Annotated in this window: 41 protein-coding genes and 7 pseudogenes (1 of these 48 running past the window's edge); 21 read left to right on the plus strand and 27 right to left on the minus strand. The window is 70.3% G+C overall.

Annotated elements, in window-relative coordinates:
- Window positions 1-469: 469 nt before the first annotated feature.
- Window positions 470-2,620: an FhaA domain-containing protein gene (locus AB0J04_RS22550; protein WP_363170332.1), complete on the plus strand. Its 2,151-nt coding sequence runs from the start codon at window positions 470-472 to the stop codon at window positions 2,618-2,620.
- A gap of 320 nt (window positions 2,621-2,940) precedes the next feature.
- Window positions 2,941-3,486 (plus strand): MOSC domain-containing protein, encoded by a 546-nt coding sequence (locus AB0J04_RS22555; RefSeq protein ID WP_363170333.1) that lies wholly within the window; start codon window positions 2,941-2,943, stop codon window positions 3,484-3,486.
- A gap of 53 nt (window positions 3,487-3,539) precedes the next feature.
- Here AB0J04_RS22555 and AB0J04_RS22560 read toward each other — a convergent pair whose 3' ends face one another.
- Window positions 3,540-4,199: an NAD(P)-binding domain-containing protein gene (locus tag AB0J04_RS22560; protein ID WP_363170334.1), complete on the minus strand. Its 660-nt coding sequence runs from the start codon at window positions 4,197-4,199 to the stop codon at window positions 3,540-3,542.
- Window positions 4,200-4,321: 122 nt separating this feature from the next.
- Window positions 4,322-4,456 (minus strand): hypothetical protein, encoded by a 135-nt coding sequence (locus tag AB0J04_RS22565; RefSeq protein WP_363170335.1) that lies wholly within the window; start codon window positions 4,454-4,456, stop codon window positions 4,322-4,324.
- 80 nt (window positions 4,457-4,536) lie between these two features.
- On the opposite strand from AB0J04_RS22565, the pseudogene AB0J04_RS22570 reads away from it, so the two are divergent.
- Window positions 4,537-4,641: pseudogene (locus AB0J04_RS22570) on the plus strand (ABC transporter ATP-binding protein); the annotation flags it as partial.
- A gap of 116 nt (window positions 4,642-4,757) precedes the next feature.
- Here AB0J04_RS22570 and AB0J04_RS22575 read toward each other — a convergent pair.
- Together AB0J04_RS22575 and AB0J04_RS22580 are read right to left on the minus strand one after the other, a co-directional pair.
- Window positions 4,758-4,970 carry an EF-hand domain-containing protein gene (locus tag AB0J04_RS22575; protein ID WP_363170336.1) on the minus strand — a complete coding sequence of 71 codons (213 nt, stop codon included), beginning with the start codon at window positions 4,968-4,970 and terminating at the stop codon, window positions 4,758-4,760.
- Window positions 4,971-5,024: 54 nt separating this feature from the next.
- On the minus strand, window positions 5,025-5,936 hold the full coding sequence (locus tag AB0J04_RS22580) for a MerR family transcriptional regulator (protein ID WP_363170337.1): 912 nt from the start codon (window positions 5,934-5,936) through the stop codon (window positions 5,025-5,027).
- A 61-nt stretch (window positions 5,937-5,997) separates the two neighbouring features.
- Between AB0J04_RS22580 and AB0J04_RS22585 the strand changes: the two genes are divergently transcribed.
- A complete protein-coding gene (locus AB0J04_RS22585) occupies window positions 5,998-6,630 on the plus strand; it encodes a GNAT family N-acetyltransferase (protein WP_363170371.1) in 633 nt (210 codons plus the stop codon).
- Between the two features lie 114 nt (window positions 6,631-6,744).
- On the opposite strand, the gene AB0J04_RS22590 is transcribed toward AB0J04_RS22585, so the two are convergent.
- The 6 genes from AB0J04_RS22590 to AB0J04_RS22615 all read right to left on the minus strand — a co-directional run bounded on the left by AB0J04_RS22590 (window position 6,745) and on the right by AB0J04_RS22615 (window position 13,225).
- Window positions 6,745-7,947 carry a hypothetical protein gene (locus tag AB0J04_RS22590; RefSeq protein WP_363170338.1) on the minus strand — a complete coding sequence of 401 codons (1,203 nt, stop codon included), beginning with the start codon at window positions 7,945-7,947 and terminating at the stop codon, window positions 6,745-6,747.
- On the minus strand, window positions 7,947-8,732 hold the full coding sequence (locus tag AB0J04_RS22595; RefSeq protein WP_363170339.1) for a polysaccharide deacetylase family protein: 786 nt from the start codon (window positions 8,730-8,732) through the stop codon (window positions 7,947-7,949). The genes AB0J04_RS22590 and AB0J04_RS22595 overlap by 1 nt, the downstream gene beginning before the upstream one ends.
- 113 nt (window positions 8,733-8,845) lie before the next feature.
- The gene (locus AB0J04_RS22600) at window positions 8,846-9,349 is read right to left on the minus strand and encodes an ATP-binding protein (RefSeq protein WP_363170340.1); all 504 of its coding nucleotides are present in this window, start codon (window positions 9,347-9,349) and stop codon (window positions 8,846-8,848) included.
- Window positions 9,350-9,672: 323 nt separating this feature from the next.
- Window positions 9,673-10,440 (minus strand): enoyl-CoA hydratase-related protein, encoded by a 768-nt coding sequence (locus AB0J04_RS22605; RefSeq protein ID WP_363170341.1) that lies wholly within the window; start codon window positions 10,438-10,440, stop codon window positions 9,673-9,675.
- Between the two features lie 97 nt (window positions 10,441-10,537).
- A complete protein-coding gene (locus AB0J04_RS22610) occupies window positions 10,538-11,788 on the minus strand; it encodes an Ig-like domain-containing protein (protein ID WP_363170342.1) in 1,251 nt (416 codons plus the stop codon).
- A gap of 192 nt (window positions 11,789-11,980) precedes the next feature.
- Window positions 11,981-13,225: an Ig-like domain-containing protein gene (locus AB0J04_RS22615; protein ID WP_363170343.1), complete on the minus strand. Its 1,245-nt coding sequence runs from the start codon at window positions 13,223-13,225 to the stop codon at window positions 11,981-11,983.
- A gap of 152 nt (window positions 13,226-13,377) precedes the next feature.
- Between AB0J04_RS22615 and glgX the strand changes: the two genes are divergently transcribed.
- Together glgX and AB0J04_RS22625 are read left to right on the plus strand one after the other, a co-directional pair.
- Window positions 13,378-15,612, plus strand: a complete 2,235-nt coding sequence (gene glgX, locus AB0J04_RS22620) for a glycogen debranching protein GlgX (protein WP_363170344.1) — start codon at window positions 13,378-13,380, stop codon at window positions 15,610-15,612.
- A 94-nt stretch (window positions 15,613-15,706) separates the two neighbouring features.
- Window positions 15,707-15,988, plus strand: coding sequence for a hypothetical protein (locus tag AB0J04_RS22625; RefSeq protein WP_363170345.1), 282 nt, complete (start codon window positions 15,707-15,709; stop codon window positions 15,986-15,988).
- A gap of 27 nt (window positions 15,989-16,015) precedes the next feature.
- Here AB0J04_RS22625 and AB0J04_RS22630 read toward each other — a convergent pair whose 3' ends face one another.
- The 4 genes from AB0J04_RS22630 to AB0J04_RS22645 are packed head-to-tail and all read right to left on the minus strand — an operon-like array spanning window position 16,016 to window position 19,569.
- Entirely contained in the window at window positions 16,016-16,666 is a 651-nt protein-coding gene (locus AB0J04_RS22630; protein ID WP_363170346.1) for a response regulator transcription factor, read from the minus strand.
- Entirely contained in the window at window positions 16,656-17,906 is a 1,251-nt protein-coding gene (locus AB0J04_RS22635; RefSeq protein WP_363170347.1) for a sensor histidine kinase, read from the minus strand. Before AB0J04_RS22635 ends, AB0J04_RS22630 begins: the two co-directional genes overlap by 11 nt.
- A gap of 26 nt (window positions 17,907-17,932) precedes the next feature.
- Complete coding sequence (locus AB0J04_RS22640) at window positions 17,933-18,667, minus strand: ABC transporter permease (RefSeq protein ID WP_363170348.1); 735 nt, start codon at window positions 18,665-18,667, stop codon at window positions 17,933-17,935.
- Window positions 18,664-19,569, minus strand: coding sequence for an ABC transporter ATP-binding protein (locus AB0J04_RS22645; RefSeq protein WP_363170349.1), 906 nt, complete (start codon window positions 19,567-19,569; stop codon window positions 18,664-18,666). Before AB0J04_RS22645 ends, AB0J04_RS22640 begins: the two co-directional genes overlap by 4 nt.
- Window positions 19,570-19,774: 205 nt before the next feature.
- On the opposite strand from AB0J04_RS22645, the pseudogene AB0J04_RS22650 reads away from it, so the two are divergent.
- Window positions 19,775-20,620: pseudogene (locus tag AB0J04_RS22650) on the plus strand (ABC transporter ATP-binding protein); the annotation flags it as partial.
- Window positions 20,621-20,736: 116 nt separating this feature from the next.
- Here AB0J04_RS22650 and AB0J04_RS22655 read toward each other — a convergent pair.
- Entirely contained in the window at window positions 20,737-20,880 is a 144-nt protein-coding gene (locus AB0J04_RS22655; RefSeq protein ID WP_363170372.1) for a pentapeptide repeat-containing protein, read from the minus strand.
- Here AB0J04_RS22655 and AB0J04_RS22660 point away from each other — a divergent pair.
- The 7 genes from AB0J04_RS22660 to AB0J04_RS22690 all read left to right on the plus strand — a co-directional run bounded on the left by AB0J04_RS22660 (window position 20,855) and on the right by AB0J04_RS22690 (window position 31,983).
- Window positions 20,855-21,661 carry an ABC transporter ATP-binding protein gene (locus AB0J04_RS22660; protein ID WP_363170373.1) on the plus strand — a complete coding sequence of 269 codons (807 nt, stop codon included), beginning with the start codon at window positions 20,855-20,857 and terminating at the stop codon, window positions 21,659-21,661. The two genes, AB0J04_RS22655 and AB0J04_RS22660, sit on opposite strands and share 26 nt — an antisense overlap.
- Window positions 21,658-23,556: an ABC transporter ATP-binding protein gene (locus AB0J04_RS22665; protein WP_363170350.1), complete on the plus strand. Its 1,899-nt coding sequence runs from the start codon at window positions 21,658-21,660 to the stop codon at window positions 23,554-23,556. Before AB0J04_RS22660 ends, AB0J04_RS22665 begins: the two co-directional genes overlap by 4 nt.
- The gene (locus AB0J04_RS22670) at window positions 23,553-25,331 is read left to right on the plus strand and encodes an ABC transporter ATP-binding protein (protein ID WP_363170351.1); all 1,779 of its coding nucleotides are present in this window, start codon (window positions 23,553-23,555) and stop codon (window positions 25,329-25,331) included. Before AB0J04_RS22665 ends, AB0J04_RS22670 begins: the two co-directional genes overlap by 4 nt.
- A complete protein-coding gene (locus tag AB0J04_RS22675) occupies window positions 25,328-27,076 on the plus strand; it encodes an ABC transporter ATP-binding protein (protein WP_363170352.1) in 1,749 nt (582 codons plus the stop codon). Before AB0J04_RS22670 ends, AB0J04_RS22675 begins: the two co-directional genes overlap by 4 nt.
- A gap of 301 nt (window positions 27,077-27,377) precedes the next feature.
- The gene (locus tag AB0J04_RS22680; RefSeq protein WP_363170353.1) at window positions 27,378-29,423 is read left to right on the plus strand and encodes a M4 family metallopeptidase; all 2,046 of its coding nucleotides are present in this window, start codon (window positions 27,378-27,380) and stop codon (window positions 29,421-29,423) included.
- Window positions 29,424-29,722: 299 nt separating this feature from the next.
- Entirely contained in the window at window positions 29,723-31,390 is a 1,668-nt protein-coding gene (locus AB0J04_RS22685; RefSeq protein ID WP_363170354.1) for a M4 family metallopeptidase, read from the plus strand.
- A gap of 74 nt (window positions 31,391-31,464) precedes the next feature.
- Complete coding sequence (locus AB0J04_RS22690) at window positions 31,465-31,983, plus strand: DUF1990 domain-containing protein (protein WP_363170355.1); 519 nt, start codon at window positions 31,465-31,467, stop codon at window positions 31,981-31,983.
- A gap of 34 nt (window positions 31,984-32,017) precedes the next feature.
- Here AB0J04_RS22690 and AB0J04_RS22695 read toward each other — a convergent pair whose 3' ends face one another.
- Complete coding sequence (locus tag AB0J04_RS22695; protein WP_363170356.1) at window positions 32,018-32,470, minus strand: ATP-binding protein; 453 nt, start codon at window positions 32,468-32,470, stop codon at window positions 32,018-32,020.
- A 240-nt stretch (window positions 32,471-32,710) separates the two neighbouring features.
- Between AB0J04_RS22695 and AB0J04_RS22700 the strand changes: the two genes are divergently transcribed.
- From AB0J04_RS22700 to AB0J04_RS22715, 4 genes and pseudogenes are all read left to right on the plus strand, one after another.
- Window positions 32,711-33,565, plus strand: a complete 855-nt coding sequence (locus tag AB0J04_RS22700) for a helix-turn-helix transcriptional regulator (RefSeq protein WP_363170357.1) — start codon at window positions 32,711-32,713, stop codon at window positions 33,563-33,565.
- An 11-nt stretch (window positions 33,566-33,576) separates the two neighbouring features.
- Window positions 33,577-33,780, plus strand: a complete 204-nt coding sequence (locus AB0J04_RS22705; RefSeq protein WP_363170358.1) for a DUF397 domain-containing protein — start codon at window positions 33,577-33,579, stop codon at window positions 33,778-33,780.
- A 48-nt stretch (window positions 33,781-33,828) separates the two neighbouring features.
- Window positions 33,829-34,491 (plus strand): annotated as a pseudogene (locus tag AB0J04_RS22710) (class I SAM-dependent methyltransferase); the annotation flags it as partial.
- Between the two features lie 149 nt (window positions 34,492-34,640).
- A pseudogene (locus AB0J04_RS22715) lies at window positions 34,641-34,870 on the plus strand (ISAs1 family transposase); the annotation flags it as partial.
- Window positions 34,871-35,598: 728 nt separating this feature from the next.
- Here AB0J04_RS22715 and AB0J04_RS22720 read toward each other — a convergent pair.
- Window positions 35,599-36,336: a hypothetical protein gene (locus tag AB0J04_RS22720; protein ID WP_363170359.1), complete on the minus strand. Its 738-nt coding sequence runs from the start codon at window positions 36,334-36,336 to the stop codon at window positions 35,599-35,601.
- 311 nt (window positions 36,337-36,647) lie between these two features.
- Between AB0J04_RS22720 and AB0J04_RS22725 the strand changes: the two are divergent.
- Window positions 36,648-36,983 (plus strand): annotated as a pseudogene (locus tag AB0J04_RS22725) (transposase); the annotation flags it as partial.
- On the opposite strand, the pseudogene AB0J04_RS22730 reads toward AB0J04_RS22725, so the two are convergent.
- From AB0J04_RS22730 to AB0J04_RS22770, 9 genes and pseudogenes are all read right to left on the minus strand, one after another.
- Window positions 36,939-37,155 (minus strand): annotated as a pseudogene (locus AB0J04_RS22730) (transposase); the annotation flags it as partial. The pseudogenes AB0J04_RS22725 and AB0J04_RS22730 overlap by 45 nt on opposite strands.
- Before the next feature lie 172 nt (window positions 37,156-37,327).
- Window positions 37,328-37,876: pseudogene (locus tag AB0J04_RS22735) on the minus strand (ISAzo13 family transposase); the annotation flags it as partial.
- A 124-nt stretch (window positions 37,877-38,000) separates the two neighbouring features.
- Window positions 38,001-38,624, minus strand: coding sequence for an SMI1/KNR4 family protein (locus AB0J04_RS22740; RefSeq protein ID WP_363170360.1), 624 nt, complete (start codon window positions 38,622-38,624; stop codon window positions 38,001-38,003).
- A 260-nt stretch (window positions 38,625-38,884) separates the two neighbouring features.
- A complete protein-coding gene (locus AB0J04_RS22745; RefSeq protein WP_363170374.1) occupies window positions 38,885-39,454 on the minus strand; it encodes an SMI1/KNR4 family protein in 570 nt (189 codons plus the stop codon).
- An 832-nt stretch (window positions 39,455-40,286) separates the two neighbouring features.
- On the minus strand, window positions 40,287-40,892 hold the full coding sequence (locus AB0J04_RS22750; RefSeq protein ID WP_363170361.1) for an SMI1/KNR4 family protein: 606 nt from the start codon (window positions 40,890-40,892) through the stop codon (window positions 40,287-40,289).
- A 24-nt stretch (window positions 40,893-40,916) separates the two neighbouring features.
- Window positions 40,917-51,521 carry a LamG-like jellyroll fold domain-containing protein gene (locus AB0J04_RS22755; protein ID WP_363170362.1) on the minus strand — a complete coding sequence of 3,535 codons (10,605 nt, stop codon included), beginning with the start codon at window positions 51,519-51,521 and terminating at the stop codon, window positions 40,917-40,919.
- 138 nt (window positions 51,522-51,659) lie between these two features.
- Entirely contained in the window at window positions 51,660-52,898 is a 1,239-nt protein-coding gene (locus AB0J04_RS22760) for a VWA-like domain-containing protein (RefSeq protein ID WP_363170363.1), read from the minus strand.
- Entirely contained in the window at window positions 52,895-54,139 is a 1,245-nt protein-coding gene (locus AB0J04_RS22765) for a MoxR family ATPase (protein ID WP_363170364.1), read from the minus strand. The genes AB0J04_RS22760 and AB0J04_RS22765 overlap by 4 nt, the downstream gene beginning before the upstream one ends.
- 65 nt (window positions 54,140-54,204) lie before the next feature.
- Window positions 54,205-55,557 (minus strand): hypothetical protein, encoded by a 1,353-nt coding sequence (locus AB0J04_RS22770; protein ID WP_363170365.1) that lies wholly within the window; start codon window positions 55,555-55,557, stop codon window positions 54,205-54,207.
- A 183-nt stretch (window positions 55,558-55,740) separates the two neighbouring features.
- Between AB0J04_RS22770 and AB0J04_RS22775 the strand changes: the two genes are divergently transcribed.
- Together AB0J04_RS22775 and AB0J04_RS22780 are read left to right on the plus strand one after the other, a co-directional pair.
- Window positions 55,741-56,454: a Crp/Fnr family transcriptional regulator gene (locus AB0J04_RS22775; protein ID WP_363170366.1), complete on the plus strand. Its 714-nt coding sequence runs from the start codon at window positions 55,741-55,743 to the stop codon at window positions 56,452-56,454.
- A 574-nt stretch (window positions 56,455-57,028) separates the two neighbouring features.
- Window positions 57,029-57,574 (plus strand): hypothetical protein, encoded by a 546-nt coding sequence (locus tag AB0J04_RS22780; RefSeq protein ID WP_363170367.1) that lies wholly within the window; start codon window positions 57,029-57,031, stop codon window positions 57,572-57,574.
- Here AB0J04_RS22780 and AB0J04_RS22785 read toward each other — a convergent pair.
- Window positions 57,508-57,671: the final stretch of a hypothetical protein gene (locus AB0J04_RS22785; protein WP_363170375.1), read on the minus strand. The gene runs 949 nt beyond the window's last position; only the last 164 of its 1,113 coding nucleotides appear in the window; its start codon lies beyond the right edge, outside the window; the stop codon is at window positions 57,508-57,510. The genes AB0J04_RS22780 and AB0J04_RS22785 overlap by 67 nt on opposite strands.

Below are 57,671 nucleotides of genomic sequence, written 5' to 3' on the forward strand. Positions count from 1 at the left end.
GACAAGGTCATCAAGACCATGAAGGAAACGGGCGCCGACATGAGCGTCAAGTACAAGGAGACGGCCCGGGGCGGGCTGGCGGTCAACATCATCGAGTGCTAGGGAAAACAGGCCTTCCCTGATCACGAGGCGGAATATCCCCGGGACCGGCTCGGCGCAGGGGCCTCCGACGAAGGGGTAGGCGTTCACGGCGGCGACGATCCGGCCGTCCCGGACGCGAGCTGCGGCTGCCATGGTGTGGCCGCGACAGGCGCCGCCTCTCGTCGTCATCGATCTCGCGGACGCGTACTCGTTCCGCCACCCCAGCCTGACGACACCACGCCGCTCGACGGGCGGGGCTTTACGACCGATCCGGTGAAATGCAGCGACATGCCGCAAGATCGACACTCTCCGTGTCTACATAAGTACTATCAGTGACATCATCGGTCGATCTGACTGCCCTGCAGCGGATCGGCACCCGGAGGCTGAAGTGGGAACGCTGAGCAGGCTGGAACAGCGCTTCGAGGCTCTAGTCAACGACACCTTCGCCAAGATCTTCAGATCCGCCGTGCAGCCCCTGGAGTTCGCCGGCGCGCTCCGGCGCGAGTGCGACGTCAACGCCAGGATCTGGATGCAGGGCTGCACCATCGCACCCAACGGTTTCGTCGTCGAACTCAGTCCGGGCGACCACGAGGCCTACGGCGCATGCCTGGTCATGCTCGGCGAAGAGCTGGTCGAGAAGGTGCGCGCACATGCCGAGGAACAGCAGTACTCGTTCGTAGGTCCGTTGAAGGTTCAGCTACAGCGGACGGAGAACTTGAAGGCCGGGCAGTATCGCGTGCGCAGCCGCCTCGAGGTGCCGCCCGAGGTCCAGCACGCCCTGGAAGTCGACCAGCGGTACCGCGCCACGTACGCGACGGCGGTCGGGCTGGGCGGCGGCGCCCGGACCCGGCAACCGCCGCCGCATGTCCTGCGGGGCGACAAGCGGGCACTGACCCCTGCTCAGTTTATATCGATGGGGCTTTCCTTCAGCGAAAACGGCAGCTTGGTCCGCGCCGCCCCGCCGAGCGCTCTCGCCGCGCCACCGCGGCCGCTCCGCCCCATCGAGCCCGTGACGGACCGCCCGGGCGTCGTCGTCCTGTCTCGGTCCGGTCACGCGGTGCGTGCCCCCGCTGCCGGGCAGGGCGGGCGTCCGGCGCTCGAGCCCGCAGGAGTGGTACCGGGCGTAAAGCCTGCCCGCCGCCACGCCGTCGACTCCGTGCCCGAGGGGCCCATCATCTCGTCGAAAGGACAGAACATGACGAACGATCGCGACACGTACACCGACGATCGTGCACCCGGCAGGGGCAGGGAGCTCTCCGACGGGCTCGTTCCCACGCCGCCGGACCCGCACGTCGCCGACGGGCCCCAGGCCGCCGTGCCGACGGAGCCGTTGACCAGCCCGCGGGCGGCCAACGAGACCGTGCCGCAGGGCGGGCCGGCGGAGAATCACTCCCCGGCGCCTGCGGGGAACTTCGGCGCAGTACCCCTTGCGGTTCCCTATGACAGGGGAGCGCCGGCGACCCGGGTCGCCGGCGGACCACCGCCCTACGCTCGCCCGCCGGCGCACCACACTCCGGCACAATGGCTGGAGCCGGACTGGAACGGCCGCGGGACACTGGGGCACAGTGCGACTGTCGAGCTCTCCTCCGACCGCCTGCTGCGCGGCCGACCCAGCGGCCGACGAATCCTCAGCCGGTTGCGCGTCGGCGGCAAGACCGCCGAACGAGAGCGCCAGCAGAAGTTGGCCATCCTCCGCACGCCGGTGATGCAGTGCCACAAGATCGCCGTCATCAGCCTCAAGGGCGGAGTCGGCAAGACGACCACCACGACCGCCCTGGGCGCGACTCTCGCCACCCAGCGGCAGGACCGGGTCGTCGCGATCGACGCCAATCCGGACGCAGGCACCCTCAGCCGCCGTGTCCGTCGCGAAACCGGCGCGACCATCCGCGACCTCGTAGCCGAAATCCCGAACCTCACCAACTACATGTCCGTACGGCGCTTCACCTCCCAATCCCCGAGCGGCCTCGAGGTCCTGGCCAATGAGGTGGACCCCGCTCTCTCGACGGCGTTCAACGACGAGGACTACCGACAGGTCGTCAGCTGCCTGGGACAGCACTACCCGATCATCCTCACCGACTCCGGCACCGGCCTGCTGCACAGCGCGATGCGGGGCATCCTGGATTTCGCCGATCAACTGATCGTGGTCGCCACGCCCAGCGTGGACGGCGCGACCAGCGCCAGTACCACCCTGGACTGGCTCATTGCGCACCAGTACGAGGACCTCGTCAGCCGGAGTATCACCGTGGTGTCCGAGGCGCGCCGTAAGAGCAAGGTGGTGAAGGTGAACGAGGTCGTGCAGCATTTCCGTGCCCGTTGCCGGGGTGTGGTGATGATCCCGTTCGACGAGCACCTCGCGACGGGCTCGGAGGTCGATCTGGAGCAGATGAAGGCGCGGACCCGCGAGGCCTACTTCGACCTGGCGACGCTGGTGGCCGCGGACTTCCCTCGCACCCAGCCCGATGCCGTGAGCTGGGCGGCCTCCTACCCTCACTCGGGATACAACGCGCCCAGCTATTTCGCCGCTCCTGCACGGGCGTGATCTGTCACCGGAGCCGATCTGCCGGCTGATTTCGAGGCGTCGGCCCTGGAGGACCCGGCGGTGGGAGGAGACGCTGACGCGGTTGCGGAACCACCCTGCCGTACGAGCCCGACACGAGAGGCCCCGGATCCGTCCGGGGCCTCTCGCCAGGCAGCACCCTGCCTCCGGGACGTACGGCGCTGGTTCGGCAGAATGCAGCCGTGCGCGCAGGCAGCGTCCGGCCCTCGACGGTCGGTACAGTCCCCGAGGTGACTCAAGGCGAGCCCGCTCGTGCCGAATCCACAGGTCGAACATCGAGTGCCGAGGGAGCTTCCCCCGAAATGAGCAGGTCCGTCGTCAGTGCCGTCAGCAGTAACGGCACGTACTCCTTCACCAAGCCCAACCGTGCGAGCGTCACGCTGGTCGCCGGGCTCGGGGTGGAGGGGGATGTGCATGCCGGGGCCACGGTGAAGCATCGGTTCCGGATGGAGAAGGATCCCTCGCAGCCGAATCTGCGGCAGGTGCACCTCATCCACGAGGAGCTCTTCGAGGAGGTGCGTGCGGCCGGGTTCGAGGTGGCCGCCGGGCAGCTCGGCGAGAACGTGACCACCCGGGGGCTCGATCTGCTCGCGCTGCCCGTCGGGGCGCGACTGCGGCTCGGGGCCGAGGCCGTGGTCGAGGTGACCGGGCTGCGCAACCCCTGCGCCCAGATCGACGGCTTCCGGAAGGGGCTCATGAAGCAGGTCGTCGGACGCGGACCGGACGGCCGTCCGGCGTTCAAGTCCGGGATCATGAGCGTCGTGCTCAGCGGGGGCGTGGTGCGGCCCGGGGACTCGATCACCGTCGAGCTGCCGGACGGGCCGCACCTGCCCCTCGCGATCGTCTGACCGGTCCGGACCGGACCGGACCGGACCGGGACAGGACCGGACCAGGAGCAGTCCTAGCCGCGGAACGTCGCCGGGCGTTCCGGGCTCGCCTCGGTCAGGGCCTTGGCGACCGCTTCCGTGCCGGCTCGCAGGCCGTAGACGGGGGTGTCGGGCTGCTGGCGCCAGGAGTCGGCTATGCCGCCCGTGTCGACGGTGTCGAAGCCGAGCTCGTCGATCAGGGCGCGCACCTTCGCCTTCGCCGGCTCGTCGCCGGCCACCGGGAGCGCCATGCGGTCGGGGTCGCCGGCCGGGAGCGGGCGGTCCAGGATGTCCTGGGCGTAGGTGCCGTTGAACGCCTTGACGACCGGGTGGCCGATCTGACGTTCCGTCCAGCCGCTCTCGGTGAGGCCCTCGTCCTCGATCGCCGCGATCCGGCCGTCGCGCTGCTGCGGGTAGTAGTTGTTGGTGTCGATGACGGCCACGTCGGCGGCCGCGCCGTCCAGGATGCCGGACGGCAGGTTCGGGACCGCCTTCACCGGGATCGTGATCACCACGACCTCCGCGCCCTTCGCCGCCTCCTCGACGGCGACGGGGGTCGCCCCCGTCTCCTCGGCGAGTTCCGTGAGCGTCTGCGGGCCGCGGGAGTTCGCGACGGAGACGTCGTGGCCGAGGGCGGTGAGGCGCCGGGTGAGGTTGCCGCCGATGTTGCCCGCGCCGATGATGCCGATCTTCATGACTGGCCCTGCTTTCCGGAGTCGCACGTCGGAATCAATGCGTGTGCATGCTTCTGAGTGGGCTCAACCGGAGGGCTTCGCCGGTTATTCCGGTGCGGCGAACGGATCCTCCAGCTCCGCCGTCAGTACGGCCGCCACGGTCTCCGCGCCCCCTCCGCGACCGCCCGGACGAGCGCCTCGTGGGCCGCGTCGGCCGTGTCGGGATCCTCCTCGCGCAGCCCGGCCAGGGCCAGGAGGTCGACCAGGCCCGCCGTCATCCGGGTCAACTCCCCGTGCGTTGGTCGCCCGTGCCCATGGGGGTACCTCCCGGGTCGAGCGAAGCCGAGAGCTGGGGGAGCCGGAGCCTCGGCTGCCGCTTCTGGACGAACCGGCGACCGGTCTGGACCTGCCCGGCCGCGAACGCCTGATCGACGCGCTGGACACCCTGCGCCGGGCGCATCCCCGGCCGACGCCGCCGGGCCTGAGGAGCCCGGCACACGGAAGGAAGCCGGGCATGCGGAAGCCGGTGCATGCGGAAGGGGCGCCCCGCGTCAGCGGGGCGCCCCTTTTCCGCGCGTCTCACTTGTTCAGGTAGGCCCAGAACTCGTCGAACGAGAGAACCTTGTCCCCGTTGAGGTCACGGCTCTTGATGAGGACCTCGGCGACCGCCTCGGTGACGTTCCAGTCGCCCTCCTGGGCGAGGGCGGTCTTGAACTCGGCCGCGGTGATGAATCCGTCACCGTCCGTGTCGATCCGCTGGAACTGCTTGCGCGCTTCTTCGATGTCGGCCACCGATCCGCCCCTTTTTCTTTTTCTTGTCCCGCTGTCGTACTGACGCAGGTCAGATTAACCGGCCGCCCGAGCGGCGAGTGCGGCGACCACCCAGGCGAACTCCTCCTCGTGGGCCTCGAGCGGGATGCCCTTGAGGACGGCCATCAGCTCCCGGTAACGGGCCAGGCGCACATTGTGGGTCGCCTTCATGCGTTCCAGGACGGCGACGCGGTCGGCCTTGCCGAGCAGGTTGTCGAGGATCTCGTCCGCCTCCCGGGACTCGGGGGCGATCCCCTGTTCGAGGGCCTCGCCCACCAGCTCGACCAGCCGCTTGAAGAACCACATCGACGCCCCGCGCGGGGTTTCGTGCGCCCGGTCGGCGGAGTTGAACTCGGCCGCCTGCCGCATCTGCACCCGGAATTCCGGGTCCTGCACCATTTCGGCCAGCTCCACCCAGGCATCCACCTGCTCGGGCGTCGGGTCCTCCGGCAGGTCCAGCGCACTCGCGCGCATCCGCTCCCGGATGTCCGGGTCCGCCAGGTCGAGCCCGTGGAACATCTCGTCCACGAACTCCTGGAGAATCCGTCTCCGCTCCCCCGCCGAAAGCCTCGCCAGCTTGTTCATCAAGGTCATCTCCTCTGCGGTCGAACCGCGTCGCGTCACGGACGACAGCACCGCACGAGTCACCCGCAGCGAGCTGATCTGCGCGTCCAGCGCGGTCACATGCGCCGCCGCGACCTCCGCGACCGTCCGTTCCCCGGCCAGCACCCGGCGCGCGTCGGCCAGGCCGAGGCCCAGCTCGCGCAGGGTGCGGATGAGCTCCAGCCGGGCGGCGGACTCGGCGCCGTAGAGGCGGTAGCCGCCGGCCGACCGGGTCACCGGGGTCAGGACGCCCTCGTCGGACCAGTAGCGGATGGTGCGCACGGACAGTCCGGTGGCGCGGGCCAGTTCGCCGATGGTGAGAAGTCGGGTGCCGTCGTCGATCATGTCTGGGAGTCTGGGCCTTCCAGTGGGTGGAGACTCAAGGAGCGCGGAGGCGTCGATGGCGGTGGAGACCTTGCGAACCATTCTCGACGCGGCCGCCCGCGGCGACTTCCCGCCCTCCGACGGCCGGACGACGATCGTCCCCCAGCCCTCCCACCGGGACGCGGGAGTCCTCGCCTTCACCGCGCACGCCGTGGTGTTCACGGACGAGGACCCGGACTGGGTGCACGCGGCGCTGCGCGCCGTGGACTGCGACGCGTTGGCCGCGCCCATGAACCCGCGGTTCCTGGCGGCGTTCCTGGAGCGGACCGGGCGCAGGTCCGAGACCGTCGACGCGATGCTGGTCGGCGCTCCGCTGCCCGGTGAGCCGCCGCTCGCGCTGAAGGAGGTCGAGGACGCCGGTCACCCGCGCGTCGGCTACGCCCGCCGGCGGCGCGACGAGGTACGGGCGTGGGAGGCGGACGGCGGGGTGCTGGTGACGGGGCGCGGGATCGCCGGGCGGCTGGAGGTCTCGGTCGAGGTCGACGAGGGGGCCCGGCGCCGGGGGCTGGGCCGGGCCCTGGTGACGGCGGCCCGCCAGCTGGTCACGGAGCCGCTGTGGGCCCAGGTCGCGCCGGGGAACGCCCGCAGCATGCGGACGTTCCAGGCCGCCGGTTACCGTCCCGTGGGCGCGGAGGCGCTCTTCATCGCGGCCTAGGGCTTCTGATGGATCTCCGCGGCGTCGCGGCGTTCGGCACGCACTCTCGCCGCACCGGGCGAGAGCACGCACCGAACGCCGCTCCTTCTCCCACGGAGATCCATCAGAAGCCCCCTAGCGGAAGATGCCCGTGTGGCCGAGGGAGTAGCGGCCGGGCTGAGGGTAGACGGCGAGGCCGTGCGGGCCGCTGCCGACCTTGATGCGGGCGAGCTGGCGGCCGGTGGCGGTGTCGATGGCGTACACCTCGGAGTTGTACCGCCCGGACAGCCACAGGACCTTGCCGTCCGCGGAGACGCCGCCCATGTCCGGGCTGCCGCCCTGCGGGAGTCGCCACTTCTTCGTGAGCCGGTTCTCGTGGAAGTCGAAGACGGAGACGGTTCCCTCGCCGCGGTTGGAGATGTACATCTCGCGGGAGTCGCGGCCGATGTACAGCCCGTGGCAGCCCTTGCCGGTGTGCAGGAACTCCGGCTCGCCGAAGGTGTCGCCGTCGACGATCCACATCCCGTGGGCCATCATGTCGGCGATGTAGAACCGCTTCCCGTCGGGCGAGACCTTCACGTCCTGCGGCATGGCTCCCTTGAACGGCAGTTTCCGCTGGGCGACGACCTTCATCTGCTCGGTGTCGACCTTCAGCAGCTCGCCGCTGAACTCGCAGGACACGATGAAGTACCTCCCGTCGAGCGAGAAGTCGGCGTGGTTGACGCCATAGCAGGTGACCGGTTCGGTCTTGATCCGCTTCATGGTGTGCGGGTCGCGGAAGACGAGCTCGCGGTCGAGGGAGGCCATGACGACGGCGTACTTGCCGTTGGGCGTGAAGTAGAGGTTGTACGGGTCGTGCACCTCGACCGACCGGCCCGCCTTGCCGGTCTTCGGGTCGATGGGGGTGAGGGTGTGCCCGCGGTTGTTGTTGACCCACAGGGTCTTCAAGTCCCAGGAGGGGACGACGTGTTGGGGCTGGCGGCCGACGTGGACGGTCTCGATCACCTGGTACGTCTTCGGGTCGATGACCGAGACGGAGTCGGACTCGGTGTTGGGCACGTAGACCCGGGACGGGAAGTCCTTGACGACCGGGGAGAGCCTGTTCGGGCGGTCGGCGGCGTAGACGTCCTTCGGGTCCAGCACCGGCGGCATGCCGGGCAGGCCGTCGACGAGCGGTTTCACCGGCTTCTTCACCGGCGCCGGGGCCGCCGCCCGGGTGGCCCGCTCCGAGCCGTCCTTGGTCGCGCCGTCCCCCTCGGTGCCGCAGGCGGCGAGGGCGGCGAGGGCGGCGAAAGCGACGACGGCCGGCAGGGCGCTCTTCGCGAGGTTTCGGTGCATCAGCCGATCAGCTCCGTGGTGGTGACCGCGTGCAGTCCGCGGCGGGCGAGTTCGTCCAGGACGGCCGGAAGCGCGGCGACCGTGTCCGCGTACCCGAAGTGCAGGCTCACGACGGACCCGCCCCGGACCTCGCCGAGGATGTTCCGGGCGACGGCGGGAGCGCCGGGCGAGGTGAAGTCGAGGGAGTCGACGTCGTAGGAGAGGACGTGCGGGTAGCCGGCGCGGCGGGCGAGCGCCTCGACGAGCGGGGAGGCGCGGACGGCGCGGGAGGGGCGGAACCAGGTGCCGATGGACCCGGTGAGCCTGCGCAGCCGCTCGGCGCAGCCGGCGATCTCGGCCGCCGCCTCCGCCTCGGGCATGGCGTTGACGTCCAGGTGACGCTGGGTGTGGTTGCCGAGGTCGTGGCCGCCGTCCAGGATCCGGCGGGCGAGGTCGGGATGTTCGTCGAGCCAGCTCCCGACGGCGAGCACGGTGACCCGGGCGCCGTGCCGCTCGGCTTCGGCGAGCAGGGCGCGGGCGACGGAGGGTTCCCCCTGCCCGTGGAAGGTGAGCGCGACCCGGGGACGGTCCCGGGGGCCGTGGCTGATCTGGGCGGGCTGCCGGGGGAAGGCGCGGGGGCCGGGGGCCGCGCCGACGGAGGGGGCGCGGGAGGTGGGGGCGCGCGGGGCGACGGCGCCCGAAGGGAGGCCGGACGAAGAGCACGCGCCCGCGAACGCACCCCCGACGACGAGCCCGGTGCCCGCCCGCAGCACGGAACGACGGTCGGATGTGGTCACCCGCACCATTTAAAGGGGGATATGCACCATTTCCGGCGATTGACGCAAGCCGGGAGCATTTCGCGGCCAGGGCCTGCCCGGCCGAACACCCCGCGTCTGCCGCATGACCGGCCGGGCAGGTCCTAGCGGTCGGCGACCCGCATCTCGAACCAGGTCGTCTTGCCCCGGGGGAGCAGGTCCACGCCCCAGCGGTCGGAGAGCTTGTCGACGAGGAACAGGCCGCGGCCGCTGACGTCCAGCTCCTGGACCGGCATCAGACAGGGCAGGCCGCGGGACGGGTCGCGGACCTCGACGCGGATCCAGCCGCGGCGGCGGCGCATGCGGAGACCGAAGACACGGGCGCCGGTGTGCCGTACCGCGTTGCCGACGAGTTCGGACACGAGGAGGACCGCGTCCTCCGTCATCTTGGGGGTCAGCCCCCATTGCCTCAGGACGACGACCTGGGCCAGCCGGCGGGCGGTCGCGGCGGACTCGGGGCGGGACGGCAGCGGAACCTCGCCCTCCGTCGGATTGCCGAACAACTCCAGCGCCTTGAGCGCCCGTTCGTCCTCGACCGCGGGCGACCAGCGCGCCGCGGTCGCACGGCTCGGTCCCCGCGGCTGTTCGATGCCCTCCAGCCCCGCCATGCCCCCATCATGGCCGCCCAGCACGCCCTCCGGGGCCGTTCCGACGGAATACGCCCGGCGGAATCAACCGTTCCGGATGATGCGATCGGCATATGCCAGTGGCAGCACAAAGTCTGACGAACCCGCGCCGACCTGCGATGACGGCACGCCCCAAGGCAATCGACGGGCTCCCTCGACAAGGCAGACTCAAGGCCGCCTTAGGGTTCTGATAAACCGCCCCATCGAGGGACCAGGGCGGGACCCCGGTGAGACATCCCGTCAATTGCAAGTGATTCCGGGGAGTTCGAAGGAGACGTCACTCACAGGACACAGCAGGCGCGGGCTCACAGGAACTTGGCCTTGCCCGGCCCTTCCGCCACGAAACTGCGCATGCCGATCTCGCGGTCGGGGGTCGCGAACAGGCTCGCGAACCAGCCGCGTTCGACCGCCAGGCCGGTGTCGAGATCCGTCTCCAGACCGGTGTCGATCGACTCCTTCGCGGCGCGCAGCGCGAGCGCCGGGCCCTGCGCGAGCTTCGCCGCCCAGGCATGCGCCTCGGTGTACACGTCGGCGGCCGGGACGACCCGGTCCACCAGACCCAGGGCGAGCGCCTCGTCGGCCTTCACCATCCGGCCCGTGAAGATGAGGTCCTTGGCCTTGGAGGGGCCGATCAGCCGGGCCAGCCGCTGGGTGCCGCCGGCGCCGGGGATCAACCCGAGCAGGATCTCCGGCTGGCCCAGCTTGGCGTTGTCCCCGGCGATGCGGAAGTCCGCGCACAGCGCGAGCTCGCAGCCGCCGCCCAGCGCGTACCCGGTGACGGCCGCGACGACCGGCTTGGGGATCCGCGCCACGGCCGTGAAGGAGTCCTGCAGGGCGCGGGCGCGCAGGACCATCGCGGTGTGGTCCATCTCCTGCATCTCCTTGATGTCCGCGCCCGCCGCGAACACCTTCTCGCCGCCGTACACGACGACCGCGCGGACGTCGTCCCGCCGGGTCGCCTCCTCGGCGAGCTCCTTGAGACGGTCCTGCGTGGCGATGTCCAGCGCGTTCATGGGCGGCCGGTCGAGGCGGAGCGTGCCGACGCCTTCGGCGACTTCGAGATTCACGGTCATGGCAGCAGGTTAACGGGGGCTAACGGCGGCGGCCCGGTGCCGTGCGTCACAGGACGCACGGCACCGGGCCGCTCAAGAAGCCCGCTTCGGAAGAGTGCTACTTCTTCCACTCCGCCCAGGAGATGTTCCAGCCGTTGAGGCCGTTGGACGGGTCGACCGTCGGGTCGGTGGAGTTCTTCACGGTCACGACGTCGCCGACCATCGAGTGGTTGAAGAACCACGCGGCGGCGATGGAGCTGTCGTAGCCGCCGCGCACGTCCCGCAGGCCGATGCAGCCGTGGCTGGCGTTGTAGTTGCCGAAGGCGTCGCCGCCCCAGTAGTTGCCGTGCACGAAGGTGCCCGAGTTGGTCAGCCGCATGGCGTGCGGGACGTCCTTGATGTCGTACTCGCCGTCGTAGCCGACCGTGTCGCCGTTCATCCGGGTCACGGTGAACTTCTCGCTGATGACCATCTGGCCGTTCCAGGTCGCGTAGCCGGGCTTGCCGGTGGTGACCGGGATGGTCTTGACGACCTTGCCCTCCTGCATGACCTGCATCGTGTGCTTCTTGGCGTCCACGACGGACACCTGGTCGCGGCCGATGGTGAAGGACACGGTCTTGGTCTGCTCGCCGTAGACGCCCTTGCGGCCCTCGACGCCGTCGAGGTTGAGCGAGACCGTCACCTTGGTGCCGGCCTTCCAGTACTTCTCGGGACGGAAGTCCAGCCGGTCGTTGCCGAACCAGTGACCCTCGACCTCGACGGCCGGCACGGTCTTGATGGTGATGGCCTTCTCGACGTCGGCCGGCTTGGTGATGCCGCGCGTGAAGTTCACCGAGAACGGCATGCCCACGCCGACCGTCGAACCGTCCTCCGGCGTGAAGTTGCCGATGAAGGTGTTCTTCGGGCTCAGCGTGGTGAAGGAGGAGTCCTCGGCGGCCGTGCGGCCCGCGGAGTCCTTGGCGACCGCGTGCACCTGGTACGCGGTGGACGCGGCCAGGTGCGTGGCGGGCGTCCAGCCGACGCCGTCGGCCGAGATCGTGCCGTCGATCTTCTTGCCCTTGGCGTCCTGGACGGTGACCTCGGTCAGCTTGCCCTTGGCCGCGCTGACCTTCAGGGCGCCGCTGGTGTCCACGTCCTTCGCGCCGGTCTTCGGGGCGATGGTGACGACCGCCTCCGACTGCTTGCTCTCGGCGGTCGCCGAAGCGCCCTTGCCGCCGTCGTCCTTGGCGGTGGACCCGGAGTCCGAGTCCCCGCCCCCGCCGCACGCCGTGACGGCCAGCAGCAGCCCTCCGACGATCAGCGCCAACCGCTGGTCACGGCCGCGCGAGCGCCCTCCAACCGACGCCCCCGATATCGGTCGCACGTTCAAAGTCGTTCTCCCCACTCCCCCGGGCCCTCCCCGGGCCCGCAGCGACGCGTCGCCCGCGTTCGCCGCATATTAACCACAAGGTCAGCGGCCCTGACGGGCCAAGATTGTCACCGTTCGGTCCCAAGTAGGACCGTGAATCCGGGGGGAAGGTTGCATCCGGGGAGGGGGCAGTTCACGGCTTCGGTCCCGGCGTCAGTTCACGGCGCTTCCGGCAAGCCACTCCTGCCAGTTCATGTTCCAGCCGCCGAGCCCGTTGTCGGGGGCGACCTCCTTGTCCTTGCTGTGGACGACCTCGACGACGTCCCCGACGAGACTGCGGTCGAAGAACCAGCCCGCGGGCGTGTCCGCCCCGCCCCCCTTGACGTCCCGCAGACCGACGCAGCCGTGGCTGACGTTGGCCTTGCCGAAGACGTCCTCCGCCCAGTAGTTGCCGTGCAGGAAGGTGCCTGAGCTGGTCAGGCGCATGGCGTGCGGGACGTCCGGGATGTCGTACTCGCCCTTGCCGTCGGCCTTCTTGAAGCCGACCGTGGCGCCGTTCATCCGGGTCAGCTCCAGCATCTCGGTGACCACCATCTTGCCGTTGTAGGTGGTGTTCTTCGGCGCCCCGGCCGTGATCGGCACGGTGGCCAGCAGTTCGCCGTCGCGGCGCACCTGCATGGTGTGTTTCGCCGCGTCCACCAGGGACGTCTGGCTGCGGCCGACGGTGAAGGAGAACGACTTCTGCTGGAGCCCGTAGACGCCGGGCGCCCCTTCGACGTCCCGCAGCCCGAGCGCGACCGTGACCCGGGTGCCGGGCTGCCAGTACTCCTCGGGGCGGAAGTCGAGCCGGGTGCTCCCGAACCAGTGGGGCCGGATGTCGGCCGCCGGTTCGGCGGTGACCCTGACGGCGCGTTCGACGGCCGCGCGGTCGGCGATCTCCCGGTTGAACTCCAGCGAGACGATCATCCCGGTGCCGACGGTGGAACGGTTCTCGGGGGTGACGTAGCCGATGAAGCGCTCCTTGGGGACGTAGGTGGTGAACGTGGTGTGGCGGGCCGAGCGGTTGCCCTCGCCGTCCAACGCCACGACGTCCACGGTGTAGCGGGCGGCGAGCCCGAGCCGGTCGTCGTCCGGCCGCCAGCTCAGACCGTCCGCGGCGATCCGCCCCCGGACGACGGCCTCCTGGGCGTCCTGCGACCGGACGACCTTCACCGACTCCAGCCGCCCGTCGGGCACCCGCACCCGCAACTCCTCCCCGGGCTGCACGCCCTTGGCGCCGTCCGCCGGGGCGACCCGGATGACGTCCTCGGGGGCCGGGGGTTTGCCGGCCATCCGGTCGAGCCCGCTCCGGCTGTCGCCGCCGGTGCAGCCCGCGGCCCCAGCAAGTAGTCCTGCCCATGTCATTACGGCGGCCAGTGCGACCCCCGCGCGCCGTGCGCGCCCTTGTACGTGCCTCACGGCGTGCCCAACGATCGGGCACGCCCCGGGGAAACGTGAGTGCGAGGGCCGCTCTGGGCAGAAAAGGGAGGAGGACGACGTGAGAAGGGGCCGCGGCGGGACACCGCGCGCTCTTTCCCCACGTCGTTCCATGAGCCGCGGGAGGCGAGCCGGTGTCCAGCGCAGCCGAGCAGGAGGCGGTGGCGGCAGAACGCGCCACGCCGGACATCGTCGTGAACGGTGCGCCGCGCAAGGTGCCCGGGCCGCTCGTGCGGCCGGGCGCGTCCACGCCGTTGGGGGCCCGGTTCCGGGTCGGCCCGGACGGGGTCGCGGGCACCAACTTCGCGCTGTGGGCGGGCGGAGCGGAGTCCGTCGAGCTCTGCCTGTTCGACGAGGCGGGGCGGGAGACGCGGGCCCGGCTCACCGAGCTCACACACGAGATCTGGCACGGCTTCGTGCCCGGGGTCATGCCGGGCCAGCGCTACGGCTACCGGGTGCACGGCCGCTGGGACCCGTGGACCGGGGGCCGCTGGAACCCGGCGAAGCTGCTCCTGGACCCCTACGCCCGGGCGGTGGACGGCGAGTTCCGGCTGCCGCCCGAGGTGTACGGGCATGTCCGCGACTGGCCCCAGCAGCAGGTCGCCGACACCGTCCGCGACGAACGGGACTCCGCACCGCACGTCCCGAAGGGCATCGTCGTGCACGATGACGACGACTGGGCCGACGACCGCCGGCCCAAGACCCCGTGGGCGGACTCGGTGATCTACGAGCTGCACGTCCGCGGCTTCACCCGGCTGCACCCCGGGATTCCGGAGGAACTGCGCGGCACGTACGCCGGCCTGGCGCACCCGGCGGCGATCGAGCACCTGGTGCGGCTGGGCGTGACGGCGGTCGAGCTGCTGCCCGTCCACCAGTTCGCGCACGAGGACCATCTGCTGCGCCGCGGGCTGAAGAACTACTGGGGCTACAACTCGATCGGCTACTTCGCCCCGCACGCCGCGTACGCCGCCGCCGGGACGACGGGGCAGCAGGTCGGCGAGTTCAAGCGGATGGTGCGCGCGCTGCACGCGGCCGGCATCGAGGTCGTCCTGGACGTCGTCTACAACCACACGGCGGAGGCGGGCGAGCTGGGCCCGACCCTCTCCCTGAAGGGCATCGACAACCGCGGCTACTACCGCCTCCAGTCCGACGCCCGCCGGTACGCGGACTACACGGGCTGCGGGAACACCCTGCACGTGGTCCAGCCGCACGTGCTGCGCCTGATCACCGACTCGCTGCGCTACTGGGTGACCGAGATGGGCGTCGACGGCTTCCGCTTCGACCTCGCGGCCGCCCTGGCCCGCTCCATGCACGACGTCGACATGCTCTCCCCGTTCCTGGCGGTGATCGCGCAGGACCCGGTGCTGCGCCGGGTCAAGCTGATCGCGGAGCCGTGGGACGTCGGCTCGGGCGGCTACCAGGTGGGCGCCTTCCCACCCCTGTGGACGGAGTGGAACGACCGATACCGCGACACGGTCCGCGACTTCTGGCGGCACGCGCTGCCGGACGTGCGGGAGATGGGCTACCGGCTGTCGGGCTCCAGCGACCTGTACGCGTGGGGCGGGCGGCGACCGTACGCGTCCGTCAACTTCGTCACCGCGCACGACGGCTTCACCCTGCGCGACCTGGTGTCCTACGAGCGCAAGCACAACGAGGCCAACGGCGAGGGCAACCGGGACGGCACGAACGACAACCGGTCCTGGCACGGCGGGGTCGAGGGCGAGACGTCCGACGAACGCGTACGGGCGCTGCGGCGACGGCAGTTGAGGAACCTGCTGACGACCCTGCTGCTGTCGACAGGGGTGCCGATGCTGGTCGCCGGCGACGAACTCGGGCGCACCCAGGGGGGCAACAACAACGCCTACTGCCAGGACAACGAGATCAGCTGGGTGGACTGGGGGCTGCTCGCGGACCCGGGCTGGCGGGCCCTGTACGACCTCACCGCCCGGCTCATCGCGCTGCGCCACCGCCATCCGGTGCTGCGGCGCCGCGCGTTCTTCTCCGGGCGGGCGCATTCGGCGGACGGGCTGCGGGACCTGGCCTGGTTCACGCCGCGGGGCGCGGAGATGACGGAGGACGACTGGTACGCGCCCGCGGCGACGCTGGGGATGTACCTGTCCGGGCGGGACATTCCCGGCCGGGACGAGCGGGGCGCGCCGATCACCGACGACAGCTTTCTGGCGGTGCTGCACGCGGGGGACGCCCCGGTGGACTTCGTCCTGCCGGGGCCGCCGTGGGCGGAGCGCTACGAGGTCGTCGTGGACACGTCCAGGGAGGAGCAGGCGGCGGCGCCGGAGGTGACACACCCCGCGGGGGCGGCGGTGCGGGTGCCGGGGCGGGCCGTGCTGCTGCTGCGGGTGGTGGGCTGAGGGGTCCGGGGTTCGCCGAGGCGGCGTTGCAACCTCGTGAACTCCCGCCCGGATCCCTGGTCATGCGCGGCGGCCCGCTGATCGACTGACGCACATGCCCGAGATCTCGCGCCGTGTCTTCGGTGGTCTCGTCGGCGGCGGTGCCGTGAGCGCCGTCGCCGGCCCGGCCACCGCGGCCGAAGCCGCCCCCACCGTCACCGAACGGCCGTTCAAGGCCCGCCCCACCGCCGGCGGCAGACGCCCCAACCTGCTGGTCGTCCTCGGCGACGACCTGCGCGAACAGGCCGATCTCGCCCCGGACGGACCCGAGTTGCTCGCGGAACTCAAGGCGTCCTGGGAGAAGACCGCCTCCGGCCTGCTGCCGTATCCCGCCTGAACGGGCCTCGTCCGCGAACGAGCGGTGTCACGGCCGGTCCCGGCCCAGGATCCTCCGGTCGTACGCCGTCGCCACCGCCGCCGCGCGGTCGTTGACGCCCAACTTGGCGTACAGGTGAGTGAGATGGGTCTTCACGGTGGCCTCGCTGATGAACAGTTCGCGGGCGATCTCCCGGTTGGACGTGCCCTTGGCGACCAGGGCCAGCACCTCGCGCTCGCGTGCGGAGAGGGGCTCGTTGCCGCCGGGGGCGCGGACCGCGGAGACCAGCCGGGAGGCGACCGCCGGGGAGAGGACCGTACGACCCTCCGCGGCGGCCCGCACCGCCGCGAAGAGCTCCTCGCGCGGCGCGTCCTTGAGGAGGTAGCCGGTCGCGCCCGCCTCGATCGCCGGGATGGTGTCGGAGTCGGTGTCGTACGTGGTCAGGACAAGAACCTTGGCGCGGGACCGGCGGCGGGTGAGTTCGGCGATGGCCGCCACTCCGCCGCCGCCCGGCATGCGCAGGTCCATGAGGATCACGTCGGGATCGAGCTCTGCGGCCCGGGTCAGCGCCTCCTCGCCACCGGCCCCCTCGCCGAGGACCGTGAATCCCGGCACGGAGTCGAACATGCCGCGCAGGCCGTCGCGTACGACGGGATGGTCGTCCACGATCAGGAGGCTGATCACCAGGTCATCGCTCATCGCGGACCAACGGTACGCGAGCCGACAGGGCCGTGCCGTGGCCCGGCTCGGTCTCGACGGTCAACGAGCCCGCGACGCGTTCGGCGCGGGCGCGCATGCCGTCGAGGCCGAACCCTCCGGAGGGGGTGCGGGCGGGGAGCGTGAGGGGGTCGAAGCCGCGGCCGTCGTCGCGGATGTCGAGGATCACCTCGTCGCCCAGGTAGGAGAGGGTGACGCCGACGCGGTCGGCATGGGCGTGCCGGGCGGCGTTGGACAGGGCCTCCTGGACGATCCTCAGGACGGTCGCCGAGACCTCCTCGTGGAGCTGTTCGGCGGTGCCGGTGACGGTGAACTCGGCGCGCACGCCCGTCCGGTCGCCCCATTCGGCGACCGTCTTCTTCAGGGCCTCGGGCAGTCCGTCGCTCTCCAGCGCCACCGGGGCCAGGTTGTGGACCGAGCGGCGGGCCTCGCCGAGGCTGTGCCGGGCCAGGTCCATGGCGCGGCCCACGTGCTCGCGCGCACCGGCGGGGTCGGGGGTGCTCGCGACGACCTGCAGCTGGGCGATGATGCCGGTCAGGCCCTGCGCGAGGGTGTCGTGGATCTCTGCGGCGAGGCGGCGGCGTTCGTCGGCGACGCCCGCTTCCCGCGCCTGGACGAGGAGTTGGGCGTGCAGGGCGGCGTTCTCGTCGAGGGCCTGCTGCAACGCCTTGTTGGTGCGCTCCAGTTCGGCGATGGTCTCGGCCTGGACGCGGGCGCGCTCCTGCTCCTGATCGGTGAACCGGGTGAACACGCTGACGATGCCCATGTTGACGCCGAGGACGAGGAAGAAGCCGGTCCAGGGGACCAGCCCGTGCGGCGGCATGCCGCCCACCTCGCTGCCGGCCATGGTGATCGCGGTCAGGAACAGACCGGGCAGCACCAGCCGGCGGGGCAGCTCCCAGGCGGCGGTGTAGTAGCCGGCCACGGCGTAGAAGGCGAAGAACGGGTTGAGCCAGGTCAGGACGAACCCGAGGGCCCAGCGCAGGAAGTAGAGGCAGGTACCGGTCCGGCTCGGGCCCGGCTGCCTCCGCTTCAGTCTCCCCCACCGCACCTGCAGGACGACGCCCACGGCCACGAGTACGGCCGAGGCGACGACCCCGCGCCGGTCCATGCCGACCGGGCGCGCGGAGAGTGCCGCCGCGACGACACCGGCGGCCAGCAGCGCGTACGGCCCCCAGCTGTCGAAGGAGGCCCGGGACTCCACTGGCACGGTGTTCGTCACGGCCCCAGTGTCCGGCACAGGGGCACTCACTCCCAGCGGAACCAGCGGGCCGCCGCGCCGGTCAGCAGCAGGATCCAGATCGCCAGGACGCCGAGGTGGGTCCAGCCCGGCCAGTGCCCGGCCGCCGCCTGGTTCAGGGCCTGCGCGGCCGCCCCGAAGGGGGTGTACCCGACGATCCGGGCGAGGACGTCCGGCATGGCCTGCACCGGCAGCCACACGCCCGCGCAGAACATCGACGGGAAGAACACGGCGGAGCCGATCGCGCCGGCGATCTTCGTCGTGCGGGACAGGGCCGACACCACCGATCCGAGTGCGAGGGCGACCGTGACGGCCAGCAGCAGGGCGAGGGCGTAGCCGACGGACTGTTTCGGCAGACGCACGTCGAAGCCGAGCCGCCCGACGGCGAGCACGAGCAGCGCGGACGCGAGCGAGGCCGCGCCGTAGACCAGCATCTGCGCGCGGAGCAGGGCGGACGGCCGGACGGGCGTGGCGGCCAGACGGCGCAGGATGCCGCGCTCCCGGTAGCCGGTGAGGGTCTGCGGCATGGACTGCAGGCCGCCGACGATCAGCCCGAGCAGGACGGCGACCGGGACGTAGGCGTCGATGGTGCGCAGGCCGCCCAGGTCGTCGCTGGGCTGCCGGAAGGACGGGACGGAGCCGAGGATCACCAGCAGCAGGGTGGGGAACGCCAGGATCCAGAAGAGGCCGCCGGGCTCGCGGCGGAACAGGCGGACCTCGGTGCGCAGTACGGCGGTGCTCATGCCGTTGCCTCCTTCGTCAGGTCGAGGAACGCGTCGTCGAGCGTGGCGTCCAGGACGCGGAGCTGGTGGGCGGTGATGCGGTGGCGGGCGAGGAGGGTGATGACGGCGTTGACCGTCTCGTCGGTGCCGGACAGCGAGACCCGGCCGTCCTTGTGGTCGAGGGACACGAGCCCGGGGAGCGCGTTCAGCTCACGGTCGTCCAGCTCGGCGGACGGGGTGAAGCCGATGACCGTCGCCCCCGCCGAGCGGCGGATCAGGCCGCCCGGGGTGTCCAGGGCGAGCACCCGGCCCTTGTCGATCACGGCGATCCGGTCGCACAGCCGCTGGGCCTCCTCCATGAAGTGGGTGACGAGGAGGACGGTCACGCCGCTCGCGCGGACGTCCTCGATGAGTTCCCAGGTGTCCCGGCGGGCCCTCGGGTCCAGACCGGTCGTCAGTTCGTCCAGGACGACGACGCGCGGGTCGCCGATCAGGGCGAGCGCGATGAACAGGCGCTGCTGCTGGCCGCCGGAGAGCTTCCCGAACCGGGTGGCGAGCTTCGGGGCCAGTCCGAGGCGCTCGGCCAGCGGCGCCCAGTCGAGCGGGCTCGGGTAGAAGGAGGCGTACAGCTCGAGCGCCTCGCGGACGGTGAGCTTCGGCTGGAGCTCGCTCTGCTGGAGCTGGGCGCCGAGGACGCGGGCCACGCGCGCGTGGTCGGCGACGGGGTCGAGGCCGGTGACCCGGACCCGGCCCGCGTCGGGCGCGCGCAGGCCCTCGACGCAACTGACGGTGGTGGTCTTGCCGGCGCCGTTCGGGCCGAGGATCCCGAAGATCTCGCCCTCCTCGACGGTGAAGGAGACGCCGTCGACGACCGCACGGCCGTCGTAGGACTTGCGCAGGTCGGTGACTTCGATGACGGGCATGGCACCAGCGTTCCGGCCGGCCCCGGGCCCGCACATCGGCCGGCTCGCTCGAACGGGCATCCGCCGATCGGTTGACACGGCGCTACGACCGGTCGCGGCGGCCCCTGAATTCCCCTGATAAACGCAGGTCGTAGGACCAGCGCCGGATGCCGATCGGGCCAAAACCCGGTGGGCGATGTCAGTGCCGATCCGTAGGCTCGCCCTGATGCCGACGACACGTGAGAACACCGAGGACCGGTCCACGGTGCGGACGCTGCTGCGTCTGTGGCCGTACGTACGCCCCGCGCGGGCGCGGCTGTTCGCCGCCGCGTTCGTGGCGGTCCTCGCCTCCTGTACGGGTCTGGTGATCCCGCTCGTCCTGAAGTGGATGGTGGACGGGCCGATCACCGACCGGGACCGGGGCGGGGTCTGGCTGGGCGCGCTCTGCCTGCTGCTGCTCGGCTTCGCCGAGGCCCTGCTGTTCGGCGCGAGACGCTGGCTGGTGGCGCGCCCGCTGTCGCATGTCGAGGCGGAGATGCGGGCCGCGCTGTACCGGCGGCTCCAGCGGCTGCCGGTGGCGTTCCACGACCGCTGGCCCTCGGGTCAGTTGCTGTCCCGGGCGACCGCGGATCTGGGTCTGGTCCGTATGTTCCTCGCCTTCCCGCTGACGTTCCTGCTGGTCAACAGCGTGACCATCGTCGTCGGCGTGATCATCATGCTGCTCCAGGACTGGACGCTCGGCCTGGTGATCCTCGGGCCCGCGATCCCGGTCATGGTGATGTGCGTGGTCTTCGAGCACCGGTACGCGGTCGTGGCGCGGCGTGCGCAGGACCAGGTCGGCGATCTGACGACGGTCGTCGAGGAGAGCGTCCTCGGGATCCGCATCATCAAGGGCTTCGGCCGGCACCGCACCCAGGCGCAGGCCTTCCGTGAGATCTCGAAGACCCTGCGCGGCACGGAGCTGGGCAAGGCGCGCCTCCTCGCCACGATCTGGGCCGTGATCGTGACGCTGCCGGAGGTCGCGATCGGGGCCGCGCTGGTGCTGGGCGCGGTGCAGGTCGCGGACGGCGAGCTGTCGGCGGGCACGCTGGTCGCCTTCCTGTCGACGGCGCTCGCGCTGCGCTGGCCGGTGGACTCGATCGGCTTCCTGCTCGCGATGAGCCAGGAGGCGGCCACGGCCACCGAGCGCTACTTCGAGGTGATGGACGAGGAGCCCGAGAACGAGAAGCCGGTGAACGAGGAACCGGTGAACGAGGAACCGGTGAACGAGGAACCGGTGAACGAGAAGCCGGTGAACGAGGAACCGGTGATCGAGAAGCTGGAGAAGGACAGCGTTGTCGGGGCGGACTCGGCGGCCGACGCCGGGCTCCGGTTCGACGGCGTCGTCTTCCGCTACCCGGACGCCGATCCCGCCTCCCCGCCCACCCTGGCCCGCGTCGACCTGCACATCCGGCCGGGTGAGTCGATGGCCCTGGTCGGGGCCACCGGCAGCGGGAAGACGACGCTCACCGCGCTCGTCCCCCGGCTGCACGAGGTGACCTCGGGCCGGATCACCCTCGACGGCGAGGACGTCACCGCGATGTCCCGCTCCGCGCTGCGCGCGAAGGTCGCCGTCGCCTTCGAGGAGCCCACCCTGTTCTCGGCGAGCGTCGGCGAGAACGTGCTGATGGGCACCGACGCGGAAGGCGCCGGCCGAGCCGAGCTGGAGCGGGCCCTCGCCGTCGCCCAGGCCGACTTCGTGCACGCCCTGCCGCAGGGCGCCGACACCCAGGTCGGCGAGCAGGGGCTCAGTCTCTCCGGCGGCCAGCGGCAGCGCCTCGCACTGGCCAGAGCCGTGGTCGGGCGTCCCCGTTTCCTCGTCCTGGACGACCCGCTGTCCGCGCTGGACGTGCACACCGAGGCCGCCGTGGAGGCCGCGCTGCGCCGGGTCCTCGCCGACACCACCGCGCTGATCGTCGCCCACCGCCCCTCCACCGTGCTGCTCGCCGACCGGGTGGCGCTGCTGTCCGGCGGCCGGATCACCGCCGTGGGCACCCACCAGGAGCTGCTGCGCGGCAACCCCGAGTACGCCCACCTCATGTCCGGAACCGGCCGCCAGGAGGACGACCGATGACCACCACCCCCACGACCTCCTCCCCCACCGACGACCCCACCGCCGACGCCGGCGCTGACCCCACCCCCGACGGCCCGGCGGAACTGCCCGCGCCCGCCGCCGTCGAGGACCCCTTCGACAAGGACGTCCTGCCCACCCCGCCCGGCGCCACGGGCACCCTGCTGCGCTCCCTGCTCGCCCCCATGAAGGCCCGGGTCGCCCTCACCTCGGTCCTGCTGCTGCTCCAGCAGGCGGCGGTGCAGGCCGGCCCGCTGCTGGTGGCGTACGCCATCGACCGGGCCGTTCCGGCCTTCCGGGCCGACGACCACGGGCCGCTGATCGCGGTCGGCGTCGGCTATCTGCTGTGCGCGCTGGTCTCCGGGGGCCTCCAGTACGCGTTCCTGGTCGCCGCCGCCCGCGTCAACCAGGACGTGCTGCTCGATCTGCGCGGCCGGATCTTCCGGCACGCGCAGGCGCTCAGCATCGACTTCCACGAGCGCTACACCTCGGGCCGGCTCATCTCCCGCTCCACCAACGACGTGGAGGCCCTGCGCGAGCTCCTCAACGAGGGCCTCCAGGAGCTCGTGACGGTCGTGCTGTCCTTCGCGTTCATCTCCGCGATGCTGCTCTGGCTGGACCTGGGCCTGGGCGCCGTCGCGGTGGCCTCCTTCGTGCCGCTGTATCTCCTCGTCCGGGTCTACCGGCGGCGCGCCGGGCAGGTGTTCACCGCGCGGTCGACGGCGATCGCGGCCGTGATCGTGAAGTTCGTGGAGACGATGAACGGCATCCGCCCGGTGCGCGCGTTCCGCCGGGAGGCCGTCAACGACGCCGACTTCCAGGTCCTCAACCGGCGGCACGAACGCACGAACGGCGACGCGCTGCTGGAGATGGCCCGGTACGTCGTCGGATCGCGGCTGGTCGCCAACACGGCCGTCGCGGGCATCGTCCTGTGGGGCGCCTCCCGGGTGGCGGACGGCACCCTGGAGCTGGGCGTGCTCGCGGCGGCGGTGCTGTATCTGCGGCGGCTGTACGACCCGATCGACCGGCTCGCCATGTTCCTCAACTCCTACCAGTCGGCGGCCGCCTCCCTGGAGAAGATCGCGGGGCTGCTGGCCCAGACGCCGTCGGTGCCGGAGCCGACCACCGCGCGCGAACTCCCGCCGCTGGAGGGCGAGTCGCCCGGCCGCGAGGTCGTCTTCGACGAGGTCTCGTTCGGCTACCGCACGGGCGGCGAGATCCTCCCCCTCTTCGATCTCACGCTGCCCGCCGGGCAGACGGTCGCGGTCGTCGGCTCCACCGGCGCGGGCAAGTCCACGCTGGCCAAGCTGCTGGCCCGCTTCTACGACCCCTCCGCGGGCCGGGTGCTGCTGGCCGGCGTCGATCTGCGCGAGCTGCCGGTGCCCGAACTGCGGCGCGGGGTGGTCATGGTGACGCAGGAGGCGTTCCTGTTCTCCGGCACGGTCGCCGAGAACATCGCCATCGGGCGGCCGGACGCGAGCCGGGAGGAGATCGAGCGGGCGGCGAAGGCCATCGGCGCGCACGAGTTCATCAGCGCCCTGCCCGACGGCTACGACACAGACGTCCGCAAGCGCGGCGGCCGTATCTCCGCGGGCCAGCGTCAACTGGTCGCGTTCGCACGGGCGTTGCTCGCCGACCCGGCGGTGCTGATCCTCGACGAGGCGACCAGCTCCCTCGACGTCCCCGGCGAGCGGGCCGTGCAGGCGGCGATGGCGACGGTGCTGAAGGGCCGTACGGCGGTGGTGATCGCGCACCGGCTGTCGACGGTGGAGATCGCGGACCGGGTGCTCGTCATGGAGCACGGCCGGATCGTCGAGGACGGCAGTCCGGCCGAACTCATCGCGGGCACCGGCCGGTTCGCGGATCTGCACCGGGCGTGGCGGGACAGCCTCGCGTGAGGCGGGGGGACTCGGCGGTCGACGTGCAGGGGGATCCCGGCGTCCCGGACTGCCGCAACGGCTGGGCCTACCTGGCCTGGCTGGTGCGCTGCCAGCCGTGGCGGGGAGTGGCCGGGGCGGTGCTGGCCAGCGTCTGGATGGTGCTGCTGGCGGTGTCGCCGTATCTGCTGTCGAAGGCGGTGGACGAGGGGCTGGAGCCCGGTGACACGGCCGCGCTGGTCGGCTGGACGGCCGCGCTGACGGTCGTCGGGGCGGCCAACGCCTGGGTGAGCATCATGCGGCACCGCACGATGACGCGGCTGCGGATGGACGCGTACTTCCGCACGATCAAGGTGACCGTCGCGCAGGCGGTGCGGCTGGGTGACGCGCTGCCGCGCCGGACGGGAACCGGGGAGGTCGTCACCATCGGCGTGGGCGATGTGCACACCATCGCGCAGGCGCTGACGGTGATCGGGCCCGGCGTGGGCTCGGTCGTCGTATACGTGTTCGTCGCCGGGCTGCTGCTGGCCGTCTCGCCGCTGCTGGCGGCTGTCGTGCTGCTCGGGATGCCGGTGGTCGGCGTGCTCGTCGGGCCGCTGATGGCGCGGCTGCGCGGGGCGGAGGGCGAGTACCGGGAGCGGCAGGGGATGCTCACGGCGCGGATCGGGGACCTCGCGGGCGGGCTGCGGGTGCTCAACGGGCTGGGCGGGAAGAGTCTGTTCGCGGACGGCTTCCGGCGGGACTCGGGGCGGCTGCGGGAGCAGGGCTACCGGGTGGGCTCGTCCGCCAGCTGGCTCCAGTCGCTGGGGGTGGGGCTGCCGAGGCTGTTCCTCGCGGTGGTGACCTGGCTCGCGGTCCGCGAGGCCGTCCAGGGGAAGCTGACGGTGGGCGAGCTGGTGTCGGTGTACGGCTATGTCGCCGTGCTGGTGGGCCCGGTGGCGTTCCTCGTCGACATGGGCTACCAGCTGAGCCGGGGCGTCGTCGCCGCCGACCGGGTCGTCCGGCTGCTGCGGCTCGAACCCGATCCGGACACCGGGACGGCCGAGGCGCCCGCGGAGCCGTCGGCGCTGCACGATCCGGCGTCGGGCGTGCGGGTGCCGCCGGGCCGACTGACCGCGCTGGTCGGGGCGCGCCCCGCCGAGCTGACGGCCCTGGTCGACCGGCTCGGGCGACTGGGCCCGACGGACGTCTCCTGGGGCGGGGTCCGGCTCGACGCGATCCCGCTCGCCCAGGTGCGGGCCAGGATCCTGGTCGCGGACAACGAGGCCGACCTGTTCGCCGGGCCGCTGCGCGAGGTGGTGGGCGGACGTCGTGACCCCGGCCCGGCGGAGCTGCGGGCGGCGGTGCGGGCGGCCGCCGCCGACGACATCGTGCAGGGGCTCGCGGCGGGGCTCGACGCGCCCGTGACCGCGCAGGGCCGCAGTCTGTCCGGCGGCCAGCGGCAGCGGGTCCGGCTGGTCCGGGCGCTGCTCGCCGACCCGGAGGTGCTGCTGGCAGTGGAGCCGACGTCGGCGCTGGACGCGCACACGGAGGCGGCGGTGGCCGAGCGGCTGCGGGCGGCCCGGGCCGGCCGGACCACGCTCGTGACGACGACGTCCCCGCTCGTCCTCGACCACGCGGACACGGTGCTCTACCTGGTCGACGGGAAGGTCTCGGCCACCGGACGCCATCGCGAGCTGCTCGAACGGGAGCCGGGATACCGGGAGTTGGTGGCCCGGGACGCAGAGGACGCCGAAGACGCCGAAGACGCCGAAGACGCCGAAGACAGCGAAGACGCAGAGGAGGTCGTCCGGTGACGGGGGACGGAAGGCGGCTGCCCGTCGCCGGGCCCGCCGAGGTGCGCCGGGCCGCGGGCCGGCTGGTGCGCGCCGACGGACGGGCCGTGGTCGGGGTGCTGCTGCTCAACGTGCTGGCCGCCGCCTCGGGGCTGGCCGGGCCCTGGCTGCTGGGCCGGATCATCGACGAGGTGCGCGCCGGGCGCGGGATGGGAGCGGTGAACCGGCTGGCCGCGGCGATCGCCCTGTGCGCGCTCGCCCAGCTGCTCCTGATCCGCTGGGCGCGCTACGCGGGGCACCGGTTCGGGGAGCGGACGCTGGCGCGGGTGCGGGAGGAGTACGTCGACCGGGCGCTGGCGCTGCCCGCGTCGGTCGTGGAACGGGCCGGCACCGGCGATCTGACCACGCGCGGCACCGCCGACGTGGCGGCCGTCGGCACGACTTTGCGCGACGCCGGGCCGGAGCTGCTGGTCTGCACCGTGCAGGCGCTGTTCACGCTCGCCGCGGTGTTCGTGGTCGACCCGCTGCTCGGCGCGGTCGGGGTGCTGGGGCTGACCCCGATCTGGTTCGCCCTGCGCTGGTATCTGCGCCGGGCCCGCTCGGCCTATCTCGACCAGAGCGCGGCGGACTCGGAGGTCGCCGAGTCGCTGGCCTCGACCGCCGCCGGGGCCCGGACCGTCGACGCGTTCCGGCTGGCGGAGCGGCGGACGACGGCGAGCAGGGGCGCGCTGGCGACGGCCCGCCGCACCCGCTTCCACACCCTCTACCTGCGGACGATGTTCTTCCCGGTCGTCGAGATGTCGTACTCGCTGCCGGTGGCGGGCGTGCTGCTGCTCGGCGGTGTGCTGCACGGGCGGGGCATGGTGAGTCTCGGGGCGGTGGTGGCGTCGGCGCTGTATCTGCGCCAGCTCACCGAGCCGCTCGACGAGATCCTGATCCGCGTCGAGCAACTCCAGTCCAGCAGTGCCTCGTTCGCCCGGGTCGAGGGCCTGGCGCAGGCGCCGCAGGCGGTGCCCGAGGCGTCCCCCGTCCCGGCGGACGACCGGATCGACGTGACCGGCGTGCGGTACGCCTACGAGCGGGGCGGGGAGGTGCTGCGCGGGGTCGATCTGACGGTGCGGCCCGGGGAGCGGCTCGCGGTCGTCGGTCCGTCCGGCGCGGGCAAGACCACGCTGAGCAGGCTGCTGGCGGGGGTGGACGCGCCGAGCGCGGGCACGGTGACGGTGGGCGGGGTGCCGGTCGCGGACCTCGCGCCCGAGACGCTGCGCCGGCAGGTGGTGCTGGTCACCCAGGAGCATCACGTCTTCCTGGGCACGGTCCGCGACAACCTGCTGATCGCCGAACCGGCCGCGGACGACGAGGCGTTGTGGGCGGCGCTGACCGCGGTGGGCGCCGCGGACTGGGTCCGGGAGCGGCCCGGCGGCCTCGACGCCGCGCTGGGCGGGGACGGTTGCCGTACGGACGGCTCGCAGGCCCAGCAACTCGCCCTGGCCCGGGTGGTGCTGGCCGACCCGCACACGCTGATCCTGGACGAGGCGACTGCCCTGCTGGACCCGACGACGGCCCGGCACACCGAACGCGCCCTGGCGGCCGTCCTGCGGGGCCGCACGGTCATCGCCATCGCCCACCGGCTGCACACCGCCCACGACGCGGACCGGGTCGCGGTGATGGAGGACGGCCTGCTCACCGAACTGGGCACGCACGAAGCGCTGGTGACGGGGGGCGGCAGGTACGCGGCGCTGTGGCGGACCTGGCACGGGGAATAGGCCGCGGGCATTGGTCCGTATATCGAACATGAACTCCCGGACAACGGACCGTTTCCGGCCAACTTCCTGACGCGGTCCTGACAGACAGCGCAATCCACTGCCACTCTTCCCACTGCTGGTTCACAGCAACCCCACAGCTACACCTGTTCCATGCGCACGCTGTCCATGCGCACGCTGTCCATGCGCACGCTCCACGTACCGCCTTTGTTCTGCGTACCGCCTTTGTCGTGCCCGTACGGCCCACCAGCCGTCGGGCCTCCCCCTGGCCGCGTGATCCGCGGCCGCGCAGAAGGAGTCAGTGTTGAGCAGCAGTTCCTCTCACAGACGCACCCCCCACACCCCCACCCGTCGCGTCGCGGCCGTCGCCCTCGTGGGCGTCTCGGCGCTGATCGCCGCCGCCGTGCAGTCCGGCGCCGCGACCGCGGCCCCGGTGCAGGCGCCGGCGGCCGCGGGCCAGGTGCTCCCGGGCGCCGAGTCCGTCAAGCTCACCCCCGCCCAGCGCGCCGAGCTGATACGCGCGGCCGACGCCGGCAAGACGGCGACCGCCAAGGAGCTCGGCCTGGGCGCCAAGGAGAAGCTGGTCGTCCGGGACGTCCTGAAGGACGGCGACGGCACCGTCCACACCCGCTACGAGCGCACCTACGACGGGCTGCCCGTCCTCGGCGGCGACCTGGTCGTCGAGTCCACGAAGGCCGACGCGACCGAGGCCGTCGTCAAGGCCACCGGCGCGAAGATCGCGCCGGCCACCACCGCCGCCGCCGTGCCCGCCGCCAAGGCCGAGGCGCAGGCGCTGTCCGCGGCGAAGGCCGAGAACGCCAAGAGCCCGGACGTCAACCGGGCGCCGCGCAAGGTGATCTGGGCGGCTAGCGGCACCCCGACCGTGGCGTACGAGACGGTCGTCGGCGGGTTCCAGCACGACGGCACCCCGCAGGAGCTGCACGTCGTCACCGACGCCACCACGGGCGCGAAGCTCTACGAGTGGGAGGCGATCGAGACCGGCACCGGCAACACGGTGTACAGCGGCCAGGTCGCGCTGACCACCACCCAGTCCGGGTCGACGTACAACCTCACCGACGGCGCGCGCGGCGGTCACAAGACGTACAACCTCAACCGCGGCACCTCCGGCACCGGCACGCTGTTCTCCGGGCCCGACGACATCTGGGGCAACGGCGCCGCGTCGAACCTGGAGTCGGCCGGCGCCGACGCCCACTACGGCGCCCAGCTGACCTGGGACTACTACAAGAACGTGCACGGCCGTTCGGGCATCCGCGGCGACGGCGTCGGCGCGTACTCGCGCGTGCACTACGGCAGCAACTACGTCAACGCGTTCTGGTCCGACAGCTGCTTCTGCATGACGTACGGCGACGGCTCGGGCAACGCCAACCCGCTGACGTCGATCGACGTGGCCGCGCACGAGATGACCCACGGGCTCACCTCCAACACCGCGGGTCTCAACTACAGCGGCGAGTCCGGCGGTCTGAACGAGGCGACCTCCGACATCTTCGGCTCGACCGTCGAGTTCTACGCCAACAACTCCTCCGACGTCGGTGACTACCTCATCGGCGAGGAGATCAACATCAACGGGGACGGCACCCCGCTGCGCTACATGGACAAGCCGAGCAAGGACGGCTCGTCCAAGGACAGCTGGTACTCCGGCATCGGCTCGATCGACGTGCACTACTCCTCGGGCCCGGCGAACCACTTCTTCTACCTGCTGAGCGAGGGCAGCGGCACCAAGACCATCAACGGTGTCACCTACAACTCGGCCACCTCGGACGGTCTTCCGGTCACCGGCATCGGCCGCGACAAGGCGGAGAAGATCTGGTTCCGCGCGCTGACCACGAAGTTCACGTCGACGACCAACTACGCGGCCGCCCGCACCGGCACGCTGGCGGCGACGGGTGAGCTGTACGGCACGACGAGCGCCGAGTACACGGCGGTGCAGAACGCGTGGGCGGCCATCGCGGTCGGCTCGCGGCCCGGCGGCGGGGGCGGCGGCACGGTGTTCGAGAACACCGCCGACGTATCGATTCCGGACAACGGGGCGGCGGTCACGTCGTCGATCACCGTCTCCGGACGGACGGGCAACGCCCCGTCGAGCCTCCCGGTGGCGGTCGACATCACGCACACCTACATCGGTGACCTTCAGGTGCAGCTCGTCGCGCCCGACGGCACGGCGTACACGCTGAAGGCGTACAGCACCGGTGGCAGCACGGACAACATCAACACCACGTACACGGTGAACGCCTCCTCCGAAGTCGCCAACGGCGTCTGGCAGTTGCGGGTCCAGGACAACGCGGCCCAGGACACCGGCCGGATCAACGGCTGGAGCCTGACCTTCCCGTAGGCGGCACGCGCTCGCGCGGACAGTCGCACGGGGACGCCGTCCCGGAGGTTCTTCCCCTCCAGGACGGCGTCCCCTTTTTGCCAGCCCCTTACCTACGTCCTGTTGGCCTTTTACCCAGGTCAACTCCGTTTACATTCCAGCAATGTTCATCCGGACGTCTATTTTCAGCCAACATCACTTCGGGGTCCTGACATGTACGCGCCCCAATGCCAGGCTTCCCCACAACCGCCGCACAACTTCACAGCCGTCACGGACAGCAGCCCCACGCAGTCCGGACCCCCCACATCCAAGGAGCTTGTGTGACCTCCCTCTACGCGCGTCACAAGCGCACCACTCTGGCCATCGCCACCGCCGTCGCGGCCGGAGCCCTGGTCACCACCGGCCTGACCACCGGTACCGCTGCCGCCCAGACCCCCGCGGAGTCCAGCGGCAAGTCCGTCCCGCTCGGCGCGCCGATCCAGCTGTCCGCCGCCGCCCGCACCACGCTGATCGCGCAGGAGCAGGCCGACGCGCCCGAGACCGCCCAGGCGATAGGCCTCGGCGCGCAGGAGAAGCTCGTCGTCAAGGACGTCGTCAAGGACGCCGACGGCACCGTCCACACCCGCTACGAGCGCACCTACGCGGGCCTGCCGGTCCTCGGCGGCGACCTCGTCGTCCACGAGTCCGCGACCGGCGCCGCCAAGGGCGTCACCAAGGCCAACTCGGCGACCATCAAGGTGGCCACGCTCACCCCGAAGGTCGCCTCCGCCAAGGCCGAGACCCAGGCGCTGACCGCCGCCAAGGCCGCCGGCTCCGAGGCCACCACCGCCGACCAGGCCCCCCGCAAGGTCGTCTGGGCCGGCAACGGCACCCCCGTCCTCGCCTACGAGACGATCGTCGGCGGCCTCCAGGACGACGGCACCCCGAGCGAGCTGCACGTCATCACCGACGCGGCCACCGGCAAGAAGCTCTACGAGTACCAGGGCATCGAGACCGGCACCGGCAAGAGCCTCTACTCGGGCACGGTCACCCTGTCCACGACCAAGTCGGGCTCGACGTACCAGCTGACCGACGGCACCCGCGGCAGCCACAAGACGTACAACAAGTCGCACGGCACGTCCTCCTCCGCGGGCACCCTGTTCACCGACGCGGACGACACCTGGGGCACCGGCGCGGCCTCCAGCTCCACCACGGACCAGACCGCCGCCGTCGACGCCGCCTACGGCGCGCAGACCACGTGGGACTTCTACAAGTCCACGTTCGGCCGCAGCGGCATCAAGAACAACGGCGTGGCCGCCTACTCCCGCGTCCACTACGGCAACGCGTACGTCAACGCGTTCTGGGACGACAGCTGCTTCTGCATGACCTACGGCGACGGCGACGGCAACACCCACCCGCTGACCTCGCTGGACGTGGCCGGCCACGAGATGAGCCACGGCGTCACCTCCAACACCGCGGGCCTGAACTACTCGGGCGAGTCCGGCGGCCTCAACGAGGCGACCTCCGACATCTTCGGCACCGGCGTGGAGTTCTACGCGAACAACGCGTCGGACAAGGGCGACTACCTCATCGGCGAGAAGATCGACATCAACGGCGACGGCACCCCGCTGCGCTACATGGACAAGCCGAGCAAGGACGGCGGCTCGGCGGACTCCTGGTCCTCCAGCGTCGGCAGCAAGGACGTCCACTACTCGTCCGGCGTCGCGAACCACTTCTTCTACCTCCTCTCGGAGGGCAGCGGCTCCAAGACGATCAACGGCGTGACCTACAACTCGCCGACGTCCAACGGCTCCACGGTCACCGGCATCGGCCGCGACAAGGCGCTGCAGATCTGGTACAAGGCGCTGACGACGTACTTCACGTCGACGACGAACTACAAGGCGGCCCGCACCGGCACCCTGTCGGCGGCCTCCGCCCTGTACGGCGGCACCTCCAGCACCGAGTACAAGGCGGTCGCGGCGGCCTGGTCCGCCGTCAACGTCAGCTGACTCCGTTGTAGTCGAGCGTCAGGGCGGCACCCGGGACGAAGGCATTCCCGGGTGCCGCCCTACGCTTGGCTCCCATGTCTGCCAAGGCCTTCACGTACGACGACGTCGGCGCGACCCGCGACCGCCCCGGTTTCTGCCCGCCCGGCTTCCACGCCCTCCACGTGCGCACCCGCCTCGGCGAGGGCCACGACGTCTTCCGCCGCGCCGCCGAAGCCGTCCTGACCTGGGAGATGCACCGAGGGCTGGGGGTGGGCATCGACGCGAGCGCGGACCGGGCGGCCCCGGACGTCGACGTCACCGTCACCCTGGCCGGCCTCATAAAAGCCCCCTGCCGAGTGGTCTGGACGGTGGACGAACACCGACGGGCCGGCTGGGCGTACGGCACCCTCCCCGGCCACCCCGAGTGCGGCGAGGAGGCCTTCGTGGTCCACCGCACCGGCGACGGCACGGTCTGGCTGACGGTGTCCGCGTTCAGCCGCGGCGCGAAGTGGTACGCGAGGGCCGGCGGCCCGGCGACCCGCGCCATGCAGCAGGCGTATGCGCGACGGTGCGGGGTGGTGTTGCGGGGGTTGAGCGAGGGCGACAAGTCGTAGCGGGTAGCAGGTGGCGGGCTGGGCGGTCCGGTCCTCATGCGACGCGCGGCGCCCTCCGCCGCCCGCCCACCTCGAACCACAGCAGCTTCCCGCCCCCGCGGCCCAGCGGCCAGCCGCCCCACCAGTCCGCGTACTCCTGCACGAGATACAGCCCGCGCCCGCCCTCACCGTCGACCGGAGCAGGCGGGAGCCGATCGCCAGGAGGCTTGGCGAAGGGCGCGGGAATGTACGGATGCCCGTCCCGGACACCGACCCGCAACCGCCCGCCCCCCGGGGCGGTGAGCCGCAGCGAGGCGGGCCCGTCGGTGTGCCGGTAGACGTTGGCCACCATCTCGGACGTCAACAACTCGACGACGTCCAGCACTTCACCCATCCCGTGCCCGGCGAGTGCCGCCCGCACGGTCATACGTGCGACACGTGCGGCTCTGGGGTCATGCGGCAGCCGGAGGGCGTACGTCCAGGTGTCGGGCGGGGCTACGGTGACCATGACGACCTCCGGAAGGAAGCAGGGGGAGAGGAAGGGGACTTGGACGACTCGCTCACGTCCGCGCCGAGCGGTGGCGTTGCCTGGCGGTGCGCTTCCGGCTTAGGGGTGCGGGGTGTTGAGCGGGTACGTGACCACCGTAGAGCAGATGGTTAGATAGCTCTAACTAAATTGCCAGTAAACCTCCAACCTTCACTCCTGTGAGGGACCGGAGTGCCGCGTTGCGGCCAAGAAGGAGACTCCGTGCCGCCCACCAACAGCCCCACGCTCCGCCAGCGGAGGCTGGGCGCGGAGCTGCGCAAACTCCGTGAGCGTGCCGGGCTCACGACCACCGGAGCCGCCCAACTGCTCGGCGTCAACCAAGCACGCATCAGCATGATCGAGACGGGGCGCACGCCAGTGAGCGCCGACCGCATCCGCTCCATGGCCCACGCCTACGACTGCTCCGACGAGCGGCTCATCGACTCGCTGGCTGCCATGACCGGCCGACGCACTCGCGGCTGGTGGGAGGAGTACCGCGAACACGTACCCGTGGCACTCGTCGACCTGGCCGAACTGGAGCACCACGCCACGGCACTCCGCGTGGCACTCCTCCTTCATATCCCGGCACTGCTCCAGACCACCGACCACGCCCGAGCCCTGTTCCAGGCCGTGGTCCCGCCCATGCAGCAGTACGAGATCGAACATCGCCTGACCCACCGCATGAAGCGACAGGGTGTCCTGCACAAGGAAAACCCGCCCCCGTACACGGCGGTCATTCACGAGGCGGCACTACGCATGGGCTTCGGCGGCCCGGTCGTCACACGCGGTCAGCTGAAACACCTGCTCGACATGACGGAACTACCTCACGTCACCGTCCGAGTCATCCCCTTCGACACAGACGACTTCCCGACCACGGGCCAGTCCTTCGACTTCGTGGAAGGCCCGCTCCCCCAACTCGACACGGTGCAGTTGGACTCGCACCACGGCGCATGCGAATTCCTCGACGCTGAGGCCCAGTTGGACAAGTATCGAGCCGTACTGGACCGCATGGAGTCCTGCGCCTTGGACGCCACCGCGTCACGCGACTTCATCCACCACCGCATACAGGATCTGTGAAAGGACCAACCATGCAGCCCCTCCACTGGCAGAAGTCGTCCTACAGCGGCGACGGTTCGAACTGCGTCAACATCGCCGCCGGCCCCACGGGCACGCTCCACCTCCGGGAGAGCGACGAGCCGGGGGTCATACTGACGACGACCCCGGCCCGCTTGCATGCTCTGATACGCGGCCTCAAAGAAGTTCAGGTGCGGGACACCACGCCGCAGGCCTGACTTTCTGCGGCGGCGCCCGCGACCAGCGCCGACACGGAAGCCGAGGACGTGGAAGCCACAAACCTCCTGTACCGCGATCCGGCCCTCTACGACGTGGTCCAGTCCGACAGCACGAGCGCCGAAATGTGCCAGACCCTGATCGAGCTGCACCGGCCGGACGCCCGGACCCTGATCGACTTCGGATGCGGTACCGGCCGAGATCTGGAGATCCTGGCCGAGCGCTACGAGTGCATCGGCGTGGACCTCCAGCCCGCCATGGTCGACTACGCCCACCGGGCCCGGCCGGAGCTGGACATCCGCACCGGGGACATGCGCACCGTGCGACTCGGCAAGCGCATGGACGTGGTGACCTGCATAGGCAACAGCCTCGCCTACGTGCACGACAACGAGGCGATCAGCCAGGTCTTCGCCACCTTCGCCGCCCACGCCCGGCCAGGAGCGCTGCTCGTCCTGTGCTCCCCCGTCGCCCCGATCACCCGGACCGAACAGACCACCGCCACGGTGGACACCCCGAGAGGCCCCGCCACCGTCGCCATCCGCCACACGTGGGACCTGCGGACCCAGATCAACACCATGCATCGACACTGGGCGCTCCCCTCGGGCGGCGAGGCGCAAGACGAGATTCGCAGACGCGTCCTGTTCCCGCGCGAACTGGAACGCTACGCGGAGGCCGCCGGCTTCGAGGTCCTGGACATGCTCGACAGCACAGGGACAGGGACGGGGCTTACCGCAGGGCCCCGGCGTGTGCCCGGCTCGCCCCGGGTTGGAGTGGTTGATCGCAGCAGCGGGCCCCGGAAGCAGGTGAACACGGCACCTGGGGATCATGGAGTTCTCTACGCTTCAAGATCCACGAAGGTGCCGTGTTCGTCCCTCCATCATCTCCTGTCGCTGCGCCCGCACCTCACGCACCCTGTCTGGAGGCCCTCGGTGAGGCTGCCGCGCGGGTTCAAGTCCGTTGCCTGGTCGCCGAGTTCGAGTCGGTCACCGACCCGCGAGGGGCTTGCGGGGTGCGTTGCCGGCTCTCCTCGCTGCTGGCCGTGACTTGATCCGCAGCGCACTCAAGCTCGCCGGGTACGTCAACACCGCCGCCGGACGCCGAGCCCACACCGACCGCCCCCGCGTCCTCACCCTCTACGGCATCACATGATCAAACCGGACGAGACAGGCAAACGCCGGGGCCCTGGTGACGGCCCTGTCTTCACACGCCTTCTGCTCCCCCGGGCGCAGGGACCGCCTGCACGTGTGGCCAGCCCTGGCGATTCAAGGGGCACCGAAGCGCTCAGGTCACGACCTCGCTGCCCCTGCGAGCGAGCGGGCCCACCCATCGGGACAGGAACTTTGCAGAGGGTACGGGCCAGCTGCTCCAGGTCCGGGGGATGGGAGAAGCTGAGACAGCAGGCATGTCTTCGATTGTGGTCATGCGGACTCGACACCTACATGATCACCGAAGCCGTGCCTGCATCGGCATCTGGGCTGACACGAACGTGATATGACAGCCCATCACCGGGCGATCCAACTCAACCCGCGCCCTCGCACAGTCCCTGAGGCCGCCCCGGCAGCAATCGCCGCGAGTTGGATGACAACCGTCGCAGGTAGCCATCTGATTCGTCATTTACCAAACCGCGCCTGCGTTACGAGCGCGCTGTTCTGGCGATTCGCGAGTCAGAAAAGCTCTAGACAGAACCAGTCCAGTCCATCCGAGTCGAGCTGGGGGTTTGCAAGGAAATCAGCTCCTTCAAACCCCCCTCCCCGACACGCAGCCAAACCCGGGCATAAAATTGCTGTACGTCTCTAGGTCGTGGCCACCTGAAATTGGTGTCACTCCATCTTCAGATATCCGCCCTTGAAGCCACTGTAGTCCGCCCAAACGCGATGACGCCCAGTCTCCTCAATGCCCGTCCACCACTCAAATGTCCATGTTGTCTCGGAGTGCGCATTGTCTCCAGGCTCCGCCGAGATCCATTCATCGACCGGAGTGTGGGTCAGGTCGGTACCCGCTATGTAATTTTTGTGCCATGCGGTTCCGGGGAGAACCTTAATGGTGTTCGTCCCGCGGACCCGATATGAAGTCTTGACCGTGACCTTGGTGGCCTCAAGGCCGAAATACTTAACCTTCACCCAGTGCGTAGCCCACATGTCCCTGGCCTGTGCGACCGCGGGGCTGGAGTCGCCGCTACTGGCGCTGGGGGCGCCGCCGCCACTGGCGCTGGAGTCACTGCCGCTACTGACGACGACATCGCCGCTTGCCATCACGGTGCGGGCCGGGCCTTCCCCCTCGACCGCCTTGGCGAATACGTCGAAGTACCTCCGGTCATTGATGTACTCGAGATACTTTTTCTGCTTGTCAGCAGAGAGCGCCTGGAATTTCTTAGAGAATTCAACAGCATCGACGTCTCCGGCATCCGCCTTAGCCTTGAGCCAGCCGACATACGCCTCCGGCGTCGCACTGGCGGCCGGGATGACAATAGCGGCTGCTGGCCTAACGTCAGCTGTTGCGGTACCCGGAAATCCCGCCAAGACAGCGGCGCCGACAGCCACCGTCAGCAGCCCGACCATTCCTCTTCGGTAAGAAGGCATCTCGTTCCCCCACCTTGATTCTGTTGCACTTCTGGTCTGCGACGCGCATTTCATGCAATCCCCAGCAGCGCCGCGAGACAGAATCTTTCACGCGTGGTGTCCGCTCGCAAGCAAGACACTGGTTTATTGAGTTTCATTTGAGGTTCGAGAACACGCATCTCGCCGACAGGGGGCCCGGCTCCCAGGGCCCCGGCGTGTGCCCGGCTCGCCCCGGGTTGGAGTGGTTGATCGCAGCAGCGGGCCCCGGAAGCAGGTGAACACGGCACCTGGGGATCATGGAGTTCTCTACGCTTCAAGATCACGGCGACGGCGTCACGCTCGCCTCGCGCGAGATCGGCGCGAAGACCAACGAGATCCCCGAGTTCGCACCCCTGCTCGACCAGATCGAGGACACGGATCTCGCCGGGACCGTCGTCACCGCCGATGCCCTCCACGCCCAGCGTGACCACGCCACCTATCTGCACGAACGCGGCGCCCACTGCCTGCTGACCATCAAGAACAACCAGCGGGGCCAGGCCCGTCAGCTCCATGCCCTGCCATGGAAGGACATCCCCGTGATCCACCGCGACGACGCGCGAGGACACGGCCGCCACGAGCAACGGAAAGTCCAGGTCGGACTTGTCTTCTCCGAAGACAACATCTCGGACCCAGTGGACGGTGTTTTCCACCGTCCAGTGCCCGCGAGCCCAAAGACGCGATCTCGGCCGCGTTCGCCTCTTCGGCGGTCAGGTCGGTGATGGCGTAGACGGTCTCGCCGGACCACTTCCTCGCGCCGTAGAGACGGCGACGGCGCTGGATCCAGCGCACTCAAGCTCGCCGGGTACGTCAACACCGCCGCCGAACGCCGAGCCCACACCGACCGCCCCCGCGTCCTCACCCTCTACGGCATCACATGATCAAACCGGACGAGACAGGCAAACGCCGGGGCCCTGGGAGCTGCCGAACAATAACTCCTAGATCTTGGTGAGGATTACGGGGGTGTGAGGTCGTGCCCGGCGATCTCGGCGAGCTGTTGTGCCGTGGTCACGGTGAGGGCGCCGACCGGGACCGTGTACCCGAGCGCGGTGAGCACGGGTGTGGCCTCCCGGAGGGTCGCGCCGATCCGGTTCTTGGCCAGGCCGGTTGCCTCGGCGAGTGGCGTCTGGGCCATGGACCAGCGCTTCGTGAGGAGGAAGACGACAAGCTGGTCAGCGACGGAGAGTCGTCTGCTGCCGGCGCCGGGGCCGCCGCCGGGGCGTTTGCCGGGCAGGAAGATCGGCGGGTGCTCGGCACACCAGAGTTGGTAACGGGCGGCGAGAACGTCGAAGGCGGCGGGTTCGAGTCCGGTGAGGCTGGGGTGCCGCAGCCACATGGGGAGCTTGTCGCCGGTGGGAAAGCGTCCGAACTCGACGCTGGGTGGGGACAATTCAGGAGCGAGCGGTTCAGGGCGCAGGGTGTAGTTCCACGTGCCGTGCCACTCGTGCGGCGTCAGGGGCAGGCGTTCCATGACGGTGTCGGGGACGGTGACGCCGGTGGGGTAGGCGCCGGCTGCTGGTGCTCATCGAGATGCTTCAGCAACAGCCCGAACGCATCCACCAGCTCTGCCTTCGTTCCCTCCGACACCCCCGCATCCTACGACCCAACAGCCCACAAAAACCGAAGAGTTATTGATCGGCAGGTCCCTGGCCGAACATGCCTGCAAAGGGATCCGGCTCCCCGGTCCACGGGTCGAGGCCGGAAGCACTGAGTCGCTGTTCCTCGTCGTGGTGCAGAAAGCGCGGCGACGCGTTACCCCAGAGCGTGAGACCCCCGAGGGGGCACTCATCGAACTCCGCGCCCAGAACACGGCACAAAAACTCGACCAAACCGCACGGGTAGTCACGCCAAGTCGCGTCGTCCTGGTTCCAGACCGCGACCGGCCAAGCATCCGGATCATCCCCCGTGACATGCCAGCACAGGATGTCCGCGCTGGAGTCAAGACCCCAGGCGATCACCCGATCACGGTCGGCCTCTCCCGGAGCCTTGGCTCTCCAGAGCTCCAGGGCGTTGAGGGTCTCCTCCTCCATCCCCTGGAAGGTAGGCTCTGCCCCTTCCTCGGCCCTGGACTCCGGCGGAATGAGAACCAGGTAGTCACTGATGGCCCCCGCTCCATAGCGGGCGATGAACTCCTTGTAGTCGCCAGGGAAACGTGTTCCCCAGCTCCGTTCCAGCGAGTCCCAGTCGACGGCGTCCCCGGCACCCGGGTGAGGCGGCATCAGCCGGCTGAGAAGGTCGATACACTGCGTCATTTGGTGGCTCCGGAGGCTTCAGGGCGTCGAACCGGTGGGAACAGCCCTGCCGTTGTGACCGTCCGTGAGGTACCAAGGTTCTTCCAGTTCGGTCGCCGGGGGGAGTCGCGGAATTTGAAGCATCGCCTAGGGATACCCCCAAGAGATATTCGGTCACCTGCTTCTGCGTCAACTGACCGACTAGCTGGTAAATCTCCATGCCGAAGGAGGCAGCGACAAATTTCCGAAGAGCATCCCAGAGGCAGATCAAGGCAGCCACATCACATCCCGCGGGGCGGCCCATATCGGGTTTCCGGGCGCTCGTCGGGGGTCATAGGAAGGTCTTGGAGGGTCACAGGTCCTGGATAGAAAGCGCTACTGTTTGGACCTGCCACGTCCTCGCCGATAAGCCACCGATACAACCATTCGCTGAACGTCATAGAATATTCGAAGAATTCTCCTTCGCTTTCAACGAAAAGAACTCCCCCTTCAAATCCTCCCCGGGGCGCGTAGAAAATCGTCTCCCTGCGATCGGTACTGGCGATTGGGATCAATCCATCTGGAGCCCCGAAGGCAAACTCCGAAACACCCAGTGAAATACGTGGATCCCCTTCAGCCTCCACATCGTCCCAATCGATCTGCGACCAGGCCTCGGACGTGTCACGAATCCACTCACCCAGGTTCCAGCGTCCATTCGCCGGGTGACTCAAATATAGATGACCGTTGATTTTAGCGGGAGCATAGGCGTCCAGAATCTCCTGGTAGTCCCCTGGAAGGATTACACCGAGCTCGTCGCGAAGGTCACGCCATGCCGCAGGGTTCCGATGCCGTCTTGGCGGCTCACCAAGCATGTCAAACACGCGCGCAACATAACTGTCCCCCATCACTGATCACACCCTCGGACAAGCGGAGCTACCTCGAGTGGTACCGTCCGTGGACGATCGCGTGATCACACAGCGCTTCAAAGGCGTGACCTTTACAGGAGTTCGCGAACGCATGCCAATCGATCGTGTCACCATCTGATTGCGGCACCCTAGGCAACCCTCACGGACGAGGGGCCGCGCCACGAACTCGGGTCCTCATCCTCCTGAACCCGGCACCCCTGTCGCGACCGGATCGCCGGGCTGCCATCCCGCCGAAGTCCACTCCGGAGTGGGGGACGGACGAGGCGGCGCCGGCGGAGGATTCGAGCCGCGGTTGGGATTCTGGGGAACGGAACCTGACCCGCCTGCCTCACCCCCAGCCACACCGGAACCGCTCGCCTTGCCAGAGCCACTGCCCACGTGCGCCGACGAACCCTTCGTCGCCCGCGGAGTCGACATCTTCGATGGTGACGTCTGCGGCGGTGAGGACGTGGGCGATGCGGTTGCCGAGCGAATCGCAGCAGGGCTCGACGACGCCACACCGCCCGACGCACTCGCCGACGCGGACACAGAGTTCCCAGGCGATTGTTCCCTTGCTGCCGGTTCGTCAGCACTGGTACCACCGGCAGCTGAGCATCCCAACAGGCACAGCCCAGCCAGGCTTACAGCAGCCCACGGCACCGCCGCCCGAGGAATCCGGCGTCTCTGCATCTGGGATCTCTCTTCGCTCACTTGCGTCGTTCCACTCACTCGCTGCTCTGACTCGGACGTCTGGTCAAGTTGGGGACCTGTCTACAACTGCCGTTCCACTCAGCCGTGCTCAATCACCGAACATGCCGGCATACGGATCGGGTTCGCCGGTCCACGGAGAGATTCCGGCCTTTCGGAGTCGCTGCTCCTCCTCCTTGTGCAGGAATCGGGCGGAACCGATCCCCCAGAGCGACACATCACCCAGCGGACACTCGTCGAATTCTGCACGGAACAAGCGGCACACGAATTCCACCATTCCGCACGCGTACTCGGTCCATCGCGCGTCGCCCCGGCTCCACACCACTACGGGCCACTTGTCAGGTTGGGTGTCAGTGGCCAACCAGCACAGGATGTCAGCGCTGGAATCCACTCCCCAGGCAATGAGATGCGGAGTCTCCGCTACTCCTGGATTGGCAGCCCGCCACACATCCTCAGCATTCTCTGATTCATGTTGCATGCCCAAATAGGAGGACTCGCCGCCGGGGCCAACGTGGGTCTCAGGTACCATCAACGCCAAGTAGTCATCGATGGCACCTTCGCCGTACTCGGCTATAAACTCTTTGTAGTCGCTGGGGAAGCGTGTGCCCCAACTGGCCTCGATGGCATCCCAATCCACGGTGTCACCGGCTCCCGGATGGGAGGGCATGATGCGCCTCATTTCTTCGAACCAGGGCACGAATCCATCACCTCTCGAAGGTTGTTACGGCATCGAGCCGGTCGGCACAGCAACGCCGGTGCGACTGTCCGTGACCGTGCCGAGATTCTTCATGTCCCGCCTCGGACTGTAGATCGAGTTCGGGACGGGCTGACTGAAGGAAATACCAGGGGAACCGTCGGGCATGGTACCCCGGGCCGTAATGTCGAAGGACGCCGGAACGGTCCTCGAACCCGCGTAGCGGGGCGTCACCGTGTAGTGCACCACTTGTCCGGTGTCGATGGCGTTCTTCACTTGGCTCTCGTAGGAGTACATGTGGTCCTCGATGCGCCCGTCACCCCTGACGGCGTAATTCGCCTGGCGTGAGCACGTTGCCAAATTCCGCAGATCCGTTCCCGATCCGCTGAGGGCGTCACCGAGCAGATGGCAGGCGTTGATCGACATCCTGGGGCTGAGGCCGAGGTAACCCGCGTACGCCTTGCCCCACTGATAGCCAGCAGGGGAGAACTTGCTCGTATCGGTCTTGCTTCCCTTGTGCTCGGCAAGGTAGTCGCTGTCCAGGCACGCCTCCACACCGGTGGCCCGGTTGCCGTTCGCGCTGTCGAGATCGCCAAGCACAACCCAGCCCTCACCGCCGCGACGACAGTCCCCTCGTGTACGGCTGTCTTCCCCTGTCCCATGCCCATCGGAGAGAAGCGCATTCGAAGCCAAGGCATTGAGCGGAATGAATGCAGCAATCCCAGCGAGGTCCACCATCGCTTGTGCCGTGATCGTGCCGCTGACTCCCTGTCCGGCAGCCCATAGGGCGTCCGTCCAATCCGGCGTCGGCGTGGGACGAGTGGGTGCGGTAGTGGGGTTGGGGCCGTTGTTGGGGTTCTGGTCGATCGGCGGCTTCGGGGGCGTCGTCGGGCGGGTCGTGCATGTGCCGTTGCAGCGCTCACTGACAGACGTCGAGCCGCCTCCGTGGTGTCCCCCGCCGCCCCTCGATATCGACCCGCCCCCACCACTGCTGTAGGCGGACCTCCCGCTGCCACCGCACTGCGCCGTCCAGGGGTGACTGTCGCAGAACAATTCGCGGGTCGACTCGTGGGAGTAGGTGAGGTAGCACGGCATTCCCCAGCAGTCGTCGCCGATACTGTCGCTGCCCCCGCTGAAAGCGGTGTAGAAGACACCCAAGGCGCTCGGCCGGACCACAGTCATGGCCGCGTTGAAGTAGTCGTTGAGGTTCCAGTTGTGTCCGCTGGGGTCTGTACGCAGTAGCGGGCTGCCACCACCGTACAAGTAGCGGTTACTCCGCCCGGACGGCATCGGGTCCAGTTGCCAAGTGTCCCGCGACCCGAACGCCCCCGTCCCCGGCTGGTACCACCGGGCCGCCATGTTGACGTCGCCGTTCGCCGGGTCCGTCCAGCCTGACTGGTAGCCGATCGCTGGGGTGGAGCCGGCGGTTGCCGTTTCCTTGCCGAAGGGGTCGTAGGACGTCGAGCCGGTCACCGACCGCCCGTCGGCTGCCAGACCGGCGACCAGGTCCGTGTGCTGGTCGGTCAGGGCCCACTGCTTGGTGGTGCTCGTGGAGAGGGAGAGCAAAGAGCCCTCAGGGGTGCGGTTGTAGGCGGTTGTGCCGTCGCCTGCGAGGTTGTTGGAGCCTCCGTCGTAGGTGAACGTCGTCGAGCCGTGCGTCTGGACTCGGTCCAGGGAGTCGTACGAATAGGTTGTCGCGCTGTCGGTGATCTTGCGTTCGAAGGCGTCGAAGGTCAGGGAACGGGCCGGTCCGTTGCCCGTGGTGACCGAGGACTGGGTGCCTCGTGCCGTGTACGTGTACGTCGTCGTGCCGTCCGTCAGCACGCGGTTGCGGGCGTCGAAGGTCGCCGTCACAGAGCCTGCCTTGGTGCGGTTGCCTGCCGCGTCCCACTCGTAGGACGTCGTCGCCGTGCCGTCCTTCGTCCAGGACGTCATGCGGTTCGCGTAGTCGTAGGCGTACGTGTTGGTGCCCGCGCCTGCCGTGCCCGTCGTCTTCTTCGACGTCAGGTTGTCGTCCAGGTCGTAGCCGTACGTCGTCGAGGCGGCGGTCGTGGTGCCGTCCGCCGAGGTGACGGCGTCCGCGTTCAGGCGGCCCAAGTCGTCGTAGGCGTAGGTGCGTTTGGCGGTGACGGTCTGGCCGGTGGTGTACTGCTCCACGCTCGGGCGACCCGCCGCGTCGAAGTCGTACAGCAGGTTGTTGCCGGTGATCGAGTCCCGGACCGTGTCGATGCGGCCCGCGGCGTCGTAGGTGTATTCGGTGGTGCCTGCCGTGGTGGTGCGTTGCGTCATGCTGCCGTCGGCGTTGTAGGCGTACGCGGAGGTGCCCGCGGGGCCTTCGGCGGTCAGCAGCGCGCCTTGGTCGTTGTAGGTGTACGTGTTGCTGGTGAGGCCGTCCGCCGTTCCGACCGCCGTCAGGCGGCCGGTCAGGTCGTAACCGAGGGTGCGGGTCGTCGTCGAGGCCTCCGCGCCCGTGCCCGTCTCCTTCGTCAGGCGGCCGAGGCCGTCGTACGTGCGCTCACGCTTCACCCCGCCCGGCAGGAGTTCCGTGACCGCCTGGCCGGCCTTGTCGTAGACGGTCGTCCAGGTGCGGTCGGCCGGGTTCGGGTGGGCGGTCGTGGACGACTCGATCGTCGACTCGGGCAGGCCCAGGCTGTTGAACGTGTAGACGGTCTTGTTGCCGCGGCCGTCCGTCAGCCGGGTGAGGTTGCCCGCGGCGTCGTAGCCGAGCGACGTCGTGATCGACGTCGTCGCGGTGACCGGTTCGGTCTGGGTGGTCGTGCGGCCCAGCGCGTCGTACGCGTACGTCGATCGGGCTCTGCTCCCGGCGGGGATCGCCGCCGTGCGGTGGCCTTCGACGTCGTACTCGGCGGCCGCCGTGCGCAGGGCGGTCGTGCCGGTGCCGTAGTCGCTCGTCGCGGTGACGTTGCCGAGGGCGTCGTAGGCCGTGGTCGTGCGGCGGTTGGTCGCGTCCGTCGTCTCCGTCTGGCGGCCCAGGCCGTCGTAGTCGAGCTTGGTCGTGCCGGCCGGGTCCGTTATCGTCCTCGGCTCGCCGGCCGGGTTGTAGGTGCTTCTCGTGCTGATGCCCGCCGGTGTCGTCGACGCGGTCTGGTTGCTCGCGTCGTCCCAGGTGTAGCGGTTGACCAGGTTGGCGTTGCTCGGGTAGCGCTCGACGGTGGTCGCCGTCAGCTGCCTGCCGAGTTCGTCGTACGTGGCTTCGGTGCGTGCGCCCATCGGGTCGGTGACCGAGAGCTGGAGACCGGTGGGTGTCCAGGTGGTGCGGGTGACTCCGCCGCCGTCCGCGCTCTCGGGGTTGAGCAGGTCCGAGTCGGTTTCCGCCGACACCGCCGCCGCAGCGTCGGCCGCCGGGTCCGTCCGGGCGGTCAACTGACCGAACTGGTCGTAGGCGTAGCGGGTGACGCGGCCCAGCGGGTCCGTCGCCGTCTGCGGAAAGCCGAGCGCCGTGTACGTGGTGCGGGCGGTCGCCGTCAGAGCGGTCGAGGCGCCCGGTGGGGTGTAGTCGGGCAGGGTGACGGCGGTGGTGCGGCCGAGGCGGTCGACCTCGGTGCGGGTCGCCTTGCCACGGGCGTCCCGCGCGTCGGTGGCCTCGCCGAAGGTGTTGTATCCGGTAAGGGTGGTCGGCTTGGCCGTGGTGGCTGCCGCGCCGTTCTCCTCGCTCTGCACGGCCGGGGCGGTCTCCTGCACCGGGCGGCCCAGCGCGTCGTAGCGGTGGGCGGTGGTGTACGCGGCCGGGTCGGCGCCCGTGACGTTGCCGCGCGGGCTGACCGAGGTCAGGGGCAGGCCGCGGTCGTCGTAGGTGCCGGTGGTGACGTGGGTGGTGGTGCCGTCCGTGAGGGTCTGCTTGGTGACGTTGCCGGCCGGGTCGTACTCGGAGGTCGTGGTGAGCTTCTTGGTGCCGGAGATCGTCTGCGTCTGTTCCTTGACGCGGTCGTCGCCGTCGTAGGTGTAGGTGGCGGTGCGGTTCAGGCCGGACGGGTCCAGGACGCTGGTGAGGGTGCGGCCCAGGGCGTCCACCGTGAACGTCTGGGTGGTGGTGCCGCCGCCGGTGACCTGCTTGGTCAGGTTGCCCGCCGGGTCGTAGGTGTCGGACTCCAGCACGATGTCGTGGCGGGTGCCGTCGGCCTGGGTGACCTGCTTCGCGGTGGTGGTGGCCGCGAGACCGTCGTCGTAGTAGGTGTACGCGGTCGTCGCGCCCATGGCGTCCGTCGTGGACGCCATGCGGCCGGCCGGGTCGTAGGCGTTGGAGACCACCGTCAGGTCGCGCGTACTGCCGGACGGGTCGCCCGTCCAGTCGTCGAGGACGGTCGTGGCGTGCTGGCCGCGGGCCGTGAAGGTGTAGCTGAAGTGGGTGCCCGCGGCGTCGGTCATGCCGACGGCCCGGCCCAGTTCGTCGTGTTCGTACCGGGTGGTGTTCTGCTCGGCGTCGGTGGCGCTGTCGTTGAGGCCGTGGGCGTCGTAGTGGTAGGTGGCGGCACGCTCCGGGTCGCCGCCGGTGGTGTCCTTCGTCGACTCCGACAGGAGGTTGCCGTCCTCGTCGTAGGCGCGGCTGATCACGGCCGTGTGGGTGACCTGAGTGATCTCGTTCTGCACGCCGGCGCCGGTCTCGGTGACGACGTGCGAGGCCGCGTCGTAGGCGTACGTGGTGCTCACGCCGGTCGGGAAGGTGTCGGAGACCTGCTTCTCGGCGGTCTTCCTGCCGAGTCCGTCGTAGGTGTACGACGTCACCAGCCCTGAGGGCGAGGTGACTTCGGCCAGGTCGCCGCCCGCGTAGTAGCGGTACGACGTCTTCGCGCCGCCCGGCGTCGTCTGCGTCAGCACCAGGCCGGCGGGGGCCGTGCCACCGCCGACGGCGGCCTCGGTGCCCGCGGTGTACGTCGTCGTCGCCGCCGAGGCGTCCGGGCGGGTCACGGTCGTGGGCAGGCCCAGCGTGCTGTAGGCGTACTGGGTGCGGTACCGGGTGTCCTTGTGGTCGGTCGAGCGCTGGTCGCTGGTGGTCAGCGGCTTGTCGTTGCGCGGGTCGAGCGGGTCGCTCGCGTTGAGGTAGTAGGAGGAGAAGCCGGTCCAGCACGAGTCGGCGTCCCGGCAGGTCGTGCCCGACACGACGTTGCCGCGCGCGTCATGGCCGGTGACCGTGGCGTGACCGTTGGGGTCGGTGACGGTGTGGAGGTTGCCGGCCGTGTCGTAGGCGTACGAGGTGACCGCGCCGGTGGCGTCCTTCGCCGCGACGATGCGCTGGCCGCGCAGGGCGTCGTAGCTGGTGGTGCTGGTGTGCTGCTGCGGGTCGGTGACCTTCACGGTGGAGGTCAGGCCCGAGTCGGCGGCCTCGGCCTGCGCCCGGTAGTGGGCGGAGACCTGATCGGCGGTCAGCGTGCTGCGGTAGAAGGCGGCCTCGTCGAGCTGGCCGTTGAAGTAGTAGGTGCCGGCGGCCAGGTCCATCCAGCCGCCGTTGGCGTAGCCGCCGCCGAGGTAGATGTACGCGCGGTTCTGGTCGGCGACGGCGCCGTCGATGGAGCCGAGTTTCACGCCGTCCAGGTACAGGCTCTGCGTGGTCGTCGCGGCGGTCAGCACCACGTGGTGCCACTCGTTGTCGGTGACCGCCTGCGGTGAGACGACCGGTGTCGCGGCGGCGCCGCCGGAGAGGTAGAACCTTCCGCGCAGCTTGCCGGCCGCGTCGATGTTCAGGATCGGGTTGGCGGAGGTGGGTGTCTGACCCACGGCCGCGTTCTGGAAATCGAGCAGGACGCCCGACGCGGTGGCGGTGCGGAACCACAGTTCCACGGACATGTCCGTGGTGCCGGACAGTGTCGAGGTGGGGAGCTGGACGGTTCCGCCGCCGCCGACCTTGACGGACCGGTCGTCGCCCGTGCCGAAAACTCCTGTCTGGTCGAGCTTGGAGGTGGCGCTCGTGTCGGGTCGGAAGGTGGCGCTCGGGGCGGATCCGCCGACCTGGCTGGTCAGTGTCGTTCCCTGCGACGCGCCGAGGCGCCAGTAGGCGGCGGGGGCGTCGGCGAGGGCGACTCCGGCGTACTGGTCGCCACGGCCGGCGATCAGGCTGTTGCGGGCGTGGACGTGCTCGCCTGCCACGCCGGTCTGACCGGCGGCGGGCGGCGTGTACGTCCATGCGCCCGAGGTCTCCGTGAACGTGGCCAGGGGCTTGTCGTAGAAGGCGACCTCGTCGATCTGGCCGGTGAAGTTGCGGTAGCCCGCGCTCTGGCCGTCCCAGCTGACCGAGGAGTATCCGCCGCCGACGAAGACCTTCGAGTAGCGCCCCGGGACGACGGCCCCGGTGGTCAGGCTGCCCTGGAGATCGCCGTCCAGGAACAGGGCCTGGATGCCCGCGTTGCCGGTGAGCAGCACGTGGTGCCACCTGTTGTCGGTGACAGCGGTCTTCGACAGCACGCTGTTGCCGGTTCCGGAGAACCTGCCACGGAGCTTGCCCGCGCTGTCCACGAGCAGCATCGGGCGCCAACCGGTCGGGGTGTCCGCGAGGTCGGCGTCCTGGTTGGTGACCAGCACGCCCTGGCTCTCCGTCTTGAACCACAGCTCCAGGGACATCGCGGTCGTGGCGCCCAGCGACTCCAGCGGGAGCTCCAGCGCGCTGTCGCCGTTGAACGTGACGGCGGTGTCGTCGCCGTCGGCGAAGATGCCTGCGCTGCCCAGACCGACGCCGTCGGTGTAGTCGCCGGCCAGTTCGTCGCCGAGCGGGCTGACGGCGTCGGCGCCGTCCCGTTCGCCGAGCCGCCAGTAGCCGGTCGGGGCGCTGCGCTGGACGGTGTCCGCGTAGGAGGACGAGGAGCTCGAGTAGGTCGGTGCCGACACCTTCCAGGTGCCGCCGTTGTCGTCGGTGTGCTCGGTGAGCCGGCCGCTGGCGGAGTCGTAGGAGGCGGTGGCGTGCACGCGGCCGGAGGGCAGGGTGACCTTGGTCATCCGGCCGATCGCGGTGCGGGCGGCGTAGTGATCGGCGATGGTCGCGGGGTCCAGGGTGTGGTCGTAGAGGGAGACTTCGTCCATCTGGCCCTTGAAGGGGTACCAGCCGGCGGCCATGTCCATCCAGCCGCCGTTGGCGTAACCGGTGCCGAGGTAGGGGTAGGCGCGGGTCTGGCCGGCGATGGTGCCGTTGACCGAGCCGAGTTTCACTCCGTCGAGGTAGAGGCTCTGCGTGTTGGCCGCGGCGGTCAGCACCACGTGGTGCCAGTTTCCGTCGGTGACGGCCTGGGGCGAGGTGACGGGCGTGGCGGCGGCTCCGCCGGAGAGGTAGAACCGCCCGCGCAGCTTGCCGGCGCCGTCGATGTTCAGCACGGGGTTGGCCGAGGTGGGCTTCTCGCCTGTCTCGGCGTTCTGGAAGCCCACGAGGACCCCGGCGGCCGTGGTCGACTTGAACCAGAGTTCGATCGTCGGGAAGGCGGAGTTCTTGAAGGTGTCCGCGGGCAGTTCGACGAGCGAGTCGACGCCGTCGAACCCGGCGGAGGTGTCCGTGGTCCCGGAGATCGCCGAGTCCGTGCCCAGCTGGGTGTCGCGGTGCACCGCGTCGTTCAGGCCGGTGCGCGAGACGGCCTCGCCTGCGGCCGCCGAGCCCTCGCTCTCGCCGAGACGCCAGTAGGAGGTGGGGGCCGCGTCCAGGACGCCGCTGCGGTAGACCGAGCCGGTGCCGTACTCGTACGCCGTGCACTTCGTGGTGGAGGTCGGCGGGCAGACGCTGGTGAGCAGCTCACCGGTGTAGCCGTACGCCCAGGTCAGGCCCGAGGTAACGGCGTCGACGGCGCTGGTGGTGACGGTGGTGACGTGGTTGCCGGTCCATCCGAAGGACAGGGAACGGCCCGAGAGGTCGTCGGTCACCTTCTTCACCGGTCCCCCGGTCGAGGTCTCGTGGGTGACGGTCTGGCCGCGGCCGGCCGAGTCGGTGATCTTGGTGAGCACTCCTGTGGAGAGGAAGCGGTAGGTGGTGCCGGAGCGCTCCCGCAGTACCCAGTCGGTGGACTGGCGGGCCAGTCTGAGCGAGCCGCCGGACGGGCCGGTGAAGGTGCCGTCGGCGTTCTTGCCGAACCGCACCTGGGAGCCGTCGGACAGGGTGACGAGGACGGACGCCGTGGACGGCTCTTCCCTGAGCTGCATGTCCCAGCGCGTGGACCAGCCGGTGCCGAACGCGCCGCCGGTGCGCGGGTCGAGGGAGTTGTAGGTACGGGTGAGGGACAGCTCCGGTCCGACGGTGGTCAGTGCCGCGTCGGTCGCGGCCGTGACGTAGTTGCCCTCACGGGTGCCGATCTCCTTGCCGTCGTCGGCCCCGCCGAGGTGGCTGGTCACGGTGGGCTGGGGAACCTGCGTGGTCAGCAGCGCGGCGCCGGGACGGGTGGAGGTGGCGGAGCCGTCGTAGGCGTATGCGTACCAGGCGTACGTCTTGTCCCAGGACAGCCAGCCGGAGGGCACGGCCCACTGCTGCTCGCTGCTGCGCGTACCCGTTCTGCAGTTCTTGCGCAGGTCGCTGCCTTCGACCTCGCAGACCTCGTAGGAGTACTGCAGGGCGGCGCTCGGATATCTGTCGGCGTCCGTGGCCTTCGACCACAGGGTCGGCGTGAGGGTGTCCACGGTGATGCCGCTGCCCGGTGACTCCGCCGTGAGCTGCGGCGGGATGTTCACGGCGGAGAGCTTGACCGCCGCCCCCGGCACTCCGGCAGCGGTGAAACGGCTGACGCCGACTTCCTCCATCGTCCATTGCACGGTGTAGGTGGCGGGTGTCAGCGGGGCGACCTTCGCGTCCAGCGTGATGGACTCGCCGGGCGAGATGGCCTGCGGCATCGCCGTCCAACGGATCTTGGTGCTGTCGGTGATCTCCTTGCCCGCCGCGTCGAACAGGTTGTACCGCAGCTTGTAGCTGCCGCCCGCAGGCCAGGTCGCCTGCCCCTGGTTGGTGACGGTGACCTTCTCGACGCCCTCGGTGGTGGCGGTGACGGGTGCGGTGAAGTCGCCGAGCGCGTAGGTGGCGCCGTACTTGGTCCAGGTGATGTCCAGGCTCGGCTTGCCGCCCGGGTAGTCGTCGGAGCCGAACTGCTTCCAGCCCTTGGAGTCGGTGGCCGACGCCTTCACGGCGAGGCCGTAGTTGTTCTTGCGGGCGTGCGTCCAGTCGTCGACCAGTTTGCGGCCGGCGGCGCCGAGTTTGATGGTCTCCCACGCGGCGCCGCAGGACCAGGTCTCCGTGCCCGAGGGCCGCCAACCGTGCGCGAAGCTCTTCGACGCCAGTGAGGCGCCCGTCGAGGGTCCCGGCCACTTCGACGTCGTGGACTCGGCCCAGTTCGAGGTGATCGGGTGCACGGTCACCGGCCGGGCGGTGCACGACTGCGACCAGGTGTTGTACAGCGCGAGGTTGGCGCTGACCACCCAGGCGTTCTTCAGGGTGGTCTCCACGCCGGTGAAGCGCAGGAAGGCCGCCGCCTTGTGGCTGCCGCCGTCGTACGTGCCGACCTTCAGCACGGTGTCCGAGGCGAAGTTCTGGTTGTACGGGTACTCGACGTAGGTGCCGGAGGTGGCGTTGAAGGAGTTGACCGACGGGTCGACCCGGACGGGGAAGACCCGCTCCGGCGCGGTCAGCCACTCCTTGTCGAGCTTGACCACCAGGACCTGCCGGCCGTCCTCCACGGCCAGTTCGTAGGTGACGCCGGAGGAGATCACGCCCTCGTTGGAGTCGGGGGCGAGGTGGGAGTCCTGCATCCAGCCCGCCGGGGTCCAGGCGCGGACGGTGCCCTCGGCGTCGGCGAACAGGACGTTGCCGTACGCGTCGAGGGCGGCCGTGAGGCCCTCGAGTTGCAGCGGGAAACGCCACTCGGTCGGCGCGTCCGCGTCCTTGAGGACCAGGGTCTCCTTGACCGAGTCGCTGCCCGCGATGAACTCCAGGTCCGAGTTGGGGCGCGCGTTCTCGTAGGTGAGGGTGCTGTCCTCGGCCTGCCCGGCCACGGGGTGCGCGTCGTCCACGCCGTAACCGACGGAGACACCCTCGTCGACCTGCATCCGCACCACCGGGTCGGCGTCGGCCGTTCCGGCGAACTCGATCTGCGCCTCGGTCGAGCCGGTCTCCCAGCCCTCCTCGTCCGCGCTCATCGTGCTGGGCCCTGACGAGTCCTTGGGTACGAGGGTCGTGTCGATGGGCTGCCAGCTGCCGTCCGCCGCACGGAAGTTGACCGGCTGCGTGTAGAAGCGGGTGGTGTAGGTGCCGTCCGGGTTGAGATAGGTGCGCTCGCGCTCCGCGCGCTCACCCGCCATCTCCTTGCTGCGCTTGGCGTCGAAGCCCTGCGGAGTGACGGTTCCGGGCGCCTCGACCTCGACGGCAGGTCCGGGCTCGGGCGTCCGGGCGGTGCTGGGCAGGCGCGTGACGCCGTCAGCCTGCTCGGCCGGGAGCTCGCCCGGCGCGGTGAGCGCCCCGTCGCGCCCGCCCTTCGCGGAGGCGTCCGTGGCCTGCGCGGACGCGGTGTGACCGCGCCCCGCGGCGGAACCCCACCGCTGGTCGGGGGCTTCCCCGGAACCGACGCCCGTGGACTGCCCCACAGCGAAGGCGACTTGGTCGGTCCCGGCCAGCACGGCCAGGACGAAGACAACAGCAAGAACCAGCGGACGTGCCGGACGCACGGAATCCCCCCACCCAAACGATCACGAGTGGGCAACTTCTAAAGGATCTCCAAACAAAAGCACAAGATATTCACACGGTTCCCTCAGGTGAAGTGAATATGATCACACGTCAATTCCCCGCAGAACGCCCCCACTTCGTCACCCGATCTCCACCACCCGCGCCCAAGCCGGCGGCCGATCCGGCACATGGTCGGGGTCTTCCTCGTCGTAGGAATCCGAAGTCCGCGGGAACAGGCCCACCACCGTCCGGCACGGCGGGCGGGTGTCCGGCCAGGGGGTCTGGCCGTCGGTCAGGACCACGACGACGTCCGGTCGGGGCGACACCCGCAGTGCCTTGGCGAAGCCCGTGCGCAGGTCCGTGCCGCCGCCGCCCACCAGCGGAATCCCCTCGGCGCGACACAGCGGGTGCGCGATCCGGGCCGCCGCGTCGCACGGCACCACGGTGACCAGGTCGCGCCGGCCGCCCACGGCCCGGGAGATGGCGGTGACCTCGATCAGCGCGCTGCCCAGCTCGGCGTCGCTGACCGATCCGGAGGTGTCGATGACGACGCTCACCCGGGGCGGCCTGCGCCGCAGGCTCGGCAGGACCGCGCCCGGGACGCTCGCCGAGCGGCGGGACGGACGACCGTAGCTGTAGTCCTCGCCCGCGCCCGGCCCGGAGGTCGCCGAGCGGACGGCCGCGCCCAGCAGCTCCCGCCACGGCTGCGGCGGCTGGAACGCCTCCTCCGCCCACCGCCGCCACTGCTTCGAGGCCCGGCCCGGCCGCCCGTTGATGCCCTGCGCCACCCGGAACCGGACCGCGTCCCGCTCCTGCGCGCTGAGCCCGTGCGCCCCCTCGGGCCCCAGCTCCCAGTCCCGTTCCAGTCCGTCGGCGCCGCTGCCGCAGTCCAGCCAGGAGAGCCCGTCGGTGAACCGCCCGAGCCGGAACCGGCTCAGGTAGTCCTCCATGAGCTTGCCGTCGGGCAGCCCCATCGACGCGGGACGGACGACGCCCTCGGGCTGGGCCAGACCGTCTCCGTAGACGTCGTCGTTGATCTCCAGATCCGCGGCGATGTTCATCCGCAGCCGCTCCCCCGGCCCGGTCAGCCCGCGCTCCCGCGCGACCCGGTCACTGCGCCCGTGGTGGTCGCGCAGCAGGTGCGACACCTCGTGCACCCACACCCCGGCCAGCTCCTCCACCGGCGTCCGGGCCACGAACGCGGGTGAGGCGTAGCAGCGCCAGTGCCGGTCCACCGCCATGGTCGGCACCCGTCGCGACTCCACGACGTGCAGGGCGAACAGCGCCGTCGCCAGATAGGGCCGGGCCCGGGCGGCCTGCAGCCGGGCGGCGAGCAGCTTGTCGCGGTCGAGCGGACTCTCGACCTCGTGGGAGGTCATCGGGCGGCCTTCTCCAGGTCTGCGACCCGCGCCGCCGCCTCGTCCGCCCGCCGGGACAGGCCGACGGCCCCGGCGAGGCGCTCGATCGAGTCCGGGACGTCCCAGTCCTCCTGCCGCAGACTGGCCAGGGTGGTCGCGGGGACGACGACCAGATCCGGGGCCCCGGTCTCGACGGCCTTCACCAGCAACGCCCATGCCGCGTCCCAACGCGACCGCTCCGGACGGGCGCGAACCGCCGCCACGACCCCGTCGAGCACGGCCTGCCGCAGATCCCCCCGCTCGGGCAGCTCGGCCCGCGCCGGATCGGCGAGCAGCGTCTCGGGATCCGGGAGGTCCATCCGGTCCAGGCTCGCCAGCAGCTCCAGCCCGGGGCCGTCCCCGACGGTGCCGCGCACCAGCAGGGAGAGCACTTCCCGGGACGACCCGGCGGCGGTCGCGAACGCGACGAGGCTCAACGTCATGTCCCAACTGCGCGGCGACGGCCAGGCTCCGCCCCGCCGCGTCTCCCCGCTGGGCAGCCGGTGCACGAGCGTGGGCCGGGCGGACAGCAGCCCGCACACCGCACGGCGGGCGAAGTCCACGGCCTCCGGCAGCCGCTCCGGGTCGAGCCGGGGCAAGGTGGCCCGGGGCCAGGTCCCGCCGAGTCCGCGGACGACGACCTCGTGGTCGTGGGTCCACTGCAGATGCACGAACCGGTTGGCCAACGGCGGGCTCAGCTCCCAGCCGTCGGCCGCCGAGGACCGCGGGTTGGCGGCGGCCACGATCCGTACCCCGGGCGGCAGTCGCAGCGCGCCGATGCGCCGCTCCAGCACCAGACGCAGCAGCGCGGCCTGCACGGCGGGCGGCGCGGTGGACAGCTCGTCCAGGAACAGCAGTCCCCGGCCGGCCCGCACCAGCCGCACCGCCCAGTCCGGTGGGGCCATCGGCACCCCCTGCTCGGCGGGATCGTCCCCGACGACGGGCAGCCCCGAGAAGTCGGACGGCTCGTGCACGCTGGCGATGACGGTGGTCAACGGCAGGTCGAGGGCCTCGGCGAGCTGGGTGAGCGCGGCGGTCTTGCCGATCCCCGGCTCGCCCCAGAGCAGCACGGGCAGATCGGCGGCCACCGCGAGGGTCAGGGCCTCCAACTGGACGTCGGGACGCGGTTCGGTGGTGGAGTCGCGGAGCAGGGTCAACAGGTCGGCGGCGACGTCGAGTCGGGAGGGGGCGGCAAGGGGGGTGAGGGGGGTGCAAGTGGGCATGGGCGATCACCTTTCGGGGTTGGCGAGAAGAACGGGCGGGCGAACTCGAGGACCGGTGGGTGAAGTCAGCGACCGAGGGTGTGGCGCGGGTGCGAGCGGTGGCCGCGGGGACGGTCGGCGGACGGCCGCAGTCCCACCCGGCGCGGTCCGGGCGTGGCCAGCCCGGCGCGGAACAGCCCGTAGGCGATCCGCCGCCGCGCGGCCGCCTCCAGTTCGTCCCGCAGAGCGCCGTCGCGCAGCACCGCGTCCGTCCCGAGCAGCCCCTCGACGACGGCCAGCGCACCGGCGATGTCGCCGTGGACGAGGCGTTCCCGGACCCCGGCGAGACAGTGCGGCCGCCGATGGGCCTCGTCGATGGCCTGGAGACAGGGCAAGGGCGTACCGGTCAACGCGACCAGCAGTTCCTCCCGGCGGATCTCGCCGGGGTCGTGATCGAGCGGAACGAGAACCCCGTCGACCAGGCCGATGCGGTGCGTGTCCCCTCGGCACTCGACGAGACGCGGCTGCCCGGCCCGGTCGTCGGCCCGCAGCCGCCCGTCCGACGAGGGGGAGTGCCCCGGCGCCAAGGCCGAGGCGACGAGCGGATGGAGCCGGTCGACGTCGATGGCGCCGGCCCGGATCAGCTCCAGATCGGGTGGCGTCCAGGTAGCCGCGTCGGGCAGCACGGGCAGCGCGGAGCCGTCGCCGCGCCGGGGTGACGCGGTGATCCGGAAGGTGGCCGCCCCGACCCCGTCGAGGACGAGCCGTTGCCGTTTCCCGAGCCGCACGAGAACGGACGTGGACCGGGTGGGCTCATCGGCCCGCAGGAGGATCTCGGCCTCGTCGGCCCACCGGTCGACGGCAAGGCCACGCCCGTCCGGCGCGGTCCCGGCCCGCTCGCGCAGTTCGTCGGTCCTGCGGGCGTCCCAGAGGTGACGATGCAGATCGAGCCGAAACCGCCGACTGGGCCGGGGGTGTGGATGTGGATGTGGATGACCGTGGCGGTGGGACCCGTCCCACACCGCGAGGCTGATCCGCTGCCCGGCGTCCGCCCAGGCGGGCGGAGTCCGCACGACGAGGTGCGCCGGCCACTTGGTGTCGTCCCGCCCGGGGCGGTCGTACCGGGCCAGGGCGACGGTCAGCCCGGGTCTCAGCAGCCCGTCGGGAGCGACCCGCGGCAGATGCCAGCGCAGCAGATCGGGAGCCAGGTGCCGGAGATCGGCCTTGAGCCGGGAGGTGATTTCACGACCGTGCGCGGCCGTCACGGCACGCAGGTCAAGATCGACGTCGATGCCTGCGGCGGCGCACGCCCCCGCCCAGTCGCCGACATGCCGGCGGGCGGTCGCGGTCTCGATCATGGAGGCCGGCACGGCGAACTCGCGCACGCGCGGCCAGAAGGAAAAGCGGGTGTCGTCCCTGTTCGCGGTCTGAGTGAGCATCAGCACTCACCTTGCGCGGACAGGACCCCCGATCTGTGGAGAGAGTGAGTCGTCATCGCGGGGAGCATAACGCGCCCCGGGCCGCCCGGCCCAGCCATTTCAGGACGTGGGGGAACTCGTCCTTCTCAGTTCGTCCCGGCGCCTGCCATCATCGGGGCTGCGTGCAGGGGGACGGGAGGACGCATGGGTGAGGCCGAGGCCGTGCCATGGACGGCGGACCGCACCTGGCCGGCGGGCTCGTACCTGAGCCAGCTCTCCGGGGAGTCGCGCCGGGCGCTCGTCGACGCGGGTGCCCAGGTGTCGTACGGCCCCGACGAACTGCTCTTCCGGGAAGGGGATCCGGCGTCCTACCTGCTGGTCATCCGGACGGGCCTGGCGAAGGTGACCGCCTCCTCGGAGTCGGGTCAGGAGACGCTGCTCGCCATCCGCTGCCCCGGGGACGTCATCGGGGAGCTCTCGGCGCTGGAGAAGACCCCCCTGCGGTCGGCCACGGTCGCCCCCGCCGGTCAGGTGACCGCCTGGCGGTTGTCCCACCGGGCCTTCTTCCGGCTGGCCGAAGACCATCCCGACCTCGGCGCCGCCCTGTTCCGGGTGGTCACGGCCAAGCTGCGCTCGGCGACCGTCGCGCGGGTCGAGGTGCACACGTACAGCGTGCGGGTGCGACTGGCCCGCGTCCTGCTGTCGCTGGCCGATTCACTGGGCCACCCGCAGGAGGGCGGCACGGTGCTCGACGTGGCGCTGAGCCAGGCCGAGCTGGCCGCGCTGGTGTCCGCCTCGCCCGTCTCCGTCGCCAGGGCGCTGCGGGAGTTCCGCAGGGCGGGAATGCTGGAGAGCGGCTACCGCCAGCTGAAGCTGCGGGACCGGGCGGCGCTGACCGAGGTGGCTCAGGGGACATGACGAGTCGACACCCGTAGCGCGGTGGACGTGGAGGTCCCTACGCCGTCCGCATGAATTCGGGGCACTGCAAACGCAGGCAAAACTGCGGGCTACCACCCCCGCAGCCTGCCTGCGCGGTCACCGGACGAGGGCTCGGCAAAGAGACTCCACCCGATCCGACCAGCCTAGACGCAGGGACGTCGGCGGAACTATGTCGGATGACAAGGTTCGCGGGCCTTGTCGTCTCTTTGCTTTCGGCCCTGCGTGGGTGGCTCGGTGGGACATCGGAACGTAGCGTGGGCAGTCGCCCGACGATGCATCAGACGCGCCTCCTACCAGGGCGCGAGGCGTCGGTCACCCCGCAGGGCTCGGCAACCAGGCTCACAGGAGACGAACGTGACAGCACATCTGTGGACGTTGTTGATCAGAGCGTCGGTAGCGGACGCTGCCATTCCCCCGCCAAGCTCCCCCAGTTCTTCCAGTTCCTCCCGCTCCTCCCTTCGGGGCTAGTGGCATGAACCGCGCCGGACACCCGGATTCCGACCGCCCGATCCCTGCCCGAGGGAGCCGGGCGCCCTTCGTACCCGAGTGTCCGGTGCAGCCGGAGCGACTGCGAGCCGAGCACTTCCAGCAGCTCAAGACGCTCCATCTGGCGCCCGAGGACTTCGTCGTGGCCGGCAGCGCGCCCCTGTTCATCCGCGGATTGCGTGAGCATGTCACCGACCTGGACATCGTCGCGCGGGGCGCCAGCTGGAACCACGCCCTGTCCCTGTCCCGGTCCCAGTCCCTCCACGGCCCCCAGCACGCCCCGTACGGGGACGTCCTGTCCGTGCGCTTCTTCGGCGCCCGGATCGAGGTGCTGAACGGATGGTTCCCGCCCCTGTTCGGAACGGTCGATCGCCTGATCCAGGACGCGGAGCTCGTCAACGGAATCCGATTCCTGACGCTGGGTGACACCCTGCGCTGGAAACGTCACCTGGACCGCCAGAAGGATCGCCACGACGTCAGCAGAGCCGAAGCCGCGTCCTATCCCCTGCTCCGCTCCGGGCGCGAGCAGGGGCCGGGACGCAGCGGTCACGTGCGGGACACGACGCCGCAGCCCTCGCTGCGGTTGGCGTCGATCTCCCGGCTGCGGTCGTAGGGATCCGACGTCGGCCCGGTCGGAGCGGCGCCCGTGGGCTCGGCCTCGGCCCTCGTCGAGAACCGGGGGTGCAGATAGCCGTCGTAGACGTCGCAGG

It is taken from the genome of Streptomyces sp. NPDC050263, assembly GCF_040655955.1.
Classification (GTDB): Bacteria; Actinomycetota; Actinomycetes; order Streptomycetales; family Streptomycetaceae; genus Streptomyces.

Coding starts and splice junctions, on each gene's coding strand:
- AB0J04_RS22695 (WP_363170356.1), bottom strand. CDS start 32,470: ATGGTCACCGTAGCCCCGCCCGACACCTGGACGTACGCCCTCCGGCTG.
- AB0J04_RS22740 (WP_363170360.1), bottom strand. CDS start 38,624: ATGACGCAGTGTATCGACCTTCTCAGCCGGCTGATGCCGCCTCACCCG.
- AB0J04_RS22590 (WP_363170338.1), bottom strand. CDS start 7,947: ATGCACCGAAACCTCGCGAAGAGCGCCCTGCCGGCCGTCGTCGCTTTC.
- AB0J04_RS22775 (WP_363170366.1), top strand. CDS start 55,741: ATGGGTGAGGCCGAGGCCGTGCCATGGACGGCGGACCGCACCTGGCCG.
- AB0J04_RS22600 (WP_363170340.1), bottom strand. CDS start 9,349: ATGGCGGGGCTGGAGGGCATCGAACAGCCGCGGGGACCGAGCCGTGCG.
- AB0J04_RS22565 (WP_363170335.1), bottom strand. CDS start 4,456: ATGACGGCGGGCCTGGTCGACCTCCTGGCCCTGGCCGGGCTGCGCGAG.
- AB0J04_RS22770 (WP_363170365.1), bottom strand. CDS start 55,557: ATGCTCACTCAGACCGCGAACAGGGACGACACCCGCTTTTCCTTCTGG.
- AB0J04_RS22665 (WP_363170350.1), top strand. CDS start 21,658: ATGACCACCACCCCCACGACCTCCTCCCCCACCGACGACCCCACCGCC.
- AB0J04_RS22640 (WP_363170348.1), bottom strand. CDS start 18,667: ATGAGCACCGCCGTACTGCGCACCGAGGTCCGCCTGTTCCGCCGCGAG.
- AB0J04_RS22630 (WP_363170346.1), bottom strand. CDS start 16,666: ATGAGCGATGACCTGGTGATCAGCCTCCTGATCGTGGACGACCATCCC.
- AB0J04_RS22595 (WP_363170339.1), bottom strand. CDS start 8,732: ATGGTGCGGGTGACCACATCCGACCGTCGTTCCGTGCTGCGGGCGGGC.
- AB0J04_RS22645 (WP_363170349.1), bottom strand. CDS start 19,569: ATGCCCGTCATCGAAGTCACCGACCTGCGCAAGTCCTACGACGGCCGT.
- AB0J04_RS22760 (WP_363170363.1), bottom strand. CDS start 52,898: ATGACCTCCCACGAGGTCGAGAGTCCGCTCGACCGCGACAAGCTGCTC.
- AB0J04_RS22720 (WP_363170359.1), bottom strand. CDS start 36,336: ATGGTCGGGCTGCTGACGGTGGCTGTCGGCGCCGCTGTCTTGGCGGGA.
- AB0J04_RS22560 (WP_363170334.1), bottom strand. CDS start 4,199: ATGAAGATCGGCATCATCGGCGCGGGCAACATCGGCGGCAACCTCACC.
- AB0J04_RS22625 (WP_363170345.1), top strand. CDS start 15,707: ATGCCCGAGATCTCGCGCCGTGTCTTCGGTGGTCTCGTCGGCGGCGGT.
- AB0J04_RS22690 (WP_363170355.1), top strand. CDS start 31,465: ATGTCTGCCAAGGCCTTCACGTACGACGACGTCGGCGCGACCCGCGAC.
- AB0J04_RS22765 (WP_363170364.1), bottom strand. CDS start 54,139: ATGCCCACTTGCACCCCCCTCACCCCCCTTGCCGCCCCCTCCCGACTC.
- AB0J04_RS22580 (WP_363170337.1), bottom strand. CDS start 5,936: ATGATCGACGACGGCACCCGACTTCTCACCATCGGCGAACTGGCCCGC.
- AB0J04_RS22745 (WP_363170374.1), bottom strand. CDS start 39,454: ATGCTTGGTGAGCCGCCAAGACGGCATCGGAACCCTGCGGCATGGCGT.
- AB0J04_RS22705 (WP_363170358.1), top strand. CDS start 33,577: ATGCAGCCCCTCCACTGGCAGAAGTCGTCCTACAGCGGCGACGGTTCG.
- AB0J04_RS22555 (WP_363170333.1), top strand. CDS start 2,941: ATGAGCAGGTCCGTCGTCAGTGCCGTCAGCAGTAACGGCACGTACTCC.
- AB0J04_RS22605 (WP_363170341.1), bottom strand. CDS start 10,440: ATGACCGTGAATCTCGAAGTCGCCGAAGGCGTCGGCACGCTCCGCCTC.